The sequence below is a fragment of the Planctomycetia bacterium genome (assembly GCA_034440135.1).
GTDB lineage: Bacteria > Planctomycetota > Planctomycetia > Pirellulales > JALHLM01 > JALHLM01.
The window spans coordinates 1-57671 of the sequence record JAWXBP010000231.1 but is presented as its reverse complement, the minus strand read 5'-3'; the positions used below and the strand labels follow the sequence as shown (position 1 = coordinate 57671).

At 61.8% G+C, this 57671-nt stretch carries 46 protein-coding genes (1 of these 46 running past the window's edge); 24 read left to right on the top strand and 22 right to left on the bottom strand.

From position 1 onward, the window contains the following. From SGJ19_13755 to SGJ19_13740, 4 genes are all read left to right on the top strand, one after another. Positions 1-648, top strand: partial view of an SDR family oxidoreductase gene (locus tag SGJ19_13755; protein MDZ4781315.1) — the 3' portion only. It extends 168 nt beyond the left edge of the window; the window shows 648 of its 816 coding nt (coding positions 169-816); its start codon lies beyond the left edge, outside the window; the stop codon is at positions 646-648. Between the two features lie 154 nt (positions 649-802). Then, entirely contained in the window at positions 803-1312 is a 510-nt protein-coding gene (locus SGJ19_13750) for a hypothetical protein (GenBank protein ID MDZ4781314.1), read from the top strand. A 160-nt stretch (positions 1313-1472) separates the two neighbouring features. Then, a complete protein-coding gene (locus SGJ19_13745; protein MDZ4781313.1) occupies positions 1473-1937 on the top strand; it encodes a tRNA (cytidine(34)-2'-O)-methyltransferase in 465 nt (154 codons plus the stop codon). A gap of 713 nt (positions 1938-2650) precedes the next feature. After that, positions 2651-3340, top strand: coding sequence for a hypothetical protein (locus tag SGJ19_13740; protein ID MDZ4781312.1), 690 nt, complete (start codon positions 2651-2653; stop codon positions 3338-3340). Between the two features lie 112 nt (positions 3341-3452). On the opposite strand, the gene rpsT is transcribed toward SGJ19_13740, so the two are convergent. Continuing rightward, positions 3453-3728, bottom strand: coding sequence for a 30S ribosomal protein S20 (gene rpsT / locus SGJ19_13735; protein ID MDZ4781311.1), 276 nt, complete (start codon positions 3726-3728; stop codon positions 3453-3455). Between the two features lie 172 nt (positions 3729-3900). Beyond that, on the bottom strand, positions 3901-4239 hold the full coding sequence (locus tag SGJ19_13730; protein ID MDZ4781310.1) for a DUF1805 domain-containing protein: 339 nt from the start codon (positions 4237-4239) through the stop codon (positions 3901-3903). 221 nt (positions 4240-4460) lie between these two features. Here SGJ19_13730 and SGJ19_13725 point away from each other — a divergent pair, with 221 nt between their 5' ends. Then, on the top strand, positions 4461-6599 hold the full coding sequence (locus SGJ19_13725; GenBank protein MDZ4781309.1) for a hypothetical protein: 2139 nt from the start codon (positions 4461-4463) through the stop codon (positions 6597-6599). Positions 6600-6606: 7 nt separating this feature from the next. Here the strand turns inward: SGJ19_13725 and SGJ19_13720 are convergent, their stop codons facing one another. The 5 genes from SGJ19_13720 to SGJ19_13700 all read right to left on the bottom strand — a co-directional run bounded on the left by SGJ19_13720 (position 6607) and on the right by SGJ19_13700 (position 13818). Next, the gene (locus tag SGJ19_13720) at positions 6607-9117 is read right to left on the bottom strand and encodes a hypothetical protein (protein MDZ4781308.1); all 2511 of its coding nucleotides are present in this window, start codon (positions 9115-9117) and stop codon (positions 6607-6609) included. Between the two features lie 44 nt (positions 9118-9161). Beyond that, positions 9162-9596, bottom strand: coding sequence for a biopolymer transporter ExbD (locus tag SGJ19_13715; GenBank protein MDZ4781307.1), 435 nt, complete (start codon positions 9594-9596; stop codon positions 9162-9164). Positions 9597-9671: 75 nt separating this feature from the next. Continuing rightward, complete coding sequence (locus SGJ19_13710; GenBank protein ID MDZ4781306.1) at positions 9672-10673, bottom strand: hypothetical protein; 1002 nt, start codon at positions 10671-10673, stop codon at positions 9672-9674. A gap of 125 nt (positions 10674-10798) precedes the next feature. Further along, complete coding sequence (locus SGJ19_13705; GenBank protein MDZ4781305.1) at positions 10799-12541, bottom strand: hypothetical protein; 1743 nt, start codon at positions 12539-12541, stop codon at positions 10799-10801. Beyond that, the gene (locus SGJ19_13700; GenBank protein MDZ4781304.1) at positions 12538-13818 is read right to left on the bottom strand and encodes a MotA/TolQ/ExbB proton channel family protein; all 1281 of its coding nucleotides are present in this window, start codon (positions 13816-13818) and stop codon (positions 12538-12540) included. The genes SGJ19_13705 and SGJ19_13700 overlap by 4 nt, the downstream gene beginning before the upstream one ends. Positions 13819-14038: 220 nt before the next feature. On the opposite strand from SGJ19_13700, the gene SGJ19_13695 reads away from it, so the two are divergent. Continuing rightward, on the top strand, positions 14039-15043 hold the full coding sequence (locus SGJ19_13695; GenBank protein MDZ4781303.1) for an NAD-dependent epimerase/dehydratase family protein: 1005 nt from the start codon (positions 14039-14041) through the stop codon (positions 15041-15043). A gap of 248 nt (positions 15044-15291) precedes the next feature. Here the strand turns inward: SGJ19_13695 and SGJ19_13690 are convergent, their stop codons facing one another. Next, positions 15292-16437, bottom strand: coding sequence for a sulfotransferase (locus tag SGJ19_13690; protein ID MDZ4781302.1), 1146 nt, complete (start codon positions 16435-16437; stop codon positions 15292-15294). A 153-nt stretch (positions 16438-16590) separates the two neighbouring features. On the opposite strand from SGJ19_13690, the gene SGJ19_13685 reads away from it, so the two are divergent. Further along, positions 16591-17118 carry a GNAT family N-acetyltransferase gene (locus SGJ19_13685; GenBank protein MDZ4781301.1) on the top strand — a complete coding sequence of 176 codons (528 nt, stop codon included), beginning with the start codon at positions 16591-16593 and terminating at the stop codon, positions 17116-17118. Positions 17119-17149: 31 nt separating this feature from the next. Here SGJ19_13685 and SGJ19_13680 read toward each other — a convergent pair whose 3' ends face one another. After that, the gene (locus SGJ19_13680) at positions 17150-17833 is read right to left on the bottom strand and encodes a hypothetical protein (GenBank protein MDZ4781300.1); all 684 of its coding nucleotides are present in this window, start codon (positions 17831-17833) and stop codon (positions 17150-17152) included. Between the two features lie 233 nt (positions 17834-18066). Here SGJ19_13680 and SGJ19_13675 point away from each other — a divergent pair, with 233 nt between their 5' ends. The 6 genes from SGJ19_13675 (at position 18067) to SGJ19_13650 (ending at position 26585) form a co-directional block, all read left to right on the top strand. Beyond that, positions 18067-18687 carry a sigma-70 family RNA polymerase sigma factor gene (locus SGJ19_13675; protein MDZ4781299.1) on the top strand — a complete coding sequence of 207 codons (621 nt, stop codon included), beginning with the start codon at positions 18067-18069 and terminating at the stop codon, positions 18685-18687. Continuing rightward, positions 18680-19315, top strand: a complete 636-nt coding sequence (locus SGJ19_13670; protein ID MDZ4781298.1) for a serine/threonine-protein kinase — start codon at positions 18680-18682, stop codon at positions 19313-19315. Before SGJ19_13675 ends, SGJ19_13670 begins: the two co-directional genes overlap by 8 nt. A gap of 32 nt (positions 19316-19347) precedes the next feature. Beyond that, a complete protein-coding gene (locus SGJ19_13665; protein MDZ4781297.1) occupies positions 19348-21222 on the top strand; it encodes a hypothetical protein in 1875 nt (624 codons plus the stop codon). Positions 21223-21225: 3 nt separating this feature from the next. Continuing rightward, a complete protein-coding gene (gene nadE, locus SGJ19_13660; protein MDZ4781296.1) occupies positions 21226-23214 on the top strand; it encodes an NAD(+) synthase in 1989 nt (662 codons plus the stop codon). Positions 23215-23307: 93 nt separating this feature from the next. Beyond that, entirely contained in the window at positions 23308-24813 is a 1506-nt protein-coding gene (locus SGJ19_13655; GenBank protein ID MDZ4781295.1) for a DUF6605 domain-containing protein, read from the top strand. A gap of 59 nt (positions 24814-24872) precedes the next feature. Further along, positions 24873-26585 (top strand): family 43 glycosylhydrolase, encoded by a 1713-nt coding sequence (locus SGJ19_13650; GenBank protein MDZ4781294.1) that lies wholly within the window; start codon positions 24873-24875, stop codon positions 26583-26585. Positions 26586-26632: 47 nt separating this feature from the next. Here the strand turns inward: SGJ19_13650 and SGJ19_13645 are convergent, their stop codons facing one another. From SGJ19_13645 to SGJ19_13635, 3 genes are all read right to left on the bottom strand, one after another. Continuing rightward, positions 26633-34819 carry a tetratricopeptide repeat protein gene (locus tag SGJ19_13645; protein MDZ4781293.1) on the bottom strand — a complete coding sequence of 2729 codons (8187 nt, stop codon included), beginning with the start codon at positions 34817-34819 and terminating at the stop codon, positions 26633-26635. 316 nt (positions 34820-35135) lie between these two features. Further along, complete coding sequence (locus SGJ19_13640) at positions 35136-36506, bottom strand: DUF4147 domain-containing protein (GenBank protein ID MDZ4781292.1); 1371 nt, start codon at positions 36504-36506, stop codon at positions 35136-35138. Further along, a complete protein-coding gene (locus SGJ19_13635) occupies positions 36499-37098 on the bottom strand; it encodes a hypothetical protein (GenBank protein ID MDZ4781291.1) in 600 nt (199 codons plus the stop codon). Before SGJ19_13635 ends, SGJ19_13640 begins: the two co-directional genes overlap by 8 nt. Before the next feature lie 222 nt (positions 37099-37320). Between SGJ19_13635 and SGJ19_13630 the strand changes: the two genes are divergently transcribed. The 4 genes from SGJ19_13630 (at position 37321) to SGJ19_13615 (ending at position 41197) form a co-directional block, all read left to right on the top strand. Then, a complete protein-coding gene (locus SGJ19_13630; protein ID MDZ4781290.1) occupies positions 37321-38307 on the top strand; it encodes a hypothetical protein in 987 nt (328 codons plus the stop codon). A 12-nt stretch (positions 38308-38319) separates the two neighbouring features. Continuing rightward, complete coding sequence (locus tag SGJ19_13625) at positions 38320-39108, top strand: hypothetical protein (protein ID MDZ4781289.1); 789 nt, start codon at positions 38320-38322, stop codon at positions 39106-39108. A gap of 338 nt (positions 39109-39446) precedes the next feature. Beyond that, a complete protein-coding gene (locus SGJ19_13620) occupies positions 39447-40073 on the top strand; it encodes a DUF47 family protein (protein MDZ4781288.1) in 627 nt (208 codons plus the stop codon). 107 nt (positions 40074-40180) lie between these two features. Beyond that, a complete protein-coding gene (locus SGJ19_13615) occupies positions 40181-41197 on the top strand; it encodes an inorganic phosphate transporter (GenBank protein MDZ4781287.1) in 1017 nt (338 codons plus the stop codon). 19 nt (positions 41198-41216) lie between these two features. On the opposite strand, the gene SGJ19_13610 is transcribed toward SGJ19_13615, so the two are convergent. Continuing rightward, on the bottom strand, positions 41217-41339 hold the full coding sequence (locus tag SGJ19_13610) for a hypothetical protein (GenBank protein MDZ4781286.1): 123 nt from the start codon (positions 41337-41339) through the stop codon (positions 41217-41219). 496 nt (positions 41340-41835) lie between these two features. Between SGJ19_13610 and SGJ19_13605 the strand changes: the two genes are divergently transcribed. Beyond that, positions 41836-42249 (top strand): hypothetical protein, encoded by a 414-nt coding sequence (locus SGJ19_13605; protein MDZ4781285.1) that lies wholly within the window; start codon positions 41836-41838, stop codon positions 42247-42249. A gap of 57 nt (positions 42250-42306) precedes the next feature. Here SGJ19_13605 and SGJ19_13600 read toward each other — a convergent pair whose 3' ends face one another. The 3 genes from SGJ19_13600 to SGJ19_13590 all read right to left on the bottom strand — a co-directional run bounded on the left by SGJ19_13600 (position 42307) and on the right by SGJ19_13590 (position 47302). Further along, positions 42307-44430, bottom strand: coding sequence for an ATP-binding protein (locus SGJ19_13600; GenBank protein MDZ4781284.1), 2124 nt, complete (start codon positions 44428-44430; stop codon positions 42307-42309). 85 nt (positions 44431-44515) lie between these two features. Then, positions 44516-45118: a YfiR family protein gene (locus SGJ19_13595; GenBank protein MDZ4781283.1), complete on the bottom strand. Its 603-nt coding sequence runs from the start codon at positions 45116-45118 to the stop codon at positions 44516-44518. Positions 45119-45154: 36 nt separating this feature from the next. After that, positions 45155-47302 (bottom strand): TonB-dependent receptor plug domain-containing protein, encoded by a 2148-nt coding sequence (locus tag SGJ19_13590; GenBank protein ID MDZ4781282.1) that lies wholly within the window; start codon positions 47300-47302, stop codon positions 45155-45157. Positions 47303-47855: 553 nt separating this feature from the next. On the opposite strand from SGJ19_13590, the gene SGJ19_13585 reads away from it, so the two are divergent. Then, positions 47856-48437, top strand: coding sequence for a PEP-CTERM sorting domain-containing protein (locus SGJ19_13585; protein MDZ4781281.1), 582 nt, complete (start codon positions 47856-47858; stop codon positions 48435-48437). Positions 48438-48491: 54 nt separating this feature from the next. Here SGJ19_13585 and ruvA read toward each other — a convergent pair whose 3' ends face one another. From ruvA to cysS, 4 genes are all read right to left on the bottom strand, one after another. Then, complete coding sequence (gene ruvA / locus SGJ19_13580) at positions 48492-49115, bottom strand: Holliday junction branch migration protein RuvA (protein ID MDZ4781280.1); 624 nt, start codon at positions 49113-49115, stop codon at positions 48492-48494. An 8-nt stretch (positions 49116-49123) separates the two neighbouring features. After that, positions 49124-49618: a crossover junction endodeoxyribonuclease RuvC gene (gene ruvC, locus SGJ19_13575; GenBank protein ID MDZ4781279.1), complete on the bottom strand. Its 495-nt coding sequence runs from the start codon at positions 49616-49618 to the stop codon at positions 49124-49126. Positions 49619-49711: 93 nt separating this feature from the next. Continuing rightward, positions 49712-49924 (bottom strand): hypothetical protein, encoded by a 213-nt coding sequence (locus SGJ19_13570; GenBank protein ID MDZ4781278.1) that lies wholly within the window; start codon positions 49922-49924, stop codon positions 49712-49714. 76 nt (positions 49925-50000) lie between these two features. Then, positions 50001-51572, bottom strand: a complete 1572-nt coding sequence (cysS, locus tag SGJ19_13565; GenBank protein ID MDZ4781277.1) for a cysteine--tRNA ligase — start codon at positions 51570-51572, stop codon at positions 50001-50003. Positions 51573-51828: 256 nt separating this feature from the next. On the opposite strand from cysS, the gene tnpA reads away from it, so the two are divergent. Continuing rightward, positions 51829-52281, top strand: coding sequence for an IS200/IS605 family transposase (gene tnpA / locus SGJ19_13560; protein MDZ4781276.1), 453 nt, complete (start codon positions 51829-51831; stop codon positions 52279-52281). 142 nt (positions 52282-52423) lie between these two features. Here the strand turns inward: tnpA and ispF are convergent, their stop codons facing one another. Next, positions 52424-52924, bottom strand: coding sequence for a 2-C-methyl-D-erythritol 2,4-cyclodiphosphate synthase (ispF, locus tag SGJ19_13555; GenBank protein MDZ4781275.1), 501 nt, complete (start codon positions 52922-52924; stop codon positions 52424-52426). 276 nt (positions 52925-53200) lie between these two features. Between ispF and SGJ19_13550 the strand changes: the two genes are divergently transcribed. After that, the gene (locus SGJ19_13550) at positions 53201-54235 is read left to right on the top strand and encodes an ABC transporter ATP-binding protein (GenBank protein MDZ4781274.1); all 1035 of its coding nucleotides are present in this window, start codon (positions 53201-53203) and stop codon (positions 54233-54235) included. Positions 54236-54237: 2 nt separating this feature from the next. Here the strand turns inward: SGJ19_13550 and SGJ19_13545 are convergent, their stop codons facing one another. Then, entirely contained in the window at positions 54238-55338 is a 1101-nt protein-coding gene (locus tag SGJ19_13545) for a hypothetical protein (protein ID MDZ4781273.1), read from the bottom strand. Between the two features lie 128 nt (positions 55339-55466). Here SGJ19_13545 and SGJ19_13540 point away from each other — a divergent pair, with 128 nt between their 5' ends. From SGJ19_13540 to SGJ19_13530, 3 genes are all read left to right on the top strand, one after another. Further along, positions 55467-55826: a metalloregulator ArsR/SmtB family transcription factor gene (locus SGJ19_13540; GenBank protein MDZ4781272.1), complete on the top strand. Its 360-nt coding sequence runs from the start codon at positions 55467-55469 to the stop codon at positions 55824-55826. 79 nt (positions 55827-55905) lie between these two features. Then, complete coding sequence (gene arsM / locus SGJ19_13535; protein MDZ4781271.1) at positions 55906-56796, top strand: arsenite methyltransferase; 891 nt, start codon at positions 55906-55908, stop codon at positions 56794-56796. Between the two features lie 15 nt (positions 56797-56811). Further along, positions 56812-57231, top strand: a complete 420-nt coding sequence (locus SGJ19_13530) for an arsenate reductase ArsC (protein ID MDZ4781270.1) — start codon at positions 56812-56814, stop codon at positions 57229-57231. Positions 57232-57671 lie beyond the last annotated feature (440 nt).

The window sequence follows — 57671 nt, the reverse complement described above, 5'->3', positions numbered from 1 at the left end:
GTCGCCGAGATCGAGCGGCTAGGCCGCCAGGCGATCCCATTGCAGGCCGATGTCGCCGATCGGGAGGCCGTGTCCGCGAGCGTGCGGCGGACCGTGGAACGCTTTGGGCGACTCGATATCGCCGTCTCTAACGCCGCCTACAGCGATCGCGAACAGTTCTACGCCGCCGATCTGCAGGGCTTCGAGCGGACGGTCAACGTCACGATGTGGGGCGCGTTCAATTTGCTCTGGGCCAGCACGCGGCAGATGATCGACCAAGGGGGGGGCGGCTCGATTGTGATCGTCAGCTCGCCGCACGCCTTTGTACCTGTTCCCCGGGCGATGGCCTACAATATGTCGAAGGCGGCGATCGACCAGATGGCCCGGACCGCGGCCATCGAACTGGTCGATCATCGCATTCGCGTCAACATGATTCATCCCGGCTGGATCGACACGCCGGGCGAGCGCAAGTACGCCAGCGAGGAGGCCTTGGAACGGGGCGGCGCGAAGCTGCCTTGGAAACGGATGGGCCGCCCGGAGGAAGTCGCCCGCGGCGCAGTGTTCCTGTGCGACCCGGCCAGCGACTACATGACGGGCAGCTCGATCCTGATCGACGGCGGCATCACACTCCCCTGGTGGGCAAACCGCGGCTCGGCCGTGCCGGATTGAGAAAAAGGGTTAGTTTGAAGTTTTCAGTGTTCCGTTTTCAGTTGGGAAAGGAGCATTCCTCCTCACTGAAAACTGAACACTGAAAACTTCAAACTCTTTAATTTCGTACCGGAAGAATTGAATTCACGAACGACACTTTTTTCTCACGCCCCCTATGCCCAAGTACTTGCTTCCCTGTGCGTGCGGCAATCAGATTCCGGTGGAGCCGACCGATGCGGGCCTAAACGTGACGTGCTCCTGTGGCGCGACGATCAAGGTGCCGAACACGCGCAGCATCTTCGCCTTGCCGCGTTTGACCACCGCCGAACCGGAAGACACGGACGCGTCCGCCGCGAAGTGGGGACTGTGCTACCAGTTGCTGACCGCCGGATTGGTGTGTGTGCTCTGTAGCGGGCTGGCGTTGGGATACTTGATCTACACGAAACCTGTGAATCCCGTCGAATCGATGGCTCGGTACGAAATCCAGCGGATGCCGATCAATGTATTGGTCGGACTCTGGCAGCAGTATCAAGATGGATTCCAGCCGCTGGATACGCAACTCGTAGATGAATTCGAACTTGCTCGCGACGAGAACCAGCGCCTCACCTGGGTGGCCAGTGCAGTCATGGGAGGGGGCGCGCTCTTGCTGCTGTTGGGGCTGCTCGCCGGCTCCAAACGACGGTGAGGAGAAGTTTGAAGTTTGAGTTTGATGTGTTCAGTTTTCAGTGAGGAAAACTTGGTTTCTCCCCAACTGAAAACTGATCACGACAAATTCTCTCCGCCCTCGTCCGAGCTGCATTCGTCGTACAAATAACGTCCGCGGTGCGCTGCGTGAGAATTGAACCGTGACGCACTACGATCCGCGGCTACATATTGTGCTGCATCAGCCGGAGATTCCGCATAACACCGGAAGCGTGGGCCGAACCTGCGTTGCCGTGGGGGCGAAGCTCTGGCTTGTGCGTCCGTTGGGGTTCCGCGTCGATGACTATTACCTCCGCCGCGCGGGGCTCGACTACTGGGAGCTGTTGGAGTGGGAAGTCGTCGACGATTGGGACGCGCTCCTCGCGCGGCTGCCGGCGCGCGAACCGTACTTCTTTACCAAGATGGCGCAGCGCGAATATCTTACCCCGTGTTACGAACCTGGCGATGTCCTGGTCTTCGGCAGCGAATCGCGCGGGCTGCCGGAATCATTGCTCACGAAGTACGCGGAACGCACGCTACGGATTCCCATTCGCGATGCCGTGCGGAGTTTGAATCTTTCCAACGCGGTGGCTGTTGCGGCGTATGAAGCGCTGCGGCAATGGGTTTAACGTCACGCAACGAACAGCCCATAGAGCCGGAAGCGTGAGCGCCCGGAGCACACTGGAGAAGACGATTTTCTAGGGCGCGCTCCGGGCGCTGACGCTTCCGGCTCTATACGCATCGGTGCTTTTTGCTATTTCGCGCCCCATGAACAAGTGGGGCGTTCGCTCCGTAATAATCCCACCAAGACGCGGAGCGATCTTTTTCCCGGGACCGGAGTCGTCCCCAGAAGGCTCGCTGCGTGTCTTTTTTGTTGCGCCGCGAAAGCGCCGTCCGCACTGCGGGCATGATCGACAATCTGACGCGAGCACGGTTTTCCCAGTCGTCAAGGTTGCGCCCATTGCCAAGGTTTTTCGTAAGAATCCGCGCGCTGATTTCGCGCGAATTCCGTACCTGAGTGCTAGATTACAGCTGAGGGATGCGGGGCGTGTAACGCGACCAATCCGGCCGCGACGAACGTACCGCTTCTGCAGTTCGTAACGGCCGACCGGCGGGTCGCCGGCGCTCGGCCGCTGGCGGAAACCCCGGGGGCCGTGAGCATGACGTAGGGTTGCGTGACGAAACTTCGAGACGAGCACCGCCTTGAACGTCGCACGGTATTTTCGTAGCCCAGATCGGAGACGTGTCGCCGACACGCGCCGGGCGCTGCGAACAAGACTTCGCGACACGGCCATTGACCCTGGCCGGTTCAACCCAACCAAATTGTAAGGATCGCCGCACGATGGGTTTCTTGAAGAAGTTCTTTCGCAATGTCTTTCGCGACACGTCCGCTCCGCAAGGCACGAGCAGCTTCGAGCGGCTGAGCGAAGACGAACTCGAAGCCCATCTCGGCGTCGTCCGCTACGGTGCGTTCACGCTCACCGACGCGGTCCGCCCGTCGTACGACTTACAGGTCGTGCCTCGTCAGGGTTATCGCCATGACGTGTATCACGACGAAGCCAGCAAGACCTCGGTCCCAGTGTTAATGGGGGCCGCCACGAACGAAGCGCTGTTCGAAGTCTTCATGGACTTGCTGGAACCGCTCGGTCCGGAAGTCGACGTCGTGCTGGAGACCAGCCACAACCGCGAGAACCGTGGCCACGTGGATCTTTACCGAGAGCACATCGACATGCCGGTGCTGAAAAGCATCCTGTATGATTTCGAAGACCTATTGCTCAACGACGGTTGCACCGGCATCGCGGTGCTGAACCCAGGCATGCCGCTGGAAGTGCAGTTCGACGAGCACAAGTTGCTGATCGTCTACGGCGAACGCTTGGAGCAGTTCGAACGCGTGTTCCAAGGCCGCGACGTCTACCCGCACGATGATTTGAAATTCATCACCGAAGCGGAACACGTTCACTCGTCGAGCGACCAGTACCTTGAGCAATTCGAACAGCTCAAGACGCTCCTCGGCATGGACAGCATGTCGTAGAAGCCGAGGGCGGGCATGCCCCCAGCAGGAGCGACACTAGCCCCTCGCTTGCGCGTCGGGCTAGTGTAGAGAAGTGACCTCGGCTACAGAAGGCATCGTGCCCCAGGGCCGCTTAGGCGGCCTTCTGTTTCAGCGCCTTGATGTGGGCGGACAGCCGGGACTTGAGCCGCGAGGCGGAGTTCCTGTGAATCACGCGGTGTGCCGCGGCGCGATCCAGGAAGCGAGCACAGCTACGCAGCGCCGTGTCGGCGTCCGCGACGTTTCCGGCCGCGATCGCTTCGCGAACCTTGCGGATTTGGCTCCGCAGCAACGACCTCGAGGACCGGTTCCGCGCCCGGCGAACCAGGCTCTGACGGAGACGCTTTTTGGCACTGGCAATATTCGGCATCGCTCAAACAACCGCTATCGCAAAGGGTTTAGGGAATTCACCTTCCGGGGCCAGCGAGCCAGCCTCGGGGGACCCATCTTTATGCCAGAGCCGACGCGGAATGTCCAGACCCGTTTTCGTGGCAAAAGCGGGGACGCCGGCACTTGATTCAGAGAGCCGACGCCGACTTCGCTCAGCTCAACTTGGCTTGCAACATTTTCTCGACCGCTTCCCGGCCGGTCATCCCGAGCGTGATGCCGGCCGCCTTGGCTTGCGGCGTGGCGTCGACGATTTTCGCTTCCAGCAGGTCTTCCGGTTCCGTCAACGGTTGCGACGGCGTACCACGGGCGATGGCGATCAGTTGCCCGAATTCGCCCGGCGTTTCGATATCGTAAATGCCGCAACCGACGATGCCGGCCGCGGTGAGGATCGAGCAATACTGGCCGCGATGCCAGCGGTTGCTGATGCCAATCGCGGTGCCATGCTCGAACTGCATGGCCCGGGTCGTGGTGCGGGGCAGAAAGTCTGACATAACGGGAATTCCTGAGTGGGGATCGCGCGACTTCCCGGCATCCTAACGCGCCGAAGGACGTCCGCAAGTATTTTCCGGAGCCGTAAGTGTCTGGGCGGCAACAGGTTGGCGACCCAATCCAGGTCGCGGCCGAAGAATAGTCCCATCGGGTTGCACGAAACTCCACGTTTCCGGCCACTAACCTTCGTGTACAGCGGCCAACGGATCCGAGGGATTTCGCCATGCGACTCACGTTACGCACCATGCTCGCCTACATGGACGGGGTGCTCTCACCGGCTGACGCGGAGGAGCTGCGCCGCAAGATCGAGCAGAACGAGGGCGCCGCCGGAATCATGCATCGCGTCCGCGACGTGCAGTGCCGGCTGCGTCTCGGTGCGCCCAAGGTCGAAGGCCGCGGGCTGGGCGGCGACGCCAACACCGTCGCGGAGTATCTCGATAACACGCTGCCCACGGATCGAATTCCGGAGTTCGAGCGGATTTGCCTGGAGTCCGACGCGCATTTGGCGGAATCGGCCGCCTGCCATCACATCCTGGCGTTGGTGCTCGGTGAGAGCGCGCAGGTCGAACCGGATTTGCGCCGCAAGTTGTATGGACTGATCGATGCGCCGCAGCAACCGCCCGAGCCGGCCCCGCCGGTCGCAGCGCCGCCGGTGGCGGAGCCGGAAGTGCTTGCGCCGCTCTCGAAAACGCGACGCAAGATGAACGTTCCGGAATACCTGCGGGACAAACCGGGCTCGCGAACCCTGCTCAAGGTGGCGATCGGCCTTGCGGCGGCGCTCTTGTTGGCGGCGGTCGCGGTGATGGCAATTGGGCCGGAAAGACTACTGAGTCAACTGCGCGGCACGGGCGCAAATCCGCAAGTCGCGCAAGGCGACGGCGACGACGCAAAAGATGCGGTTACAGTCGCCGACAAGGACGAAGTGCAATCGCCTGCGACTGACGAAGAAGTAGTCGATACCGACGAAACGGTCACCGATGATGAATCGTCGACGACGTCAAATGATGAGGAGCCGGCGACTGATGATACGGCACGGACGGTGAAGTCACCGGCGCTGAAGCCGGTTGCGGCCGAGACAGCGACGGACGAAGCAGTTACGGCCGATGCGCCGTCGCCGCCCACCCCCGACGCGGACACGACCGACAATGCTCCTGACGACACGGCGGAGGCCGATGCTACGCCGACCGAAGACGGCGCCGACGCGGACAGTTCCGGTTCAGATGCCGCGCCGGCAGCGCCCGTGGCGAGTGAAGTCGGGCGTTGTTTCCTGCAGAAGGACGTGCTGTTGCGCTTCGCGACCGATGCGGGTATCTGGAAGCGGTTGGTGCAAGGAGATGCCGTTTTCGCGGGTGATCGCCTGCTGGCCTTTCCGCGATTCAGCCCCGCCGTGACGCTCTCGAACGGCGTGGCCGTGGAAATGTCCGGCGCGACGCAGGTCGTGGTCGAAGGTCCAGACAGCGACGGCACGCCTGCCTTGCGGATCCTGTATGGTCGCATGATTCTGATGCCGCTGAGCGATCCGCAATCGCCGGTGCGGTTGTTGATTGGTGACCAGGAACGGGTCGTGACGTTCCCCGATACGAAATCGATGCTCGCCGTGGAAGTGCGGCCGGAACTAGTTAACGGTAGCGACCCGGAACAAACGCCGGCGCGGTTGAACATTGAGTTTTGCCTGGTGAGCGGAAAGCTCGGCTGGCAAGGCGCGGCGGCCGAAGCCCCCGCGGAGTTGGCGTCGCCGCTGCTGTGGACGACCGACCCCGCAGCGCCGGTGGCTGGCGGTGACGTGCCCAAGTGGATCCGCGACAAGAGCAAGACCGGCGAATCGATCGCCGCGCCCGCGATCGAAGAAGGAATCGCGACCGATCGCCCGGTGATCGTCTCTCTGAAAGAAGCGGCGAATCACCGCCAACGCGAGCTGCGTTCGCTGGCCGCCAAGTGTTTGGCGCTGATCGGCGAGTACGACGACTTCGTGGCGATTCTCAGCGATCCCGCCCAATGGCCGGCCTGGGACGGGCAGATCGAAGAACTACGCGCCAGCATGGCCCGTAGCCCCGAGGACGCGGCCAAGGTCCGCGTTGCCTTGGAAAAAGCTCGCTCCAGTGACGCTCAAGGTCTCTACCGGCTACTTTGGGGTTACACCGAAGAGGAGTTCGTCAAAGGCGGCGCTGCGCAGGAACTCCTGGCCGATCTGGAACACCAGGACATCGACTACCGCGTGCTCGCCCATTGGAACCTCCGCCAATTGACCGGCATGCGCCACCCCTACGACCCCCGCGAGGAAGACGGCAAATCGCGCAAGGACCGTGTGGAACTTTGGCAGAAAAAGGTGGCGCAGATGTTGAAGGACAAGGAAGGGGCGTAGCGCCGACTCAGGGAATTCGTTCAAGTTCGTTGCGCGTTGCTGACTGACATTGCTCCAACAGCGCCTCGAATCGTCCCTTCCACGTCGCGCCGCCTAGCTCAGGGTGCAACGTGCGCGTGAGTTGAATGATCTTCGCCGCGCGGGGGTTGTCACCCAGCCGATGATGCAACTCGGCGAGTTGGTACTTCGCTTCGAACCATTCCGTTGTTCCGGCGGCCGTCGCACGTTCGACGGCGCGCCAGCATTCGAGCGCTTCGCGCAGGATGTTCGCATCCTTGGATTCCGCGAGGAGTCGTCCCAGCGTGGTGGTGACGGCGACGTCTTCTGGCGAGGCGCCGCGGAGCTTGCGAAGTTGTTGAATCGCTTCTTCCGCACGCCCGGCGGCGGCCAGCACGGTAGCGCGTCGTAGTTCCCAAGTCCGTTGCGCTGGCAAATCATCGGCCTTGAGACCAGCTTGTCGGCGCTGGATCAGTTCCAATTGAAACACGGCGAGTTGCCGTGCGCTCGCTGGATCGACCTCGACGGGCAGTGCTTCCAACGCGACGTAGATCGCTTCGAGCGTTTCGCCGGGCGTCTTCGGGAGGTTTGACAGAGCGTCGTGCGCTGCGGCAGCTTGATCGGGCTGCAATGCTTGCGCTGCGAGACGCCAGGCTTCCGCCGCTGCGCGCTCCGTGTGCTTTGCTTCCGCCGTTCGCAGCGCCGTGGCGATTGCCGCTTCCGCGGCGGCATAGGATTGTCGCTCGCAAATAAGCAACTCCGCTTCCGCAATGGCTGCGATGAGCGCTGCCGAACCGGCGGCTTCACCTGCCGCCGATGGTTGCTGATACGTTGCGAAGTGGCGCAGTGCGCTATCGACGACCTGCCGCCGTTCCACGCCGGGCGGCAATGGCGCGAGCCAACGCTGATACACGTCGCGCGCAGTTCGCACGGCCGTCGCGGCGAGCGGTTCCTGCGCGTCGACTTTTGCGAGCAGCTCGATCGCCACGCGAAAGTCAGTGTCTCGCGCGTGCGATTCCGCCAGCGCAATCCGCACTGGACTCGCCGAGGATGCGTTCGGCCAGTGTTCGAGGTGTTCTTCCAGCCAGGGAACTTGGGCCGCTTCGTCTGCGCCGCTGCTGGCGAGATTGTAAATCGCCGCATAATGCGCGTCGGCCGCGCGAGGACTCCGCGGATGTGCAATCGCCGCAACGCGAAAGCGCTCCGCCGCCTGCGCGAACCGTTCCCGGGCTTGTTCGACTGCGGCCCCTTTCATGCCGAGCAGCAGTGCGGCGTCGAGATCTCCCGCGTCACTGGATTGCTGACGTGCTTGATCGTACGCGGCGAGTGCCTGGTCCGCCTGACCTTGTTGGTAAAGTGCGTCGCCGGCCTGGGACCAGGCTTGATAATCGGCCGTCGCGTTGCCGGACGTCAGTTGGCGCGCGAGACGCGCCGCGGCGATGTCGCCCCAAAAAACGCCCCAGCGCTCGCCGATGATCCGCACGCGACGCGAGGCCTCGGCGCTGTGCCGCCGCGCGGTTTCCTGATCTTTGTCGGCTGCAGCGCGCTCGGCGGCCGCGAGTTGGACTTCTAATAACGCTAAGTCCTCCTCCAACGCCCGTTCGCGGCCTTGATCGTCCGGCTGCAGTGCAATGCGCATTGCGCCGTCGACGTCTTCGCGCGCCAGCGCCAGGCGCAATCGTTCGGCACGCAGCACGCCGCGTTCCGACGCCGGGAATGAATCCATTTCGCAACGCGCGATCGCCATCGCCGCCGCGTCCCAGTGCGACTGCAAGCGTTCACAACCGATCAACTGAACGCGGCTCGGCCAGGCGAGCGGTTCTGTGTCGGCCAGTTCGCTCAGCGCGCCGAATAACTCCGCTGCCTGGCTTGCAGCGAGCGCGCGGTCTTCGCTGCCGGCGGGATATGACTCCGCCTGCCGCCGCAATGCCCTACCTAACTCGTAGCGGAGGTTGCGATCGGTGGAACGCAGTTCAGCGAAATCCCAAGGCGCAATGGCGCCGGCGAGGACTTCGCGCCGCGCGCCGCGTGGCGATTGCCGCGTTTCGGCCTCGGTCAGTTCTCGCGCGCGACGGAATAGTTTGATCGCCTCGCGCAAAGTTACTCGCGGAGGTTCCGCCGCTTCACCGTGAATGGCCAGCAGGGTTTCCCCTTCCGCCAGATACGCCAGACCGGATTGCGCGTACAACTGCGCGCGGCGCGGATTGTTGGCGTACTGATCGGCATAGTTGCGGGCCGTCTCACGCGCAGCTTGCCACAGCGGCTCTGCATCCGCCGACGGCGTGCGCAGCGCATGTTCCAAAGCCAATTGCGCGAGCTCCAAAGTCAGCGCATGGCGCTCGGCGTTCGTGAGCGAGGTGCGCTCCAGTTGCTGACGGCAATACTGCTCAGCGGCCGCGTATTCTCCAGCGGCTCGCCAGGCAGAGAGTCGATCATCATGGGGCGTGACCAAGGGCGCGGCGCGCAAGACTGCGTGGCTCAGTAGTGCAATGGCCGCAAAAATAACGACGAGACGCGCCATGGACGTATTATAGCCACAGTTGTTGGGCAGTTACTCGGTTGACCTCAATGCGCGGCGAATTGAATCCGCTCGAATCCGGCGGCGCGGCAACTGTCGTAGATGTCGATCATGAGGCCGAGCGGTACTTCGGGCGCGACGTCCAGAATAACAGCGAGTTGATCGTCGATTTCCGCCAGCGCGCGCACGACTTCACGGACTTCGCCCGCATCGGCGCAGCGCCGTTCACTGACCTGATACTCTAGCCTGCCGGCGCTTTCGCGCAGCGTGATCACGATCTCCTCAAAGTCATCTTCCGGCCGCGGCGCGACAGGCGCTCCGCCAACGCCGGAGTCGGAAAGCCGGCTCGGCAGTTCTTCTTCCGGACGGTTGAAACCCGCGGTGCAGACGAAAAACACCAGCAGCAGAAAGACGACATCGATCATCGGCGTCATCATCACTTCGAAGCCACGGCCGGCGGGATAAGCAGTGGGGCGGCGCATGCGGCAATTATGAACGCGAAACTCGGCACGCGGAAGTAGGGCGCTTCCGCTCTCAGCGCCGCGTAGAGAAAGCGACTATTGCGCCGCGGACCGGCTGCCCTGGGGCGAGCCGCCGATTTGTTGGCCGTGCGGCATCGGGCGTCCGGCGACCGCGTAGCCGAGGCGATGGAGATCCTCTTTGAGCGCCCGATATTCTTTGAAGCTGTCTTCGTACGCCCAGAGCGTGACCGCGGTCTCGGCCGGCTTGTAGGGCGTGAGATCGGCATGGAATTGCGAGCGGCTGGCGAGCGCTTCATCCAATGTCTCGCCGAGCACCATCGAGTCCGGGATGAGCGTGTATTCGGCGAGTTGGACGACCGACATTGAGCGTCCGGCCCGCATTTGCTCTTCGACCGAGGCGTCGATCCGTTCCAGGATGTAACGCATGCGAAAGCCGCCAATCGGCCCGATCGTTTCGGTCAGTTCCGGCTGGCTGCGCAGACGATAGACCTTGGCCTGAGCATCCGACTTGAAGCGATCCAGCAGTTCCTCGATCGGGATCATCGTCACGCGTCCGCCGCGCAATTGGAATTGCAGTTCCTTGCCGTTCACCGATTTGCTCATCGGCGTCTGGTAGCTGGTCAGTTTCACCGCCGGCGCCTGATCGAGCGGCGCGGCGAGCTGCTGTTCGAGCACGGCGAGTTGTTGCGTCGCTTCGGAGACCGCGCGTCGCCGGCCGTAATCTTCCTGTGCATGCGCGTCGAGGGCTTTGCGTTTGTCTTCGAGCATCCGCTCCCCGGCGGCGACGAGCACTGCGATGGCGTCGCGTTCGCGCGACAGTGACTGCGCTTGCATCGCAACGCTGCGCATCTCGTTGGCGAGCCTCAACACCTCAGCCTCGGCGGCAGCGTGCTCGCCCTGCAGCGCGCCGAGCGCCTGTTCCGCGGCAGCCGTGTCCGGCGCCGTAACCTTCCCCGCCTGGCCGGCGCGAATCCCCACGATCACCACCAAAATAATCAACATGCCGACGACATTGCACACGATGTCCAAAAAGGAGTCGCTGCCGAAGACTTCGGTATCGTCGTTTCGTTTACGCATGGGAGGAGTTTGGCGTTTTCGGTGTTGCTCTGTTGTGGCACGGTCTCCCGACCGTGCCACAACGCGGTTTTCAGTTTTCAGCTATTCAGCCACTGGGCTCGTTTACTCCTTTACTCCTACCTTCCTCACCGCGGCTTTTTCGTCGCCCCGCGTGCCGTGCTAGCCTTCGTTTTTTCCGCGACATCGAGACCGCTGCCTTCCAGTAGGGCTTTGATTTCTTGATACCGCGGCTGGCTGTCGGGCGTGGTTTCGAACTGCAGTTGCGGTTTCCAGTACATGTTCTGGCCGGCGATGCCCCAGCGATCCATGTGATCCCAGACGCGCGAGACCAGCTCTTCCATGGAATCTTCGGTGCGCGGCCCTAGCGCCACGACGTGTTCGCTCTTCGTGCCGCCGTCGGCGAGGATGTCCAACTGCTCGGGCGTACAACGCACGCGGATCTTTCGGCTGATCGGTACCGCGCTCGGGCCTTGATCGCGGACCGCCCAATCTTTGCCGCGACGCGATGCGAGGCTTTGCTTCGGCATGTATTGCCCTTGCCGCAGCGGCTCGCCGCCCGGTGCTTGATCTTCTTGTCCATTGCTACGCGAGGCGGTGTTAGATTCCGGCTTGCCGGCTTCCGTGCCCTGCGATGCGGACTGTCCGCTTGAACCAGGCTGACCGCTGCCCGCTTCAGCGCGCTGCCCTGTGTTGCCACCGCCCTGGGCGGAATTGCCGCCTCCTTCGTTGGCGGCCATGCTATCGCCGCTGCGCTGAAAGCCGCCGCGGTTCTTGGGCCCGTCGTGGTCGCCGGGGACGGATTCATCCCCTGGGCCTGAACCACCGCCTGCGCCGCGACCGCTTCCGCTACGTCGTCCGCTGGAGGATCGGCGTGCCGAGCGTCCATCCACCATCACTCCGCCGGTGGAGGGCGAGGCGCGGAAATAGGTCCCGTCGTCTTCAGCGCCCTGAAATACTTTCGGCGCAGCAATCGCCAGTAGGCGTTGCCGTTCACGGGCGTCTTCGGCGGCGGCCTTGGTGACCGCCAGGAGTTGCGGGTCGAGTTCCTGGTATTCGAGCTTCCAATCCTGATCGACGAACTCGTAGCCGAACTCGCTTCCCCAAGAGGTCAACGCCGCCCGCGCGACGTAATACGCGCCGATGCCGTCGGGACGGATCAACAGCAGCGGATACGGTTCGCCCGCTTCTCTGCCATCGTTATTGCGATTGCGGAGCAAGTATTCGCGCGCCGCCCGCATGCTGGCAGCCAACGGATTGCCGGGACCGAGGGCCCCGAGAAAATCGTCGGCCGTCAGGACCACGCCTTCGGGCTGAAGTATGATGCCGTCGTCGGTGCATTCAATGTACATCGGCCTGCGTTGCGTGGCGTTCGGGCCCTCGTAGGGCATAATCGCATAGCCGGGGGCTTGCTGCGGAACGAGTTTCTTCGCGTCGAGGGCCTCAGTAACCTCGCGAATGCGGGCCTGAATCGCCGCCATCTCGTCGTCGAGCGCCTGGTTCGCGACCGAGGGCGCTTTCAGTGATTGTTGCAGATCCTTGGCCGCTTGTTGAAGTGCGCGGTATTGTTCGCGCAAGCGTCGGGCGTGATCTTCGATGTGACTCAAACCGGCGCGCTGCTCGGCAAGCTGCGCCGCGGTCTGATCGCGCGATGCGTGGATCATGTCGATTCGCCAGCCCAGTTCCTCGCGCTCGACTTTGAGATGTTCGCCGGCCTCGTCGGCATCACTGCGCGCGACGGCCCGGTCGTGGGTCCGCTGCGCAATGACGATCAGCAGGACGATCAACGCCCCCATCACGCACAGCAGGACCGCCAGGAACGGGAACAGCGAAAACTTGGCGGCATCGTTCGGCGCGGCGCGGCGCTTCATGCGGCGTGGCCTACCCGGGCGCTCCGCACGGCGACCGCTTCATGTCCAGCGGCGCCCGGCGCGTGGGCCAGGCGGGCGTTCAGTAGATTGATCGTGGCGGCGAGATTCAGCAGCGTTTCTTCGAAGTTCTGCGATCCGGCCAGCGCCGCGAGGTTACGATTGAGCGCGTCTTCCAACCCGGTGAGTTGCCCCATCGCGACCAGCACGTCGCGCAGCACCTGGCCTTGTTTGACCATGTCGCCTTGCACGGAGCGCAGATTCTGCACGTTCTCGCCGAGTGCTTGCTGGAATTGATTCCAGTAACGGTGATTCTGTTCGGTCTGCCATTCGGCCGACGCCGCCAGCCGCGCGGCGTGGGCTTCGAGCCCTTGCGCCATCGAAGCGGCGAGCGATTGTTGCATTTGCTGCTGTGATGCGCCGAGCGTCGACTGCCAGATCTCTGCCTGACGTTCCACCAGTTTGCCACAGGCCTCGACGACCGATTCCGTCATCCGGGCGATGGCCAACAACTGCGGGTCGCGCTGCGTGCCGCGTTGTTCGAAGCGCAGGGCCAACTCTTCGCTGGCGCGAAGGTCGACCTCATTGAGCATCTTTTCTTCGTCTTTGGCGACCTGGAACTTGGTGAACATCAGCACCATCGACAGCGCCAAAGCGAGCGCCGTCGTATCGAAAGCCACGCCGAGGCCGGCCGTTACCGCGGGAAGCGATGCTTCGAGCGCGTCCGGTGATAGGTTTCCAATGGCATTAGTAATGCCGACGACGGTGCCGAGGAAGCCGAGAATCGGGATCGCCCAGACGATGATCATCACCAAGGCGTAACCGGAGTGCGCCTTGATCGACTCGCCTTCAGAAAGGTACTTCAGCTCGTCGTCCAGCCCATCGGCGGTGCCAGTGCGGGCGATGTGCAGCAGGGCAGCGCGCAGCCGCTGGCCCAGGTAGCTGGCTTGTTTGAGCGCCGGCAGCGCGCTGATGTTGCCGAGCAGTCGCTGTGCCGACGTCGGTGGTTCCGGCGTGCTGCCCATGGCTGGGAGCAGCGGCTTTGCTGTCAATTTGGATTGTGCGCCGACTTCGAACCAGCGAATCACCAACGCCGCCATGCCGATAAAGAACAAAATGGTTTCGGCGTAGACGATCGGGTGACTGGCGCAATAGCGGTATAGGAAATCACCGCCGAAATTGATCGTGTGAATGAGCGTATAGAAGCCCAGCGCCGCGAAGCCGCCCCACAAGGCGGAGGAGCGCATCAGCGCCAGGGCCATCCGGTTCGATTTACTCACGTTTCCAGTCCTTTGCAGCTTGGCCCGCGCAGGGAACTGCCCGCGGAGTCCATTCGTTCGGTAACATCGACGCAACCGGCAGAGTTTCTGCAGGTTCGTCGCACCAGGTTTCATGGTGCGCGCGTAGCTTAGAAAGCTGTCGCGCCTCGGCGAAGAGCAGTTCTGAGGGCCTGGCAGTCCGGGTAGAATGGGGCGTTTTCAATGGAGCGAGGGGGCGTTCGTGAGTGATCCGATTCTGGTGACCGGCGCTACGGGGTTGGTCGGTAACAATGTCGTGCGTACGCTTCTGGGCGCCGGGCACGCGGTGCGGACGCTGGTGCGCGTTTCGGCGGACTCGCGGCCGTTGGAAGGACTCGCAGTTGAGCAAGTGACCGGCGACGTTACGGACGCGGCCTCGGTCGCCGCCGCGGTGCAGGGCTGCGGGGCGGTGATTCACGCCGCCGCCGAGGTCCACATCGGTCGGACGGGACTGGAACGCCAGCGCCGGATCAATGTCGAAGGGACGCGGAACATTGCCGACGCGGCGCGCAAGGCGCGCATCCGACTGGTCCATGTCTCCACCTGCGACGCCATCGGGCAGGGCACCGCCGAGTCGCCAGCGACGGAGGACACTCGCCTGCCCCAGGCGCGGCTGCCGTATGTGATCACCAAGCGCGAAGCCGAGCGTGTCGTGCTCGGCAACGTCGTGGCCGGGTTGGATGCGGTGATCGTCAACCCGGCGTACATGATCGGCCCCTGGGATTGGAAACCGTCGTCCGGAAAAATGCTGCTAGAAGTCGCGGCGGGGCGAGGGACGTTTGCGCCGCGCGGATCAACGAGTCTGTGCGATGTCCGCGACGTGGCCCAGGCGATCGTCGCCGCGCTCACGCAAGGCGCGTCGGGCGAGCGATACATCCTGGCAGGCCGGACGCTTTCCTGGCTGGAGCTGTGGCGCAAGTTCGCCGAGGTTTCCGGCGGGCGCCGGCCGGTCTGCCGCGCCGGCCCGCTGATGATCTGGATCGGCGGCTGGGGCGGCGACGTCTGGGGGCTCATTCGCCGGAAAGAGCCGGCCTTCAACAGCGCCTCCGCGCGCCACGCCTGGCAGGAACGCCACTACAGCAGCGCCAAGGCGGAACAAGCACTGGGCTACACGATCCGACCGGCGGAAGAAACGATCCGCGACGCCTGGGCCTGGTTCCAGGAGCACGATTACGCGCGCCGCAAAGAAGCGAATGCCAATCTGTAGCCGAGGTCTGTGACCTCGGACGCTGGACGCGGGGGCTGAGAATGCGTGAGTCTCAGGCAAGACTTGGAACCACGAAAGGCACGAAAAGCACGAACGAAGGATTCTGAAGGTTGCTCGATTACCGCGTGACCGATGTAGGTCAAGGTTTGAACTGTTCGTGATTTTCGTGCCTTTCGTGGTTTTTGATGGCTGAGTCCAACGCGCCGAGGTCACAGAGCTCGGCTACAGAATACAGGTCTTGTTAGGCGCTATCCCTCGTAGCCGTACTTCTGCATCCATGGCCCCCAGCGGCGGCGGACTTCGGCCTTGGTGTGGTCATCGAGTTCGAAGTGATTCGTGCGGTATTCGGCCTGGCCGGACCAGAATTCCGAGAGCTTCGGTTCCAGTTGATCGAAGCCGCCAAGCTCTAATTGCTCGTAAATGCCGCGCACTTGCGCGATGGGGTCTTGAATTAGGTCGTCGTAGCGCACGTCGACCAGGCGATTCGCCGGCACGTCGGAACGATCGCGCTCGAAGCTGCGGTACATCCGCTCAAAGCTATCGAATACGTACTCGTCGAGTCCTTCTAGCCGCGGCGTCTGTAGGCCGTGTTTCTTGTAAAGCTGCGTCCACAGGTTGACGGTGGAAGGAAACACCACTAGCGGATCGCGCGTGATGTGGACGAAACGCGCATCCGGAAACATTGCGCGCAGCACGCGCAGCCGGCCTGTGTGTGGCGGGCTTTTCAACACGATGCGGCGCGGGTCCTGGTAGTTCACGTTGCGGAGGAACGTCCACAGTGCTTTTTTCCATCGCTCCAGGTCTTCGCTCGGCACGCCTTCTAAGGTCAAGTATTCCGGAGCGTGCGGGCGACCGTTCGGGAAGGTGATGTCGCGGTAAGTCGACGGCACGCCGAGATTGGCCAGCGCGAACTCGTCCTCCTGCGGCCGATGCCAGCCCATCACCATGTTGTCCATGGGACGCTTGGCCGGAATCAGAAACTTGAGAAACCGGTACGCGAACCAACTGGTGACGACGAAATGGTGCGGCGCGAAGCACTGATACGAGTTCGGCGACGTGTGCCGCTCGTCGAGCACCAGCAGCTCGTGCAGCAGCGTGGTGCCGGAACGCCAATGGCCAAGGATAAAGATCGGGGGCTGCGTGACCTTCGCGTTACGCAAAAACAGGCCCCGCTCCGCGATTTGCCCGAAGCGATAGAACGAGTTCACCAGCGAGATGAAATTCACCCAGAGGGCCGAGCGGCGGAACGGCGGATCGACTGCGAAATGGTTACTTCTCAGTAACGCCCTCCAGGTCCCAAATGTCATCCCCTCGCAAAGACGCGCCGACCAATCCCTGGGCTTGGTTGCCGGCGGTGCGGACTTCGGCGGCGAAGATTCGGCCGTGGCAGGCATCGGAACGGCTCAGGGGGCGAGTTCATGGCGAACCATCCAGTCTAGTCGTGCGCCGCGGGCGAATGTAGGGTCCCCTCCCGCTGGACAGCGAGGCGGTTCCTGCGATAAATCACGCCATTGCGTGATGACTGACTGCATCAGGACGACGGTCCGATGATCGAACGGCTACGATTTCCGGTAAGCGACGCTGATCTCGCGGCATTGGCCGACCTGCTATGGGACGCCGTCGCGAGCGGCGCATCGATCAGTTTCGTCGAACCCTTTTCGCCGGAAGTCTCCGCGCACTATTGGGAAAAGTGGATCGCACAAGCGCAAGCCGATCCGCGCCGCGTGATCCTCGTGGCACGCGACGAGCTTGGTATCACCGGCAGCGTGCAGCTTCACCCAGCCTGGGCGCCGAATCAGCCGCATCGTGCCGACGTGGCAAAGCTATTGGTCCATCGTCGGGCGCGCAAACAGGGCGTCGGCGCGGCGTTGATGCTGGCCGTGGAAGCCGGCGCACGCGAAGCAGGGCTATCGCTGCTGACGCTCGACACCAAAGTCGGCGACCACGCCGAGCGCCTCTACGAACGGCTCGGCTGGACGCGCGCCGGCGTGATCCCAAACTACGCCCAAAACCCGGACCGCAGCTATTGCGATACGGTGTATTTTTGGAAGTGGATCGAGCAAGGCGCTTCGTAACCGCGGCCGTTCACATCGTCATGTACTAAACCTACACACTCGCTCGCATTCTCTTGCGAGCACCCACGAAGCCGACGGCGCCCAGACAAATCCAGGTGGCGATCGACGCCGGCTCCGGCACCACGTTTTGCGGGACTTCTTCCAGCCCGAATTTGAAGTCGAAACTGCCATTCACTGCGCTGGGCAGCACGCCTTCCCCGTCGCCGATGGTCGATACTTTCAATCGGTAATTGCCGGATGTGAGCTGACCGCTCTGGCTGCCGTCCACGATATTGAAGCTGAACAAGGTCGTGTTGGTCGTCAATGACTCGAAGCTTGCAGTGCTAAACGCCTGAGCGGCGCCATTTCCGATGAAGAAGCCGCCCAATTGCGTCCAAGAAAACGAATAGTTGTAGATTCCCGTGATCGCCAGGTCGACGATCAAGCTCGATTCGGCCGAGGCGATTCCACCCAGCGGACGCACCGAGACGCTACCTGTTCCCGAGAACGGACCGGCGGGATCGGTGATCGTCGTGTTTTGAGCCGCGGATGCAAATGCGGCCGTGGTCGTTTGGGTCGAGGAGACGTTCCAAGCACCGGTCGCGGAATTTGTCAGCGAAGGCAGCGTGCCAGCCGCGACCGTGCGCGTGGGTGTGATCGATACGGAGGCCTGGACCGGCGCCACGGCCAAAACCAATCCGCCGAGCAAGAGAAAACGAACAAGATTGCGAATCATCGATGGAACTCTCAGGATGTTTGGACTCGGTGAAAAGTGAGGCTTAAAAAAGTGCGTGTCACTCAATAATGGGTCCTCATTGCAGACGCCCCTACGGAAAGGAGCGTCGAGTCTCATGGCAACTGGATGGATTTTCTGCGGAATTATTCCGCCAGTTGTCTTACCATGGCCGGCCGATTAAGCTGGTTCGCAGTGCGATCTCGTCTCATTTGCCCCTTTGGCGGTTGCTCTGCGTGACTGCGGCCCGACGTCACGAGTCCTCGATCGACGAGGAGTTGCTCAAAGCGGCGCAACAGGGCGATCAGCCCGCCCTCAACACGCTATTGGCGTCCATCCAGCCGATGCTCTGGATCGTCGCGAAGCAGGGGCTCGACCCGCAACTCGCGGCGCGCGTCAATCCGTCCGACGCGGTCCAATCGACTCTCAGGCAAGTAACCGCCAAGTTATCCGAGCGCGCCTTCGAGAACGTCGCTCAACTGCGGCAATGGCTGCTTCTGGCCCTGGAGCACAAGCTTATCGACCTCGGCCGCCGGCACATGCGGGATTGCCGCGACGTGCGTCGCGACCGGGGGCATCTCGACAGCGATGCCAACCCATGCACTCGACTACCGGCGCCCGAGCATCACGCCCCCGAGGAGTTGCTAAGTCGCCGCGAACATGCGGATTTGGTGCGGCAAGCGATCGGGCAACTCTCCTCGCGGCACCGTGAAGTGATCGAAGCCTACTGGCTCGATGAGTTGCCGCTGGCCGAGATCGCCGCTCGGCTCGACTTGACCACGGACCAGGTCTGGGGACGCCTCACACGGGGACTCGGGGCGCTGCGCCAGGTCCTCAAGCGAGGCGAAGTTGGATGATTCGACCCGCAGTGACGTTTCCGGCGCCGGCACGCTCTCGGATATCCGCGAGGCGTTGAGTTGCGTGAAATTTTTGTGCGCCGCGGGAGAGCAGGATCGCGCCGGATTGAGATTCGCGGCCGACGCACTCGCGCGGCTGGAACAGGACCACGAGCTGATGGAACGGTTTTCCATCGTGCGCGAACTCGGCGCCGGCGGATTTGGCCGCGTGTTCCTGGCGGAAGACCAGCGCCTGAGGCGACCGGTTGCGATCAAGGTTCCGCTACCCCGCGTTCTTGCGCAACCGCGGCTGTGCGAACTATTCGCCGCCGAACCGCTAGTCGCCGCCAGCCTCGATCATGCCGGTATCGTCCCGGTGTTCGACGGCGGGCATGCCGGCGTCGTGCCGTACCTGGTGAGCGGCTATGTCGACGGACCGCCGCTCGACGTCTGGCTGGCCGAGCAAACGTGTCCCGTGGACGCGGACACCGCGGCGCGCTTGGCAAGCCAACTCGCCGAAGCCGTCGGCCATGCCCATGAGCGCGGCGTATTGCATCTAGACTTGAAGCCCGCGAATGTTCTTCTGGATACCCGCCGCGATGCGCATGGCGTCGAGCAGAGCTTTCCGCGGCTCACCGATTTGGGTTAGCTCGGCGTCTGCGCGTTGAAGATGTGACGGGCATGGATGGAGACGGGCGCGGTACACCGGCGTACATGGCGCCGGAACAATCGTCTGCGCTTCCCGGCGCAGTGACCGTTCGCAGCGACGTCTATGGGCTCGGCGCGATCCTTTGGGAACTGCTAACTGGTAAGCCGCCCGCACAGCAGCGACACGTCGACGAATTACTGCGACTGCGCGCAGATATCTCGTCCGATCTCGCAGCGATTGTCGTGCAGTGCTTGGAGGAAGCTCCAGAGCGGCGCTATGCCAGCGCGCTGGCGCTCGCGGCGGACTTGCGACGATACTTGGCACGCGAGTTCGTTGAGGCGCGCAACCCCGGTCAGCTCGAACGCTGGGCACGAAAAGCGCGGCGGCACCCCGTCGCTTGGTCATTGGTCGCAGCGCTTGTTGCCACGGCGGTGACAGGCGTTGCGTCAGTCGTTATCCAATGGCGCCGCGCCGAAGCGCACCTCACGACGTCGCAACAGGAAACTATTCGGGCGAACGCGAACCTCTCCGACGCCGAAGCAGCGATCGTGGCGTTGTCGCAAGCGGTGGAGGACGGTAACTTCGCCGCCACAATTCTTGGTCTGCCCGCCAGCGAGTCGAACGACGCGCTGACGCGGTTGCATGATCACGCGCTCCGCCAGGCGCGCATGAATGAGCAATCCCTCGAATTCCTGGCGACCACAGCGTGTCGTCAAGCCAGCGGTCACTCCCTGCAAGGCGATGACGTCGCCGCCGAGGCGGGCTATCGTCAAGCGTTCGACGTCTGGCGACGCGCGTTGCTGGCCGAGGCCCCCTGGATTGAGATCAATCGGTCGGCGGTGCATTGTGCGTATGTGTATGAACTGCATCAACGCAAGTTAAACGGCGGCAAGACGCCGACGAACTATATCGACGGCACTCGTGTTATGAGTATGCTGAACGCGGAAGACGAGCTTGACGCGGCCTGGCTCACGGCATATGCCGCGATGCTGGAGAAACGCTCAGGAATTCTCCGCCAGTACGAGCGATTCACCGAAGCGGAATGGCACGCTGATTCAGCCGCCTCGATTTTCCGCGTGCTGCGCAACATCCGCGCGGTTAACGTGGAACTATTGGTTGGCGAGGCTCGCGCGCTTCATCAACGGGCGCTCGCGCAATCGCGGCAGCTGGAATACGAACGCGCCGTCGCCTCTTGGCAAATGGCGATGAAGCTGATCGAAGGAACCCACGGTGAGTCGCCGACGAATCCCGAGGTCGCCCGCTGGCTGGCCAAGATCCAGGCGGGCTACGTGCGCCACGTCTGGAATCGCGGCAACCTGCGTCAGGTCCGCAAGGAAGCCGACGAGGCCAGGGCGATTCTGGAAGCTCTCCTGACGTCGAAGTCGCCCGATGATGCGGCCGCCGCACCGTCGGAAGAAGTGCTCGACCTCGCCGATATGCAATTCGCCTGCGGCGATCTCTGCGAAACGGAACGCCGACTGAACGAGGCCACTGCTTTTTGGCGGCCGGCGCTGGAGCATTTCACCGCCTATTACTTGCATCATGCTCCACAGCCGGCCGAGCGGCTCCGCTGTGCCAGGTTGGCTTTCCAGTTGGCCCAAGCGAGCCGTTCGCTCGGAAAACTCGGCGACGCCGAGGCAAATTATTTGCTGGCCGTGGAGTGGGTGCGGCCGATTTTGGTCCGCCGCGCCCCGCGCGAGGACGTCGTGAAGCTGATGGCGGCGTGCTACGATGCTAGGGGCGACATAGCCTGGCGGGACGGTCGCATGGTTGAGGCCGGCGGTGCATTTGACTCCTCATTTGAAGTACTACAAATCAATGCCAGCGCCCGGCGATTCGACAACGACGCGCGACGCGCGGAAAGGCAAGCCCAACAGGCGCGGCGGGATCGCGTCGGCGGGAATTGATTCATGAAGCTGCTGAAAATCGCCGCCGGCGTGTTGAATCAGACGCCCTTGGACTGGGATGGCAACCGTGCGCGGATCGAACAAGCGATCGCGGCGGCGCGCGGCGCCGGCGCGAGCATGCTCTGCCTGCCGGAAATGTGCATCTCCGGCTATGGGTGCGAGGACGCGTTTCTTTCCCCAGGCGTACAACGGATCGCCTGGCAGGTACTGCACGAGCTGTTGCCGAGCACCGCCGGAATGGTCGTCTCGCTCGGCTTGCCGCTGTTTCACAACAACGCGCTGTTCAATGCGGCTTGCCTGGCGGTGGATGGACGCATCGCCGGGTTCGTGGCCAAACGCTTTCTCGCCGGCGACGGCATTCACTACGAACCGCGCTGGTTTAAGCCTTGGCCCGCTGACCGCCGCACCGAGTTGGTCGTCGACGGCGCGAGTTATCCGCTGGGCGATATCTATTTCGATGTCGGCGGCGTCAAGTTTGGCTTCGAGATCTGCGAAGACGCCTGGGTCGCGAATCGGCCGGGTGCGGAATTAGCGCGGCGAGGCGTCGACGTGATCTTGAATCCCAGCGCGAGCCACTTTGCCTTCGGCAAGATCGACGTGCGGATGCGTTTCGTGTTGGAAGGCTCGCGCGCGTTCGGCGTCAGCTATGTCTATGCGAACTTGCTCGGCAACGAGGCGGGACGCGCGATCTACGACGGCGGCGCGCTGATTGCTTCCGGGGGACAACTCGTCGCGGCGGGGCCGCGATTCTCTTACGCCGATCAACAAATCACCTGCGCCGTGATCGATATCGACGGTACGCGGATGGCCCAATCGCGCACCGGCAGCTTTCAGCCAGATCTGACGCCGGGCGAGGATTGCGTCAGCGTGCCGTTTCGCTTTCCGGCGATTGCGCCGGAACGTGCCACGATTACGCGCGACGCCTGGGAAAGCGGTCCGCATGTCAAGGAAGAAGAATTCACGCGTGCCGTCACGTTGGCCCTGTTCGACTATTTGCGCAAGAGCCGGTCGCGGGGATTCGTGGTCTCGCTCAGCGGCGGCGCGGATTCCTCGGCCGTAAGCTGCCTGTGCGCGATGATGGTGCGGCGCGGGACGCAAGAACTGGGGCGCGAGGCTTGGCGCGCGAAGCTGGATTATTGCCTCGAGTTGAACGGCGCTGCGACGGACGACGCCATCATTCAACGGCTGTTGACGTGCGTCTATCAGTCGACGCGCAACAGCACGCTGACCACGCGCGCAGCCGCGCGGAGCGTGGCCATCGCGCTCGGCGCAGAGTTCCTGGAACTGGACGTCGATGCGCTCGTGCAGCAATATCAGGGCATCGTCAGCGAAGCCATCGGTCGCCCGCTGGATTGGGCGCGCGACGATCTGGCGCTGCAAAACATTCAAGCCCGCGTGCGCTCGCCGAGCGTGTGGCTGCTGGCAAACTTGCGCAACGCCTTGTTGTTGTCGACGAGCAATCGCTCCGAGGCCGCGGTGGGCTATGCGACGATGGACGGCGACACCTCGGGCGGGCTCTGTCCGATCGCCGGCATCGACAAGGCGTATCTGCGCCGCTGGCTGGTATGGCTCGAAAACTCGGGGCCGGCAGGCCTTGGTCCGATCGCGGCGTTAAGCGCCGTCAACGTGCAACCGCCGACGGCCGAGCTGCGCCCGCAGAGTTCGCACCAAACGGACGAAGCCGATCTGATGCCGTACGAACTGCTCGACGCGGTGGAGCGCGCGGCGATTCGCGACAAGCGAACACCACTCGAAACGTATCAATTGATGCGCGTCGCGTTCCCGCAATACGAAGTGCGCCAATTGGCCGCTTGGGTGGAACGTTTCTTTCGCCTCTGGTGCCGCAATCAATGGAAGCGCGAACGCTACGCGCCGTCGTTTCATTTGGATGACGAGAATCTCGATCCCAAGACCTGGTGCCGCTTTCCCATCTTGTCCGGCGGCTACGTCCGCGAATTGGCGGAAATGTGGGCTGAAGTCGCAGAAACATAGTCTCCTTTCGCTCCGCGAAAGGCAGTTCCTTTCGCGGAGCGAAAGGAGACAATGAGGGCAACGCACTGCACGACCGCCAACGGAGAACGCGCCATGAATGAACCTGTTACGCCACGCCGCACCGTGTTGAAGCAAATGGCGGGAATCGGCGCGGCGATGCTGGCGCCTCCCGCTTTGGCGCAAGGCGCGGACTCCGCCGTCGTCGCGCCGGCCAATGCGATCGTCACGGAAAACGCCCGCGCCGGCACGCGCGATTGGATGCTCTCGAAGACCGGCGTAGATCCGGCCACGAAGTATCGTTGTCCCTGGATCGAGGGCTATTGCTCAAAGTCCAGCGTGAGGCCCGGCGAGACGATCACGTTTCACGTGAGCACGAATCCGGTCTCCGAGTTCACGCTGTCGATCTATCGCCTGGGCTACTACGGTGGCGACGGCGGACGCTTGATGGCCGAGTTGGGGCCGTTTCCAGGGAAGACGCAGCCCGATCCGGACGTCGGCCCGAAGCGGCTGCGCGATTGCCATTGGGAGCCCTGTCAGGAGTTGTACATCCATGAGAATTGGCTGAGCGGCGTTTACGTCGGCAAGCTGACGGCGCTCGACAACGGCTGGCAGAGCTATGTGATCTTCGTCGTGCGCGACGACCGCCAGGCCGATTACCTGTTTCAAGTCAGCGACAACACCTGGCAGGCGTACAATCGTTGGCCGTCACAGTTCTCGCTCTATGACGACGGCCAGGACGAATGGTATTGGGGAGGCGGCGTTCAGGTCAGTTTCAATCGGCCGTACGGCAAATACTGCCAGATTCTCGATGCTCCGCTCTCGATCGGTTCCGGCGAGTTCTTTCTCTGGGAGTTCCCGCTCGCTTACTGGATGGAATCTCTCGGCTGCGACGTGACTTACGCCTCGAACATCGACACGCATCAGGATCCCCTGCAACTGCTGCGCGCGAAGGGACTCATCTCCATTGGGCATGACGAGTACTGGAGCATTGAGATGTTCCAGCATGTAAAGCGCGCGATTGACTCCGGCGTGAACGTCGCGTTTCTCTCCGGCAACGCCATCTGCGGGCGGATTCAGTTCGACCCGACGTTGCGCGCGTTTGAACGCGTCGGCGTCTACGGCCCGCCGGGAGGCATGCGCGATTTCGTGGCGATGAAGTCGCTGGCCCATGAGCGACCGTACGCGAACGAGTTGATTGGCGCGCACAGCACCGGCCCCGTCACCGGCGGCGCGGATTGGATTTGCAATCTTCCGGATCACTGGCTGTATGCCGGCACGGGGATGAAACTCGGCGACCGTGTTCCCGGCGTGATCGGTTGGGAATGGCATGGCGATCCCGCGCCGATTCCGGGGCTCGAGATCGTCGCCACCGGCGCGACGCAATCAGCCCCCGGCACGCCGAACGAAGGCGTTTACACGGCAACCGTCTATCCCGGCCCGAAGAATAACTTCGTCTTCAACGCGGCGACGTGCTGGTGGGCCGACGGGCTCAGCGTTCCGCCGGGTTATGTCCGCCCAAAAGTCTATACGGAACCCCAAGGCCCGGACCCGCGCTTACAACAGATCACCAAGAACGTCCTCGATCGAATGCGGGCGTAACAGACTGAGCCTGTCCGACCGACACTCATCACTCATCACTCCGCACTCATCACTTGCGCATGTTCGCACTCCTCCTCGCTGCGGCGATCTCCGCGCCGCCTTCGACCTACTGTAATCCCATCAACATTGACTACGGGTTCTGCCCGATTCCCAACTTCGTCGAGCAAGGGAAGCATCGCGCCACGGCCGATCCCGTGATCGTCACGTTTCGCGGCGACTACTATCTATTTTCGACGAACCAATGGGGCTACTGGTACAGTCCTGACCTGTCGAACTGGACTTTCTGCCCGCGCAAGTTTCTGCGGCCGGAGCACATGGTCTACGACGAATTGTGTGCGCCCGGTGCGTTCGTGATGGACGATGCGATCTATCTGATCGGCTCGACGCATACCAAAGACTTCGCGCTTTGGAAGAGCGTCAACCCGCGGCAGAACGAATGGACGGAGGCCGTGCCGAAGTTTCAAGCCGGGGCCTGGGATCCGGCGTTCTTCGTCGATGACGACGAACGACTCTATCTCTACTACGGTTCCAGTAATCTCTATCCGCTCTATGGATGGGAGATTGACCGCAAGACGCTGCAACCGATCGGCGAGCGGCGCGAGCTGATTCATTTGAACGACGCTGAACATGGTTGGGAACGCTTCGGCGAAGGCAATGACAATACTTTCTTACGCCCATTCCTCGAAGGGGCGTGGATGACCAAGCACGGCGGCAAGTATTACTTGCAATACGCTGCGCCCGGCACGGAGTTCAGCGGCTATGGCGACGGCGTCTACGTCTGCGACGCGCCGCTGGGGCCGTTCGAGTATCAACCGCACAATCCGTTCTGCTACAAGCCCGGCGGTTTCGCGCGCGGCGCAGGACACGGCGCGACGTTTCAAGATCCGCAGGGAAACTACTGGCGCACTGCGACGATCGTGATCGGCGTCAAGAACAACTTCGAGCGACGGCTCGGCATCTGGCCAGCAGGCGTCGACGACGACGGCGTGATGTATTGCCGCACGGCGTTCGGTGACTATCCGCACTACTTGCCACAGTCTGGCGAGCAAGCCGGGAAGTTCACGAGCTGGATGCTGCTCAACTATCAGAAGTCGGTGACCGTCTCTTCGACACTCGGCGGATACGCCCCGAACTTCGCCGTGGATGAAGATATTCGCACCTATTGGAGCGGCAAGTCGGCGGACAAAGGCGAATGGTTGATGAGTGATCTGGGCGAGGTGAGCACGATTCACGCGGTGCAGGTCAACTTCGCCGATCAAGACGCCGACGTGATGGGCAAGGTACAGTCGCTGTGCCATCAGTACGTGATCGAATCGTCGGTCGATGGCCAGGCATGGCATCCACTGATCGACAAGATCGACAATCGCCGGGACGTGCCGCATGACTACGTGGAGCTCGACGCGCCAGTCGAGGCTCGCTACGTCCGCATCACCAACCATCACATGGCCACGGGTAAGTTCGCTCTAAGCGGCCTGCGCGTCTTCGGGCATGGCCATGGCGCTGCGCCAATGCCGGTGGAGCGCTTCGCCGTCCTGCGCGGCGACAGCGAGCGCCGCAACGCCTGGCTCAAGTGGCAGGCCGGGCCGGACGCGACGGGGTATGTGATCCACTCCGGTGTCGCTCCGGATAAGCTCTACACCAGCGTGATGGTCTACGGCGAGAACCAATATTATTTTCGAGCGATGGACCGAGACCGCAGCTACTTCTTCGCAATCGAAGCCTTCAACGAGAACGGCATCTCGCCGCGTTCGGCGGCGATCGAAGTGAAATAGCTGTGTAGTTATTCTCCTACTCCTTTACTCCTCCAAACTCCGCCCCTCTACTCCGCCGCCGCTTCCGCCGCTTGGACGCCTTTCCGGTTCTGCTGATAGAAATTCTTGTCAAAATACTCATTCTGGCCGGACTGGATCATGCTGTTGCTTTCGTAGAGTTGGTCCAGCAATTGTCCTTCCAGCTTTTGCTTCGATTCCGCGCCGTCGCTCGGCGTTGGCAAGGCCTGCTGTTGTGGCGCTTCCGTCGGCGCCGGCGGTTGGCCCAGCCAATGTTGGCCGCGATAGAAGGCGTAGCGATTGTTCTCCAGCCGCGCGATCACCGTCGATTGTCCGGTGATGCCGTCGGCCACGAACACGCCGCGGAGGTCGGTTTCGCCGGAGGTGAAATCGGAGTTCGCCGAGCCGATCGCCTTGACATGCACGTCGGCGACGAATTTATCCAGCAGGACGTTTTTCACTGTCGCGCGAACGCGGCCGGACGAGGCTTCCTCCTGGATTTCCATGCCGAGCGGCGTGATCAACACCAGCCCGCTGGCGTGCAAATCCTCGCCCCGGCAGACGACGAGGTAAGCCCCTTCGTCCTTCATCGGCAGTTCCAGCTTCTGCGTGCGATCGCGATAGTCCTGGCCGTCGCCGAGCGCCACCGCCACTTCATGGAACGGCCGGATGCCGGCCAGATTGATCTGCGTAATGTTGCCCAGGTTGCGGTTCAGCAAGCTGTACTTCAGCAAGTCGATCCGATAGACCTTCACGTCGCAGGCCGCCACGTTGCGGAACTTGAGTTCCACCGTGGCCGGCTCGCCGGGGCGAATGGTCGAGACTTCCGGCAGCGCGATTTCCTTCCGCACGAAGTATTGAATCGCCTGGGCCGCGTCCGGGAAACGGTCTGCCACGCGGGTGTATTCTAAAATCGCCTCGGCCGCCTTGCCGAGGCTGTGATACACCTGCCCCAGGATGTACACCGCTTGCCACCTGTTGTTGCTCTCGCGCTCGACGCCATTCGGTTCGGCGAATTTGGCCTCGGCCACCTTGCGGCACATTTGAAGTGCCTGCTCGTGCTCGCCTAGCGAGAAGTGCGAATAGCCGATCACGTACCAGTAGCTATCGACGTATTTGCTCTTCGGATAGCGCACCGCATAGCGCTCGCAGGAGGTGATCGCTTCGCGGAACGCTTTCAATTCCAACAGCGCCGCCGCGACGCTGAAGCTCGCCTGATCCGCGGCCGGATCGTCGGAGTGTTGCGTGAGGAAGTCGTTCAACATGCCGGCCGCCTGACGGACCAGGTCGACGCGATTGACTTTTTTCTCGCGCAGTTTCGGATCATCGGCCGCCGTAGGCGCTTTGCTGAACACGCGTTGCGCTAGCGAATACGTCGCCGCCGCCACGTACGGCTCCGGCGGGTAGTCGCCCAACGTCTTGCGCATCACGTCGACGCTGCGGAGGAATTCGCCCTGACCTTCGAGGAACGCCGGCACCGCGCTTTCGCGGAGAAAACTGTTTTCCACCGTCGCGCGGAACACCAGATACGCCCGTTCGTATTCGCCGAGCGCGTCGTAGGCGGCGCCGACCCTGATGATCTTATCGAAGGTCAATTCCAGGTCAGGCCATTTCTCTTTGATGATCTCGAAGAACCGCACGATCTCGCGATCGGGTCCGGTCTCCAGGTGAATATCTAACAACATCCGCGCCGTGTCTTTGTATGGATCGGCCTGCAGCTTCCAGTTGGTGAACAGGTCCTGCAGATGTTTACCAGACGCCTGGTAGTCGTGCCGTTCGAAGTGGCGCTTGCCCAACTCGTACAATTCCTGCGGCGTGAGTCGGTACTCGTCGGCGCTTTGGGCACCGAGCGGCAGCACGGCCAAATCCTTGACCGTCGTGGTGACGAATTGGTCTGGTCGATAAGCGCTCCGCAGCACGGTTTGCAAGGCGCGATACTTGCCAGGCAGATAGCCGTGGACTTCGTACCGAATCCCTTCGATGTACCGTCGCGTGCCGATGTAGAACGTGATCGCGCCCGGCGAGATTTCGTAGCGCTCGAAGCCGCCGGTGATCGATTGCTCAATCACGGTCGTCCCAGCGGGAATCGGCTCGGTCACGACCAGATATTCCAACTGCTCTTCCGGTTCGCTGCCCGTCAGATTCTGTCGCCAGAGGTTGATCTCCACCAAGCCGCGCCGGCCGACCGGCAATTGCGTGAGTGGGTTGCGGAAGTGTTGGTAGCTCCCTTCCAGGATGCCGAAACCGCGCGAAACAGGTTGCCCGTCGAATTCCAGCGGCGCCGGCTCGTGATGCCGTTCGATGCCCCAGGCGGCGGACGTGCCTTTCAATTCGCCCGCCGGTACGAAGCCGCTTAGCACGCATTGATAGGTGAAACGCCCGCGCCCCGCGAGTTGGAAGTTAACGCGCTGCTTGCCTTCCTTGAGGAACTTGATCGGCACTTCAATCGTCCGCGTGCCCGAGTTTTCATCAACGTCAACGACTTCCACCTGGGTGTCGTTGACGAACACACTTAGCTTGTAGTGCTCGCCGGCGAATCGCTGCGCGGCGAACCACTTCGCCAACGCCACGGTCGCGGGGCCGGTCGCCTTGTCCGGCGCCCAGCGGTTGCCGGTGCGATGTTCCATCAGCCAGTTCACCAACTCGCGCGTTTTCGGGCTCTGCGGCGCAATTTGCATCGAGGCGAAGGCGTACAGCGCTCGCAGTTCGACCGACGATTGATTCCACGGCAAGCAGCCGAGCGCCGCTTCGCGCCGCATGGATTGATCGTCGAGGTTGCGTTCGGCCAGCACGGCGAGCAATTCGCCGGCCGTCGCGTTGCGTTGCATCGCCACGAAGGCCAAGGCCAGATGCGCGAGCGCCGCATTCGAAAGCGCCGGGCGATTGCGGTACAATCGATTCGCCAGCGTAAAGTCGCCGCGGTCGGCGGTCGCCAAGGCATGCAGCAACACCGCCTTGGTCTCATAGTCGTCCTCCGCGGTCTGCGCGATCAGCGTTTGCAGGTAGTTCGCCGCGCGGTCGAAGGCGTCGGCCGGCACGGCGTACCCGGCTGCACGGGCCAGGCTCATCGCCCACAGCACACGAGCCGAGGTGAAGCGATCGCTCGCCGTCTGCTTGCCCGTCCAACTCCAGCCGCCGTCGTCGTTCTGCGCGGCAATCAACAGACCGAGCGCGGAACGAATCCGCTCGTCGAGCGCGTTCGATTCCGGCCCAGCGGCCTCGCGCGCCGCGCCGATCAACTCTTGCAAGCCGACAGCGGCCATCAAGTCGCTGGTCGTGGAGTCGATGCCCGAGGTGTACGCCAGGCGTTCACGCAGCACGGGCGACGATTCGCCGAGCACGATATCGAGCAAGCTGCGTTCGACGGTCGGTCCGACGATGATCTGCAACGTCTGCGCCTGGAGTTTCATCTCACTCGGCGGTTCGAGCCACGAGGTTGCGTCGCTCTGCGCGGAACCGGACGACGAGGCGTAAACGGGCATCCCGAACGGCGTTAGCGCCACGCTGCGGCGCGTTACATCGGTGACGTCGCCCGTGGCCACGGTCAATTCGAACGCGCCGTCCAAATCCGCCCCAGCGGCGCTTGCGGGGCGCTCGACCGTGATCGGGAACGTGACTTCCTGCATCCCCTTGCCAGTCACCTTGACGGTCTTAGTTTCTGTGATCGATTTGCCGGCAAAGGTCGCCTTGAGCGTGACTTTGATTTCGCCCGTGTCGAGCAAGTTGTTGTGAATCGTCGCCAACACTTCGGCCTGATCGCCGTCAGTGAAGGCGCTCGGCAGTTTCAATTCGCCGAACAAATCTTTCTTGACCGCCAGCGCATCCTCGGCCTCGCCGGCCAACGTGTCGGCGGTGATTCCCTTGGCTTGCAGCTTCCAGGCGGTCGAGCGATCCGGCAACACGATCGACACCGTGGCTGTGCCCGAGGCGTCGGTCACCACCGCGGGGTTCCAGTAGCCGGTCTCTTGCCAATCGACCAACGGCAACACCACGGCGCCTTGTTCGGCCCACTGCCGGACGAGAATACGGCCCAGATTGTCGTCGGCGGCCAGTTGATGGAGGTTCAAATACCGCACGGTTCCATTCGCGAACAACACGTTGGCGTCCTTGAGCCCCAGTTCGGAGTAGCGGTTCAACACGCCGAGCTTTTCTTCCTGGATCTGCGGGCGATCGCTTTCCGCAAAGTACACGTGCCAGCCAAAATCGTTGCTGGCATTGTGCTTCGTGTCCGGGGCATTCATGTCACCGCTGACCAACTCCTCAACCATAACTCCGGCTTGCGATTTGCCTAGTGATTCCTTGAATCGAAGGTCCATTGCTCCGCCTTCGCCGCCTCCATAGGGGTGCCCAGCGCGGCGCTGCAGCCTATCGCCGAAAGGGTCCGCGTCGGCATCCATATTCCCCGCGGCTGGCGCCGCCAACTCGACCGCCACCGGCACGTCGGCGCTCCAATGCGTGTCGATGCTACGCGCCGCCCGCGTGGCGGATTCCAGGCCCTCGTCGCTGAATTCGCGCAGCCGTTCGGCTTCCGCGCGGGCGATCTCGACGCGATCTTCCTCCGCCAGCAGTTGCTGGTTGATCGACCGCGTGTCGGGGTGATAGCAAAACGTGGAACTGCTTGTCGTCCGCACGGCCGGCTCGCGCGGCTGGCCGCGGAAGAAGTCGCCGATCATGCCTTGCGAACCGGCAAAGCGATCTAGCAGCGCCTGCTCGATCATCGCCAGACCCACTTCCGCCGAGACCGGTTTGCCTTGCGGGTCCGTCGTGGAGACGACGACTTCCAGGGCGTCACCCGGCTGCCACGCGGCGTTGCCCGGCTTGGGGCGGCGCGTGAGTTGAATCTTCAATCCGCGCTCCACGGTGAAGGGGCTGCTGGCTTCGTGGAATCGCAAGCATGCCTGGCCTTTTTCATCGACCAGCTTGCGCGGATCGGTCATCACGGCCACGGCCAACTCGAAGTTCGGCGCGAGCCCCGCGGTCATGGGAATCGCCAACTCGTTCTCGCCGGTGTGCAGGCGGACAAGTTTGTAATCGAGCACACGCGCGCCCTGAAATGTGACGAGCGCCAAGGCCGGCGCTTCGCGCCAGTGTAGGCGGACGACGCCGTTGTCACCGACCTTGTAGGTGTGCCTTTCGGCCAGAATGCGCAGCCGAATCGAGTCCGAGTCGTCCGAGATCTGCACGGCGCTTTCACCGGATACGCGATTCTTAAAGCGATCGATGCCTTCGACGCGCAACACGTAGTTGGCGCCATGCTCCAGCTTGAGCGTCACGCGCCCGCGGCCGTCGTCGGCGCTGGTTTCGAGCGGGTGCTTGGCGACCGACTTTTCGCCGGCGCGCCCTTCAACGGTCGTTTGTTCGACCACGTCGAGCGTCAACGCCTGCGCGATCGGTTTCCCTTCGGCGTCGGTCGTGGTGACGACCACTTCAAAGGTCTCGCCCCCGACGTACACAGACCGGGGCGTCGCGACGCCGATGGTGTAGCCCTGCGTGGCGAGATAGAAGTTCACACCGGTTTGCAGGTTGCGTTCCGGCAACGTGACCACCAAGGGCAACGCTTGCGCTTCGCGGAATTCACGCGTCGGGAACTTGAACTCCAGTTCTCCCTTGTCGTTCGTGCGACCGGTTTCCACGCGCCCGCCCGCCAGTTGGTAGCGGAACTCTCGATCGGCCAGCGGCGCCCCGTAGTAATACTCGGCGCGAATCTTGCCGACGATGTCTTCGCCGCGATAGAACACTTTTCGATCGGTGTCGACGACCAGCCGCACCGGTTCCAGTTGATAGGCATGAACCTGGAACTCGCCTTGGTAGTTGTGTCCCAACTCATCATGCGCCAGCACGCGGTACGTTCCCGGCGCCGCGGCTTGAGGAAGCACGAAATGCAAGTGGAAGCTACCGAACTCGCCGAGCTTGACCTTCTCTTGGCGCACGAGGCGATTCCGCGCGTCGTAGACGTCCACGGAGTACTGCTTGTCCTTTTCGACGACGTAGACGTCCCCTTGCGCCGCGCGCACGACGCCGCGGATGTGCACCAATTGCCCTGCGCGATACGCCGGTCGGTCCGTATAAAGGTAGCCCTTGTCGACCAGACCTTGCGCGATGCCGACGCCCGACAGGCTGACCAGGTTCGACGCCGTATGCGCGTCGCTCACGGCAAACACGCGGACGTCCGCGGTGTCTTTCAACTCGGCATACGTCTGGCGGAACACGCCATCGTCGCCGGACTTGCCTTCGGCGAAGACTTGCTTGCCATTGGAGATCAACAGCCGGACGTTCGGCCACGGTTCGCCGGTCCGCAGATTCTCGGCAAAGACGAACACTTCTTCGCGCGAGCTCTTCGCGATCACGTCCAAGTCGCTCTGCACGACGAGCGTCGTGGCCTCGAACGTCTTGCTGCTCACCGTGACGGCCATCACGCCGGACATCGGCCCCTTGCGATCCAAGACTTCCTTGGCTTCGTACAGCGGAATCTCGATCTCGCTATCGAGTTGCTGAAATTCGTTGTACTTGGGCACTTCGAATTCGAATTCGCGATCCGGGTCGATCAACGCGATGTCGAGTCCTTCGACGCCGGTCGCCAGATGCATCTTCCGGAAATAGGTCTCCAGATCGACGCGATACGCTCGCACCGTCACGCGATCGATGTTGCGGGTGCTGAGCTTGATCTTAGGCATTTCGTCGCTGCGGAAGACGCGCTCCGTGGCGATCCGCAGGTTTTTGGCCGTGAGCAGGGCGATGCGTTGCTGCGCATTCGCGGCGGAACTGCCCCACGTGCATTTCTTGTACTCCTCCAGCGCCTCGGCCAGTTTGCCGAGCTTGTCCTCCAGCAACACGCCAATCATGTACTGCGCGAGCGACGATTCTTCCGTATTCGGATACTTGGAAACCAGCCGGCGCCATTCCGACTGGGCGTCGTCCCACTTTTCTTGCTCGTACTGCATCAGGCCGAACTGGTAGAGGATGCCCGCGACACGCATGTCGAGCGGATATTTCACCAGGAACTCTCCCCAGAGCTTGCGCGCGGCGTCGTATTGCTTCCGCTCGCGCTCGTCGGCGCCTTGCAGATATTCCGTGTTGATAATTTCCAACTGCACTGAATTCCAGGCGTGATGCGTGGGATGCTTGGCCAGATAATCGCGCCAGGCCGCCAGCGCTTCGACATACTTCTTCTGCCGCTGGAGCGCCCCGCCGAGCATATTGCGGGCGTCGGGCACCTGCTCCTGATCCGCGTAGCGATCGTTGCCGATGAAGGCCGTGAGCGTCTGGATCGCTTCGTCAATCCGGCCCAGGTGCATTTGTCCCTGTGCGATCACGATGTGCGCTTGCCCAGCGAGCTTGTGCGTCGGATGTTTTTCGATGAATGCTTGCAGCGCCGCGACGCCGGCGTAAAGATCTTCCGCATGGCCGGGCGTGGGCATCCCATAGGTCTGCGCCAGGGCATAGCGCGCTTCCGCCAGGCGTTCCGACTCGGCCTCTGGGAAGGCCGCGATCAGGTCCTGCCACGTGCGGCGCGCGGCAACTGGGTCGCCCAGCGAGAATTGCGATTCGCCCAGCACGTAACGTGCTTCGATCTCCAGCGCATGCCCTGCGTGATCTTTCACGAATTGCGTGAGTCGATTGACCGCCTCCGCGAAATTGCCTAGCTTTTGGAAGCATTTGGCGACTTGCAGTTCGACTTCGATCCGCTTCTCCGGCTTGGGTCCGACGTCGAGGGCCTGATTGTAAAAGTCGAGCGCTTTTTGGAAGTCCGGGGCGATCTCTTCTTTCGGCGGCTTGAAGTACGTTTCGGCGAACTCCAGATAGATATCGGCGAAGCCCTGCTTGCGATCGGCGCCCAGCAACCCTTCGGCGCGGCCGCGATAGATCAATTCCGCCTCGCGGAAATCTCCCTTCCGCGCGAACGAGACGCCCCTCGCGAAGCCGGCGCGGCGTCCCCAGACGGACTCGGGGAACTCCTTCTCCACCGCGGCGAGAGTCTCGATTGCGGTGTCGTACGCGCCGGACAGATGTTGCGCGCGGCCCTTCAGAAAAAGCAGAAAATCGCGCGACGCCGCCGGCTGGCCCGCCGCCTCGTCGAGCGCTTTCACGGCGCCGTCGTAGTCGCGGTCCTGCATCAACTGCCGGATCGCTGGCGGAAGTTCCGGTCCGGCGGGTTTGGCAGGTTCGTCCGCCCCCCGTGCCGCGCCAACCGCTGCCAGCCACACGACGCCCCAAGCCCACGCGCGCAACGAACTCATGGTCTGCACCCTCCGCCGTTCCTTGATGCCGCCGAATCGTACCCGTAAATGTAGATTCCGCCCGAGAAGATAGACGGAGCAACCCCCGGTGAAGTTTTCCCGGTTAACGAAGAAATTCCGGGGCAAGTGCTGGCGAAAACAGTCCGGTGACACTAGCCCGTAGCGCCAGCGAGGGAGAGAGGACGACGGTGATGAGTTGGCCCGAACGCCAAGACGGCCAGTTGGCTATGTGGTTATCGTTGCCAGTCACTTATGGATAGATTGCTTGGCGTATTAGATTTGATCGACAGCCGCGTCAATTTCTCCCTCGCTGGCGCTACGGGCTGGTATTGGAATTGCCCGCGCGGCGGCAGACCGCGACGCGGATATCGCAGACGTTTGTATGCGTCGGCCCAGTCTTGATCAGCCCGCCAAGCGGCTCAAAAAAATGATAGGCGTCGTTGCGCGCCAAGAAATCCTCCGGGCGGCGTCCCGCCTTTAGCGCGGCGGCCAGCATCTCGGGATCCAACATGGCTCCCGCCGCGTCCGTTGGCCCGTCTTCGCCGTCGGTCCCGCCGGAGAGGATCGCCCAGCCTTCCCGGAGGTCGTTTAACAGTTCTGCAGCAGCCAGCACCAACTGTTGATTGCGCCCCCCTTTGCCGCGCAGCTCCGGCGCGACGAGCTTCACGGTCGGCTCGCCGCCGGTGATCAAGCAATCCGGCCCGCCCTGCGAGCGCATCCGCAGGATCATCCCGGCCAGATGGCGACCGACGTCCTCGGCCGGACCTTCCAAGGTCGTCGCCGCGTTCATCGCGTGACTATAGCCGAGCCGTTCCGCCTCGACGCCCGCCGCGTCGATCGCGGTGGCGTTATTGCCGATGACCAGATTCGTCACGCTCGTTTTGAACGGCCCGCTGGGCGAAGACTTCTTCCGCAGCGCGTCGAAGACGCGGGCGTCGATCCCGGCGGCTCTCGCATCGTAACGTTCGAGCACCGCAAGCGCATCGAGCGCGGTCGTCGTGTTCGGCGTCGTCGGGCCGGACGCGATCACGTCCAACGGATCTCCCAGGACATCGGAAATGATCAGCGAAATGAACCGCCCGGCCAGGCAAGCTCGCGCCAGGCCTCCCCCTTTGATCCGGCTGAGCGCCTTGCGCACGGTGTTTAATTCGGCGATGTTCGCGCCTGCGCCACTTAGATGTCGCGTCACCGCGAGTTTGTCCGCCAACGTGACGCCCTCGATTGGCGCTGGCAACAGCGCGCTCCCGCCTCCTGAGAACAGACCGATGCACAAATCGTTCGCGCCGAGACCCGATACGATCTCTAGGATTTCCTCCGCGCCGCGCACGCCAGCAAGTGTTGGCTCGTTGGAGCCGCCGGGGCGAGCGCCGTGCAGATGTATGCTACTTAGCGGCCGTACGCAATCGCTCGGCACATTGACCCAGCCGCTGAGCAGCGTCGTGTCGGCTAGTTCCGACCCGATAATCTCCTCGAACGCCGCCGCCATGCCAGCACCAGCCTTGCCAGCGCCGACAACTTTGAGGAACGGCACGTCGCGAAGATCAATCGGCTCCTCACCGATCCACAACAAATCTCCCTCGACGCGCACCGCTTCGCGCATCAACCGCTCGGAGCGCACGGCGTCGAGCCCGGCCTGCCAGATGCGGAGGGCGTCTTCACGCAACGAATTTCCAGAGCGGTTACTCATCCACCACTCGCAACATATCCGGCCATTGCGATTCCCGTTCCACCAGAAACTGCCCCAAGCTGTTCGGGCGCGCCGCGCAGAGTAATAGGCCCACGAGGTACGGCACGCTCTGCGCTTCGAAGCGGCCGCAAACGCTCGACCAGGGCGTCCCTTTACCGGCGTCGCCCGGCAGGCCGACGTTCACCGAGAACTGGTGCAAGAAGCCTTGCGAGCTGAGTTGCGCGGACCAAACCTTGATCGCCGTTCGATGCGCTTCGGCGACGGAGGCCAATCCGGGCACGACTTGATCGATGATCTCACCGATTTTGTCCGCCGCCGGCTGCACGGCCCCGCGCCCGACGGGCGCGAGGACCAGCAGCGCGCACCGCACGGGTACGTTATAAAGTCGCAGGCTTGGCCCCTGCTCCGGCGGTCCTTCCGCCGGCAGCGCCGCGACATTGACCTGAAGCGTCGGCGGGGCGACTTCCGCGACGCGCCGCCGCCGCCGTTTGATCCACCATGGCGCGACGAGCACGAGCGCCAAGAGCGCAACCGCGCCGCCGATGGCAATGATCGGTAGCCAGAGCGGGTTTTCGGCGAGCTGCGCAAGCATGACGTGCGGATGCAAATTCGCGTTGTGAACGACGGCGAACAATCCTCATTCATAGCACAGACGTCCCCCACCTCGGCAGGGTTGGCACACGAGAATCTTGCCACATTTTACGATTACCTTGGTTGAACTACGCACCCCGCGGATGTTCAATGCATCAAGCCAGCGGCGACCACGACTAGAAGTTGCCGTATCGGTCGACTTTCAACCTGGAGAGATGGCGTCATGATTGCGCTTATCCAGCGGTTGGCGATTCGCCAATCCGCTACTGTTTTCTTGGCTGGGCTGCTGTCCGCCACCGCGAGCTCAGCGGTCTCCGCCGCCGACATCACTTGGAACGGCGGCGCCGGGAACTGGAGCACCGCAGGAAATTGGAGCGGCGGCGTGCCGGTCGCGGGCGATACGGCGATCATCAGCGCCAATGGCAATCCGCAGATTACGTCGAACGTCGGCGAATTGAGCATGATCCAGGTTGGCGGGGCGGAGGGCGCCGCATCGGTCACGATGACCGGCGGCAACTTGATTTCCCGCGGTCTTGGCGGCGCCGGCGTGCCGATCAACGGCAGCATGAATCTGGGACCGGCGGCCGGCGGCAAAGGCACCTTCAATATGCAAGGTGGCACGCTGCAGTTCGGCGAGGATAACGCACCCGGAACCAATGACGGAGGCGACCATGGCTGGGCGTACATCGGCGGCTCCGGCGGCAATATCTTCGGGGGCGGCGGCACCGGTACGGGCGAATTCAATCTCTCGGGCGGCGAAGTGACCTTCGTCCAACGCATCATGCTGGGCTATCGCGGCTCGGGCGTACTGAATCAAACCGGGGGCACGTTGATCGCCAAAGGCAACAATGCCTACAACGATGCCATCGGCCTGGGCGACCAAAATGGCAGCACGGGCGTCTACAATCTCAGTGGCGGGACCGCCGAATTCACCGGCGCCTTCCGCGTCGGCAATTGGGAAGGAAGCGGCGAGGTCAACATTAGCAACAACGCCCAGATGAATGTTTTCGGCGAATTGAGCGTCGGCTCCGAAGCCGGCGACGCAGGCAACTCCGGCCTTGTGAATCAACAAAGCGGAGACGTCAGCGTCGGCAGCTTGCTGATTGCCCAGAGCGGCACGTCAGTCGGAACGTACAAGATTTCCAGCGGCACGTTCTACGTTGAAACCTCAAGCGAAATTGGCCGCGATGGCGACGCCGAATTCGTGTAAACCGGCGGAATCGTGGAGTTGTTCGAGCCGGTGATCGCGGTTAACGCCGATTCCAATTCCGCCTACCGCTTGCATGGCGGCACGCTGGATCTCGCCTTTAGTGCGATTTCATTTGGGGCGGGACAGGGCACATTCGACTTCCAAGGGGGCGAACTCCGCGCCGCCACGAACGTCAAGTTTTCGCTCCTCAACGCCGGCGGGGCGATCAGTCCTGGCGAAGCGGTCGGGGAAACCATCATTGAAGGCGATTACACGGTCACCAGCGTGAACGCCGCGCTCAACATTGAACTCGCCAGCACGAGCAGCTTCGACGAGTTGTCCGTCACTGGCGCCATTGACCTCGACGGGATCCTCAACGTCTCGCTCCTCGACAACTTTTCACCGACCCTGGGAAATACGTTCACTTTTCTGACGGGGGCCAGCCTGAGCGGAACCTTTGCCGACGCGAATTTCCCCACGCTCGGCGCCGGCCTGGGTTGGGACGTGATCTACAATGCGAACTCCGTGGCGATCAAGGTCGTCGAACAGACCGACGTCCCGGGCGATACGGACGGCGACGGCGACGTGGACATCACCGACTTGAACAACGTGCGGAATAACTTCGGCAGCGCCGGAAATCCGGTGCTCGGGGATACCTCGCCATTCGACGGCGATGTGAACATCACAGATCTGAACAACGTCCGCAACAACTTCGGCAACGGCGGCGCATCGCAGTCGGTCCCGGAACCGAGCGGACTCGCGCTGGTCATTGCCGGCGCGGCGGCGCTTTTTGCCGCCGCCCAGGCACGGCGAAGAATTTAGCCGCTCGCGACGTCGTCTAACATGCCGCCCGGTGTCGAACTTTTTTCGTCGCCGGGCGGCTTTATTTCGCCATCGTCGACTTTTGCTCCGTGAAAAAGGCGTTCGTTCGCGGCGGCGGGCCCAGTTGGCAAGTGGACGGGCCTCGTGCCGGAGCCAAACTCCGAAAATTCATGCTTCGTTGGGGCTGCTGCAATTGAGCTGTTTTTTGCGCCGACTAAATTGTTAGCAGTGAGTGTTTAGATCATGAGTAAAACACTACCGTTTCGTTAGGGGATCAGTTATCCTGGGCGGGCACACGCACTTACGCCTTCGCCTATCTCACCACTTCGGGCGTTCGCTTGTTTAAGCTAAGTCCCACCAATACCAAGTTTTACGACTACTTCGACCGGGCCAGCGACGTGCTGGTTCGCGCTTCGTCGCACTTCCTCGCGGCCATCGACGCCAGTTCCGATCCCAAGATTCTGGCCGAGGAGATGACCACGCTGGAACACCAGTGTGATGAAATCACCCATGAAGCCCTGAATCTGCTCCATAAGTCCTTCATTACTCCACTGGAGCGGGGGGACATTCGTCGTCTGAGCATTTCGTTGGACGATGTCCTGGACTGCCTCGACGACGCCACGCGACGCATCTCCCTCTACGACTTGAATCCTGCCTCCTTGCCCTCGGTACGCGGTCTGGCGCAGGTGCTGGTGAAGACTACGAAGGCGGTGCAGCAAGCCGTCCATGAGATCCGCTTCCTCCGCAAAAGCACCTCGATTCAGAACCACTGCATCGAGGTCCACCGTTGCGAGGATGAAGGGGACCGGATGTATCAGCTCGCCCTCGCGGGCTTGTTCGCCTCCGGGATGGAGCCGCTGGAAGTGGTCAAGTGGAAGGACATCATCGAGGACCTCGAAAACGCGATTGACGCCTGCCAGGACGTTTCCCTGGTGATCGAGGCGATCATCCTCGAACACTCCTAGCGCACGCCGCTCCTCCATTTCCCGAGCGACTGCGAGCGCCAGACTCCCTGCGGGCGAGTGCGGCGAAAGTTCTTGCGGCAAAACCCACCGAGACGGGATGAGACCCTATGCCGGACTGGCCCCTGCTGATTGTCTTGACCATCGTCGCCGCGCTGGCGTTCGACTTTATCAATGGTTTTCACGATACGGCGAACGCCATCGCCACGGTCGTTTCGACGCGCGTCCTCTCGCCGCGTACCGCCATCCTAATGGCGTCCGTGTTGAACTTCGCCGGCGCTTTGTTGACCACGGGCGTAGCGAAAACTGTGGCGAGCGGCCTGGTGAATGCAACGTCGATCAATTCGCTGGTGGTGCTGTCGGCTGTGATAGGCGCCATCATCTGGAACCTGATCACCTGGTACTACGGAATCCCCAGCAGTTCATCGCACGCGCTTTTCGGCGGCATTTGCGGCGCAGCGCTCGCCTTTGGCGGTCCGGATATCGTGCTCTGGCGCGGCGTGGTGACCAAGGTGCTGATCCCCATCGTCGCCTCGCCGCTGGGCGGATTCTTGATCGGCCTGATCGTGATGAAGGCGATCTATATCCTCTTTGCGAACGCCAATCCCGGCCGCGTCGGCAATATCTTTCGTCATTTGCAGGTATTTTCGGCCGGGCTGATGGCACTCAGTCATGGGAGCAACGATTCCCAGAAGAGCATGGGCATCATCACGATGGCGCTGGTCAGCCACAATCTACTGGCCACCAAAGACCCGTCGAATCCCGACATTCCGCTCTGGGTAATCCTGTCGTGCGCAGTGATGATGGCACTGGGTACCTCGATGGGCGGCTGGCGGATCATCAAGACGATGGGGCACCGAATCATCCGGCTGGAACCGGTTCACGGCTTCGCGGCCGAAACGTCGGCCAGCGCCGTGATCATGATGGCCGACTACTTCCACGCCCCGATCAGCACCACGCAGGTGATCTCCGGCAGCATCTTCGGAGTGGGCGCCTCGAAGCGGCTCTCCGCCGTGCGGTGGGGCGTGGCCGAACAAATGTTCGTCGCCTGGATGTTGACGCTCCCGGCGTCGGGCGGATTCGCCGCCGTGATCTACTACGTCCTCAACGCCCTGGGCGTTAAGTAGTGCGCTCCGTTGGCCCGCCTTAGGGGCGATAGATCGTCCAGCCGAGCAGCAGCACGGCCACGGCCAGGGACGTCCCGATCGTGTACCACTCGACGAGCGCCAGGGGCGCTTTGTCCGCACGGTCCCGTTTCACCAACGCCATCGCAGTTCCTCCCCACGGTCTCGGCCATGTCACGCAAAGATCACTCAAGCGTATCCTTTTCGCAGTCGGAATATCCTTACTTATCATGCTCGATGAACGGTTAAAACCCCATTTCTTTTGCGAATCCGGCAGTTTATTGGCCAGGCGGCCATCCTTTAACCTGCGTAACTCGCCGATTCCACACGACCGGCGATTCGGACATTCATCGACAATCTGCCAGCGCCGGTTGAGCGAAGTCGCCCGATCCGGGAAATAAGTACCAGAACAGGAGCCGACAGGCTTCGGCCGTTTGGCCTCACGGGTGGCCGCATTGGCACAGCTTGACACCGTCGACCTGCCCGTTTTTACTTATTGGTGTCCGTTTGCGGTTCCAACGGGGAGCGATCCTCGCCAGACCCTGCCGTAGAACGGTCTTTCCTTCCGCCCCCCTGGGCGGTTGCCAGCCCGAGAGACCGGCCGCGAACACTTGCCCGATGCCTCCAAGGAGATTGTCTGCATGAAACGGTTCGTGTCGTATCTGTGCTGCGCGGGCGTCGCGCTGGCGCTGTTGGTCGGCCCGGCGGCGGCGATTCCGCCGTTCTTCAATGAGTTCAAAGCCAAGTACGCCGACCCCGATGGCAGCGACGAGCAAAAGGCCCTCGCCGAGCAAATCGAAGGCATGAAGCAGATGCAACGCTGCAACATCTGCCACGAGGGCAAAGACAAGAAGATGCGGAACGCCTATGGCGAGGCCTTAGCCGAACTGCTGGACAAGAAGGAAGACAAGGACAATAAGGAAAAGATTCAGGAATCGCTCGACAAGGTCGCCGAAATGAAGGTCGACCCGGAAGACGAGAAGTCTCCCACCTACGGCGATCTGCTGAAAGAAGGCAAGTTGCCGGTCGAAATCAAGGAAGAAGCAGCCGAATAGGCCGCTTCGCAACAGAGCCACGCGCGACAATCATTCGGTCGGGCCGAGAGCACTTGCTCAGGCCCGGCCTTTTTTTGGCTTGCGTGGTCGTCGTGCCGGCCGTTCCGCTTCTGGAACGGTGGGCAGGCCTTCCGGCCGGTGTCGCAGAATCCAAAACGCGATGCACTTCACTAACGCGACGCGGTCCACCGGCTTGGTCATGTAGTCGTCGCAGCCGGCGGCGAGACACTTCTCGCGTTCGCTTTGCAGCGCATGCGCCGTGAGCGCCACGACAGGCACTTTATTTCCCAAGGCCCGCAGGATTCCTGCGGCCGTGTAACCATCCATCTCCGGCATTTGCATATCGAGCAGCAGGAGATCGAATGGCGCGACTGGGGCCAATGCTCCTTCGAGAGTTCCGTCGACCGTAAAACTCTCCACCGCCTTGCGACCGTTGTCGACCAGCGTCACCGTCGCGCCGGCCCGTTGCAGGATCAAGGAGATCAGCCGTTGGTTGTCGAAGCCGTCTTCGGCCAGCAGCACGCGGCATCCGATCAAGAGTTGCACCGAGGGGTTCGATGCTTCATCGCTGCTCAGGTCCGCTTCAATGGCCGTCGCGACGAGTAGTTCCTGAGTGGGAACGACCATCCGGACGCCTTCCAATGTCCCGGTGGCAACCGTGACGGTGAAAGTGCTTCCTTCGCTCGGCGCGGAAATGACGCTGATTTTTCCGCCGAGCATTTCTGTGAAACGCCGCGAAATCGCCAGACCCAGGCCGGTGCCGCCGAAGCGCCGCGTCATCGACGTATCCGCCTGGGCGAATTCCGCGAAGATGCTATCCAGTTGCTGCTGCGTCATGCCGATGCCGGTGTCGCGGACCATGAACCTCAGCAGCGGGTTTTCCGCGTCGCTCGCATCCAAACCGACGTTCAGCGTAACGCCGCCGACCTCGGTGAACTTGATGGCATTGCCCACCAGGTTGACGAGCACTTGTCGTAGCCGGGTGGGATCCGATTGGATCGTTTCCGGAATCGGGCCGTCCCAGGCCACGTCGAGCGAGAGTTTTTTTGCAGTCGCGCGCACCTGCATCAGCGAGAGCACGTCCCCCACGACTTGCAATGGCGACGTCGCAATTCGCTCGAACGTCATCTTGCCGGATTCGACCTTCGAGAGATCTAGAATATCGTTGATGATCGCCAGCAGGTGCTCGCCGTTGCGCTGAATGGTGCGAATTGCCTCGACGCGACGGGGCGGCGCTTTGAGCAGATCGCCGTCCTCCATCAACAGGTCCGCGAATCCCAGGATCGCGGTCATGGGCGTACGGATTTCATGGCTCATGTTGGCCAGGAATTCCGACTTCGCCCGGCTGGCCGCCTCGGCCGCGTCGCAGGCCTGTTCCAATTCGACTTGCGTTTCCGCGCGGCGCTCAATTTCTTGCGAGAGCTGACTGGTCCGATCGGCGACACGCTGTTCCAGTCGATTGTGACTCTCCTGGAGTTCGCGTTCCGAGCGCTCGACGTGCTCCAGAAGACAGTTGAACGCACCCTGCAAGCGCCCCAGTTCGGCGTCGGCCTGATCGCCAACGCGAATTGAAAAATTGTGTTCGTTGGTGATCCGACCGGCGGCGTCGGTGAGCGCGATAATCGGCACGGTAATGCCTCGCTGCAAGCGATGCGCCAACAACGCCACGAGCCCCAACGCCGCCAGCGACAAGCAACCGATGATCTTGACGAAGTCCAGCAAGCCGGACCAAAAGCGGGTCAGCTTGGCGTGAACGTAGAGATAGCCGGTCAACACGCCATCGTCGCGAATGGGGTGCATCAACTCGAGATTCACGACCCGGGAAGATCGGGCGCCGGTAAATTCGATGGACGTTGGCAGTGCCAGTCCCGCCGGCGCGCCGAGACTGCGATATTCCGCCAGAGGGCGCCCGTCCGCACAAAAAAGCGCAGCGCCGACGATCGTCGGTTCCTGCTGTAGCGTCGCCAGCAATTCCTCGCCGGCAGCGACGTCTTCGAAGGCCATCACGCCCCGGCTATTGGCCGCCACGAGGCGTGCGAGCGACTCCAGCGACTGGACCTGTGTGGCCCGCATCGACGCGTACTGGTAGGCCACGGCCCCGCAAGCGATCAACACCAGCGCCGCCGCGGGGGGCAGACAGGCCAGCAACATCAATCGACGACGAATTGTGGTACCGCGCACGCGCCCATTCCCCGAGGTTCCTACAACCATAGGGCATCGCTGGCGCAGCGGTCGCAAGCGTCGATCAATTCCACGGCGCCGCGTCTCACGCGCCCAGCAATCGAGCTACTTTCAGCGCGGTGAGCTGCGGATCAATCCGTAATTTGCAGGCTTGCGCGGCTGGCACGTTAATTTCGAATTTGACGGTGGCGCCATCCAGGAAAAAGTTGATGTGCGCGCCTTGGTTTCCCATTTCGGCGCTTTCCGTTACGACCAGTACAGCCGTACCCTGGAGTCGCTTGATCAGCTTGCTTTGCTCGTCCGGCTTTACTTCCGCGGTAACGACCAGCACGTGGTAGCTCGCCGGATCATCCGGCTTGGCCAACTGGGTGACCTCTAGTTTACGCCCGTTGGCCGTCCGTTTCATGGCCACATTCTGCAGTGTGGCGGTCAGGTCTTTGCTTCCAAAAACCGCGATCACGAGGGGAGCTTCAGGCCCGGTGAAGGCCGCGTCGGGCCATGAAACGAATTTGCAGAAGCTATAGAGGTAAACTCCCTTGAGATTCAGCTCCTGCTGGCGATTGACCACGACCTGCCGCGCGCCCAGGGCGCTGCGACCGATCCACGAGCTCGCCGCGGCGGCGCACATCCCGCGCAGCCAGCTGCGCCGACTTACGCCGCAATCGAATTGAGCCTGAAATCGCCGCACGTCCACTCCCATGCCACCGCTTATCACCGCTGATCGTTAATAGCGCACCGCCACGCCGCCATAAATCTCACGCTGCACTTCCGTCGCCATCGTGCCTAAATACGGATCGTCGCCGAATTCCAAATGTGCGCTGTCCAACAAGTTACGGCCGACGACATAGAACTCGAACGTCGATGTCGGATACCAGGCCAACCGCGCGTCCATCACCAGGTACGACGGCACTTGTTGGCCCGGCAAGTTGTCCACGTAGCGGCCCATCAGGTCAAACTCCCAGTTGTTTCCCAGGTCGTGCGACGACTGCACGTAGAGGCGATTCCGCGCGCTATCGCCCTCGCCGAGAATGTTTAGGTCCATGCGTAGGAACGTGTACGCGGTAGTCAATCGCCACGTGTCGGTCGCCTGGAAGGTGACCGCCGGTTCGAAGCCATAGCCGATACCGCTCCCATCGTCCGCTAACGCTTGTCCGGCAATGTAAGCGGGAATGGTCGGATCGACGCCGAATCCCGCAGGCGCCGTGTTTCGCAGGTGGCGATAGTCATTCAGGAACAGGGCCAAGTCCCAAGAGAAGCGGTCCGTGGGCTGCGCTCGCATGCCGATTTCATAGGCCACGACTTGCTCGGAACCGATATCACGGTTGCCAAAAATCCGGGGAAACACCGGGACCAAGGGTCCTGCCGGCGGCGGAAACGGCGCGAAGGCCGCTGGGGCAGTAGTCAGAACGACGTCGTCATCCGTCCGCGTCGGCGTCCGCACGGCGCGCGACACCGAAGCCCAAATCGATTGCCGTTCGGTCGGCGTACATAGTAATCGTACCGTGGGTTGCAATTCGAAGCCGGTGTAGTCGTTGTGCTGGAATTTCGCCCCGCCGGTTAGGTACAAGAACTCCTCGCGCAACGTGATCTCGTCCTGAAGGAAGTAGCTGAACAAGTCGTCCGCGCGCGACGAAGGCAAGAACTGAATCGGCACGCCGTCCGCCGGTTGGAAGAATGCATCGCGCGTGTTGCGGTATCCACAACCCCAGATGATCCCGTGCACGTCGCCGAGCCGAAACCGATGTTGAAAATCGAAATCGACGGTGTCGCGATTTTCTCGGAACGGCACTTGTTCCAAGCTCCGCTCAGTCCGATCGTAGTACGTCTGGATCGTCCAGTCCGAGTCGTCGCTCAACTCATGCGTCCAGCGCAACAAGTTATTGAATCCGGCCAGGTTCGTGCGTTCGTCGACCTGGCGGAAGTAGAACGGCGGGGCGGGGCTTTGCGGCGTGAGTGTCGTATAGGCGGCGCGGCTGCCCGCGTTTCCACGATAGGCATCCCCTTGTAACGTGACGAGATCACAGCAGGTAGGATTCCAGTCGACGCGATAGCCGCCGCGCCCGCTGCGCCAATCGTCCGCCGCACCGTCGGGGTCGAGACCTTGATCTCGCTCGAACCATTTTCCCCAGAGCCGATAGGTCGCGTCGCGCGAGAGCTTACCGCCGTACCGAAAGCCGCCGTAATTGCGCTCCTCGGTGCCGCCGCCGGCCTCGCCGAACATTCCCTGCGTATCGCGGGACGACTTCGTGAGGATGTTGATCACGCCATTCACGGCGTTTGCGCCCCAGACCGTGGCGCCCGGACCGCGGATGACTTCAATCCGTTCCACGTCTTCCAATAAGACGTCCTGCACGTCCCAGTAGACGCCGCCGAAGGTCGGCGTATAAACCGTCCGCCCGTCGATCTGCACCAGCAGCTTGTTGGCAAACTGCGTATTGAAGCCGCGAATGCTGATCGCCCATTTGTTCGCGTCGACCCGGGCGACCTCGACGCCGGGGGCCATCCTTAAGGCGTCCGGAATGTTGCGCACTCCGCTGCGCTGGATCATTTCATTGGTAATGACGAACACCGCGGCCGGAGATTTGCCGACCGTGCTTGCCTGCCGGCTGACGGTGGAGACTTCCATGTCCAAGGCAGGCGCCTGGCCGACACTGACTTTGGACAGCTGCGAGACATCCTGATCCGCGGCATTCAGCAAGGAGTCCAAATCGCTGGCGTCCGGCGCGGCAGGAGCCGATGCTTCCGACGCGGGCGGCGCTTCGGCAGCTTCTTGTGCCGACGCCGGGCCATGCATGGCCATTGCGGCGATTGCCGCCGCAACAAGCTTCTTCCATGAAATTCGCGCAGCGGCGCCCATGCGATGCTCCGTCATCGTGGCAGAATCTGCATGCCCGCGTCACGGAAAAATGTGACGCGCAGGGCTGGGGGTATCGGGCGTTATCGGCGACGCGACGGCCGTAGCTAGATCGCTCACCTCGCGCACCGCATGACCGGACTTCAGCTCAAATCCACGGAACGTGCATGATGTCGCTGGTATTTGTGCTACGAACCCCTACGTTCCGGTTCGGGCGGCTGGATTTTTTTTGTTCAACACCGCCTGACTAAATCGGTCACGACCTGGTCGCCGTGCTGGATCGATTGTCCGTAACTCTTTATATACAAGTCGCTTACATCGCGATTAGCAAGCGTCTTGGAGGCCGTAGTCGCGGGGCCAAACTCGGATCGAGCTCGTCGAGGAAATTCCGAATCTTCCTGACTTTTAGCTTGGCTAGCCTGTTGGCTGTGGGTAAACTGATGGAAGTCAGGATATACCGAATTTGACGGCCCACGGTCGAAGCCCACTTGAAACGGCAGGAGAGACATCAGTGAAATTCAGCATCAAGACCCTTAGCGCCGCGTGTTCTATCGCTTTGCTGGCGTGCGCGATGGCATTGCCCGCCTCGGCCGCTGCGTTGGCGCCCGGCGACGCGCTCTTTGGCGAAGTCGTGACGCTCCCGGCCGGTGCGCCGGTGGCCACGCTCACCTCAGGTTTCAGCAGCGGCTCCTTCAGTGGCTCGCTGACGTCCGATGTCTACGACGAAGGGCTCGGCGGATTGACTTTTGTTTATACCCTCACGAATGACGGCGTATCGGGCCCGAATTCGATCGGCCGGCTCTCGATCAGCGAGTTTTTCGGGTTCGACATCGACGAAGCGGGCTATGACGTTGCCGTTGGCACCGTCGCGCCGGCCTCGATCGACCGCAACCCGGCGGGTGACGTTGTCGGTTTCAACTTTGTGCCGGTGGGAACGATTCCGGACACCGACTTCCTGGCTCCGGGCGATACGAGCGCCTCCTTGATCCTGCGGACGTCCGCCACGGCTCACCAGACGGGCGGATTCGCGTCGCTGATCGACGGCGGCGTGGCCACGACATCGGCCATCGTTCCGGTGCCGGAACCGTCGACCGTGTTGCTGAGCTTGATCGGCGTCGCGGGCGCCGCGATCTTCGCTCGCCGTCGCAGCTAAGCGAATACTACAGACGAACTTCAAGAACGCCGAGCGAAAGTCGCTCGGCGTTTTTTATTGCGCACCGCTCGGGTGGCTTTGTTGATAGATCGCTTCCAACAGCGCCGAGACGTCTTTGAATTTCTTCTTGGTCCCGAGCGCGGTATCCAGCAAGCGCCGCGCTTCGGCTTCGCTGTGCCCCAACTGACGTAGCACGGTGAACGTGTCGGTCACCACGTCCGGGGCCACGTCGCCCAGCGTGGGATAATCCCGCGCCACCAACAGCGCGAACTTGGGCATCCGTCTGCGCAGCTTGGCGATGATTCGCTCGGCCGTTGCGCCCCCGATGCCCGGCAGCGCCTCCAGGCTCTTCGAGTCCTGCTCTTCGATCGCCGAGGCGACATCTCGCACCGGTCGGACCATCGCCCGTAGCGCTTTCTTCACGCCGACGCCGTCGACGGAGCAGAACAGATCGAAGAACTCGCGCTCGACTTCACTCAGAAAGCCCACCAGCCGCGGCGTCAGCCGGCCCTGCATGGGGTTGCCTTCCAGGTATTCCACCGTGTGCAGGCTGATCTCCTGGCCGACGCTGGATTGCAACTGCCGGCGGGCGAATTCGGGGATCAAGACCTCGTACTCGAACGCGCCGATGGCCAGCGTCAAGTCGTCGGTGCCCAGTTGCGTCAGTCGCCCGGTGATTTTAGTAATCAAACGACGTGCTTCCTGTGATAGTGGCAAAGCGCGATCGCCAACGCATCGGCGACATCGGCTGGTTCCGGTAGTTGGTCGAGCCGCAGTTCGCGCTGCACGGCCCGTTGGACTTGCTCCTTCGGCGCGCGGCCGCTGCCGGTCAGCAGCTTCTTGACTTGCGTGGCACTATAGCTGATCACCGGCAGGCCCGCCTGGGCGGCGGCCAGGCAAATCACGCCGCGTGCGTGTCCCATCAGAATCGAAGTGCGCGGACGCTTGTAGTGGCTGTAGAGTTGCTCAATCGCCACCGCGGCGGGCCGCCAAGACTCAATGACTTCAGTGACGCCCAGGTGTATCTCGTGCACCCGCGCGGTAAGCGATTTCTTGGTCACGCCGCGCACGACCCCAGCCTCGCACAACTTCGGTCCCGCCGCAGCAAACTCCAGCACCGCGTACCCCGTGATATTCAGCCCGGGATCAATGCCGAGGATGCGAGTTGGGACGAGAACCATTTTTCACCGCGGAGGCGCTGAGACGCAGAGGGAGGAATTGGAGAGGCTGGCCTGCCGCAAGCATTAGCGCCGAAGACAATGCTGTCGCTGTCATTAGTCCTTTAAATCATCCCAGTTGTAGCCATAGCCTTTCTCTCGCAGCGCCTTCACGCCCGAATTCTGGAAATCGATCTCGCCGTTCGGCTTGTACTTGATCTCGTCCTTTTCGAACAACGCAAATGGATTGAACGACCACTTTCCGTCGTCATAAGAACAACCGGAGCACGACACGAAGAACAGTGCGAGTGCCAGTGACTTTGTACGCATCGTCAGCCTTCCTTGCCAACGTGTGAACCAGCGATTCTCAATCTCTACTTTCGCGACGTTTTGGCGCATTTCGCGGTTATCTCTTTACCGACCACTCCGTTCCTGTGGGTCGGTCTTCGAGGATGAGCCCCAGTTCCGCGAGGTCTTTGCGAATTGCGTCGCCCAGGGCGAAGTTCTTATTTTTCCGGGCGTCGGCGCGGTATTTGATCATCAACTCCATCAGCTTGCCGACCAGCCCGTCGTCGTCGCCAGACGAGGCCTGCGGCGCTGCGCGGAACAGGCCGAGTGTCCCGGCCAACTCGCGCAAAACACGTGCGCCTTGCTTGAGCGCCGCGATGGCTTCCGGCTTGGCGCTGGCCGCGGTATCGAGTTTCTCGTCGTCGCAGAACTTGTTCAAAGCGCGCAGCAGTTCGAACAGATCGCCGATCGCCCCCCCGGTGTTGAAGTCGTCGTCCATCGCCTCGATAAACCGCTGGCGATGTCCCTTGAGCGCTTCGCCCAGTGCGCCAGCAAACTGCTGTTCGTCCCCTTCAGACCGCTTCGCGACCAACGCTACGCGGTAGAAGTCTTCGCCTGTCGTGCGCTCGTAGCGCTTGAAGAAGCGGTAAAAAGTATCCAAGCCGGTGCGGACTTCCTCAATCCGCTCATTGCTGAAATCGATCGGTCGCCGGTAATGCGTCGACAGCAAAAAGAAGCGAATCGTTTCGCCGTCGAACTGCTTCAGCAGTTCGCTGAATGCGCTCGCGCCTTTCGATTTGCCGATTTTGCCCGCTTCCTGCGCCGCCTGATCGCCCACGGCCGTTTCGCGAGTGTTGCGTCCGCCGAGCTTGCCGACCTCGCTAGACGCTTGCATCAACCCATTGTGCATCCAATATTTCGCCTGTGGCCGGCCGTGGCAGCATTCGCTTTGCGCCACCTCGTTCTCATGGTGCGGGAAGATCAGATCCAACCCGCCGCCGTGAATATCGAACGACTCGCCGAGCAACTTGCGGCTCATCGCCGAGCACTCGATATGCCAGCCCGGACGGCCTTCGCCCCAGGGGCTCTTCCAAGCGGGTTCGCCAGGCTTGGCGCCTTTCCACAAGGCGAAATCGGCCGGCGAGCGTTTCCGCTCCGCCATGTCGCCCCCTTCGCCGGTCAATTGTTCGACCGAGCGCCGACTCAGCTTGCCGTATTCCTTGTCCTTGCCGACTTCGAAGTAGACGTCGCTGCCGGATTGATAGGCGAACCCTTTGTCGATCAAGGTTTGCGTCAGCGTGATGATCTCGTCGATGTTCTCGGTGGCCTTCGGAAAGTGGTCGATCGTATCGACGCCCATCGCACTTAAGTTGTGCTTGTAATCCGCCGTCATCTCCTCGGCCAACTCGGACATCTTCATCCCGCGCGCATTCGATTCCTTGATCAGCTTGTCGTCGACGTCGGTGATGTTCACCACCCAGGTGACTTGATACCCCGAGTAGACGAGATATCGCTTCACGGCATCAAAGATCACCGGACCCACCATGTGCCCAATGTGGCTCGGCTTGTAGACCGTCGGCCCGCACAGATAGATGCCCACCTTCCCCGGCGACACCGGTTCCAGCGTCTCCTTCTGTCGGGAGAGAGTGTTGTAAACACGCAACGTCGGAAGTGCGGAAGCGGCGGGCATATCGTTCAGGTGTGGGAAAAACGGTTGTAAAGAAGCACTGACTATTTTCAACCCCGAAGGGCTGGCTGACTATTTTTAGCCCCGAAGGCGTGACAGACTATTTTCAGCCCCGAAGGGGCGGCAGATAATAGCCAGGGGTGCCAACCCCTGGAATACGATTGCCACCAATGCATTGAGCCCCACAGGGGCGACACTCAGTTCGACATGAACTACGATTCGGCCCTCCAACTCTGGTTTCGAGCTACCGGACAATTTTATGCCTCAATCATTCGCCGCTATGTACGCCCATCTCGTATTCAGCACGAAACAACGCGCACCGTTGATCCGCGACGAAATCGCGTCGAGGCTTTATCCGTATTTGGGAGGAATCGCAACATCGTCGAAAGGCGTGCTCATCTGCGTCGGCGGCATGCCAGACCATGTACACCTGCTGGTTTCGCTGGGCCGCGAATCCTCTTTATCGGAATTGCTACGCGAACTGAAGGCTAACTCGTCGCGTTGGATACATGAGACCTTCCCGGACCAAAAGTCATTCGCCTGGCAGAGCGGGTACGCCGCGTTCAGCGTCAGCCACTCGCGATTGTCGGATGTCAGGGCGTATATCGAAAACCAGGCGGAGCATCACCGAGTCCGGACGTTTCAGGAGGAGTTCTTGGAATTGCTCCGGCGTCACGATCTCACGTTCGATGAACGCTATGTGTGGGACTAATCTTGTGTCACCCCGTTGGGGTTCAGGATAGGTGCGTTCGTGTTTTCCTGTCGCCCCGTTGGGGCTGATTCGGCGACACGAATGCGTTTGTTTTCCTTCGCGCCCCTTCGCGACTTTCGCGGTTCACTTCGGTCTGAGTTTCTCATAACGACGACTCCAGCAATGCCACGCATTCCGCCGTGATGGCTTCTTGGCGGCCAATGGGGCCGACGCGCTCGCCGGTCTTCGCCTTGACGTTGACGCGGGACGATTCAATTCCCAGCAACTCCGCCAAGCGCCCTTCGATCAGCGGTTTGAACCGACTCAGCTTGGGTTGCTCGGCGAAGACGATCGTGTCGATGTTCACTACTCGAAACCCCGCTTCGCCGACGCGGTCCAACGCCAGCGACAGCATCTCGCCGGAATCACGGCCGCGGTTCGCGGGGTCGTTGTCCGGAAACAACTCGCCGATATCCCCCAGCCCCGCCGCCCCCAGCAGCGCGTCGGTCACGGCGTGCAGCAAGGCGTCGGCGTCGCTGTGCCCGACCAATTGGTGATCGTGCGGAATGTCGATTCCGCCCAGCCGCAACGGCCCGCCCGGCGTGAGTCGGTGCGTATCGTGCCCAATGCCGACTCGCAGGCGTGTCGTAACTGCTTCCGCCATCACAGCTTCCACGTCGAAACCAGGGTTCGCCTCGCGGCCGGGATTATACCGCTCCAGCCCAAAACTGACAACGCGAGCCAATGGCCGCCCCCCAAGCATTCCGGTATCGTGATACGCACCCTCGACATCTAAACACCGCCTGCGCCACTGAAAACGGATCACTGAAAACACGTTGTTGTGGCCGGTCTCTCGACCGTGCCACGCGCTTGGGATCGTTTCAACACATCTCCCGCGCCGCTGAAAACTGAACACTGAAAACTTCAAACTACTCTCCCCATGCCTCTGATCGAAATCAAAAACCTTGCCAAGAGCTATCTCGTCTACCAGAAACAGGAAGGCGTGATGGCTTCGCTGCGCGGACTGTTTCACCGCGAGTACCGCAATGTCGAGGCAGTGAAGGGGATCGATCTCACGGTCGAACAAAGCGAGTTCGTCGCCTTCTTGGGCCCCAACGGCGCCGGCAAAACGACCACGTTGAAATTACTCTCCGGCGTCATCACGCCCACGTCCGGCACGGCCACGGTGATGGGCTTCGTCCCTTGGAAGCGTGAGAACGCCTATCGCCGGCGGTTCGCCCTGGTGATGGGACAGAAAAACCAACTTTGGTGGGACCTGCCCGCCCAGGAATCGTTCCGGCTGCATCAGCAGATCTATCGCATTGACCCGGAGTCGTACCGGCGGACGCTCGACGAACTGGTCGACCTGCTGGGCGTCAGCCGATTGCTCGCGCAGCCGGTGCGCGAGTTGTCGCTCGGCGAGCGGATGAAAATGGAATTGATCGCGGCCCTGCTGCACTCGCCCGACGTGCTGTTCCTCGACGAACCGACGATCGGCTTGGACGTCGTGGCGCAGCACAACATCCAGCTGTTTCTCCGGCACTACCAGGAAGAACGCAAGATCACCATCTTGCTCACCAGCCATTACATGAAGGACGTCGCCGCGCTTTGCCGGCGCGTGGTGATCATCGCCCAAGGGCAGATCATGTACGACGGCTCCCTGGCCGGCATCGTCGACCGTTTCAGCGGGCACAAAGTGATTTCGTTGCAGTTCGGCGGCGACGAGGAATTGCCCGACAACCTGGAACGCTACGGCGAAGTGCTGGAACGCCGCGCCCCGAAAGCCAAATTGCGCATTGACCGGACGCAGGTCACGCAAGTCCTGGCCAGCATTTTGGCGAGCCACGCGATCGAAGACGTCAGCGTCGAAGACCCGCCACTAGAAGACGTCATCGCCGAAATGTTCTCGCAGGTCGACGACCGTCTTCGCCAGAACAGTCGCGATACTGAAGCGCAAATCGGAGCGACGCGCTAAACTCACCGCTTAATCGTGCAGAACGGTATGGCGTCACGGACTTCGTTCAATTCATCGTCGCTGAGACGGCATCCTTTCAGCGTGACGCTACGAAGATTCGGGACGTCCTTGAGGCAGAGTATCCCGGACTTTGTGAGTCGCTGGGCGCTCAATTGGAGCGACAAGTGTGTTCTGGGGCGGATTGCCGCTAGTTGTCGCAGCCCCTCGTCGTTGAGGCCATTGTAGGGAAGCGTGATTTCTTGGACTTGGTGCAGCAGCGACAAATGTGCCATGTCATGAACGCTGAGCGGCATACCGCCGAGTTCGAGATTTCGTAGCGACGGCATTTCGGCAAGTGCGACCAAGCCCGGTCCGGTCGTGCCTATATCGCGAATGTTCAGCTCTCGCAGATTCGCGTGTCCGCGAAATGCTTCCAACCCTGCCGAGGTCACGCGAGTGTTTTCAATGCTGAGCGAATCAAGGCTCTTGATTTCGGAAATGGCGGCCATGCCTTCGTCGCTAATGTCGTCACTGTCCAAATCTAGGCGCTTCAATCCGCTCAGCACCTTCAAGTGTTCAAGGCCGGACGTAGTAACCCCCGACTGAGTTAAATCAAGCCGCGCTAATTCGGGGCAGTGACGCAAATACACAAGTCCGGCGTCGGTGATCCGCGTTCGATTGAGACTGAGACTTTCGAGCCGCGTCTGATCGACCAATCCCGCGAGCGCGGCATCTGTAATCCGCGTCTCGCCCAGACTCAGCGACGTCAATGTGGTCGCAGAAAGTATCTTGAGAACGTCGTCGTCCGTTGCGAGTGTGCCGCCTAATTCGATCTGCTTGATTGATTCAAAGTATTCGCCACCGAGCTGTTCGCGGAGCCAGATCGAAACCGCCGATTTCCCTTCAATGGGTTCAGTATGCCCGCCCGCATACCAGAGTTGGCCGCCGAGCGCGTGAATTCTCGCCACAATCTCGCGCTGCCGCCGAGCATCGTTGGCCACTTTTGCCAACACCACGCCGATCAACAAACTCCCGACCAAAAGCGTCCGCAGCCCAAACTGCGGCCGCCAACGACGCGCCGGCCGCTGTGGGACTTGCTCGGGCTGGGGAGTTGTCGAGTTCATTCCGTCAATTCTCGGCGATCGCCGGCCACATCGCAATTCCGCCTCTCCGAATTTCTCGTATCGAGAATAACAAAAGCCCATTGCCCCGCCTTGCCCGTTCCTCGGCAATCGCATATGCTTATCCGCATATGAAGACCAAGCGGGCGACCTTTCCGATCGATCGCATGTTCCGCGCCTTGTCCGACCGGACCCGGCTCCGGCTGCTGTCGCTCCTGATCGGCGGGGAACGCTGCGTTTGCGAACTGGTCGAGGTCCTGGGCGATTCCCAGCCCAAGGTGTCGCGGCACCTGGGATATCTGCGAAGAGCAGGCCTCGTCACCGCGCGTAAGGAAGGCCCCTGGGCCTACTACACCCTCGCCGAATCACGCAGCGCAGTACATGCTAAGGTCCTGGAGTGTCTGGCACAGTGCAGCGTGGAACTGCCAGACCTGATGCGCGATCGTGACCGACTGAAACGCTGCTGTGGAAAGAGCGGGAACTGTTGCTGAGGCGTTTTTTTGTGGACTAGACATACGCCTAGGCATATACAATGATTCGATCGAAATTGCTTCTGAAAAGGAACCATTCATGTCGGTAGAACACGCGGTTCGCTCCAAATACGGTCAGGTGGCCACGAGCGGTCTTTCGACCGACCACGCCGGCGTCAAGTCCGTGGCCGAGGCGTTCGGCTACTCGACTGGCGAACTTGCCTCGATTCCCGCCGAAGCCAACATGGGGCTCTCGTGTGGCAATCCCACGGCCTTCGCGAGCATCAAACCAGGCGAGGTCGTGGTCGATCTCGGTTCCGGCGGCGGGCTCGACGTGTTCCTCGCCGCACAGCGCGTCGGACCGACGGGCCGCGCGATCGGCATCGACATGACCCCTGAAATGGTCGCGTTGGCGCAGCGCAACGCACAGCAACTCGCGCCGGATCAACGCGGCAACGTCGAATTTCACCTGGCAACGATCGATCGCCTGCCGTTGCCGGACGCCTCGGTGGATTGCATCATCAGCAACTGCGTGCTCAACCTGGCCCCGGACAAGCCGGCGGTCTTTCGCGAGATGGCCCGCGTCTTGAAGCCCGGCGGTCGCGTGGCGGTGAGCGATATCGCGCTCAAGCAGCCGCTCCCGGAAGCCATCAGCGCGAACCTGATGGCTTACATTGGCTGCATTGCCGGCGCGATTTCGATCGAGGCCTACCAGCAAGGACTTCGCGCGGCTGGCTTCGCTGGAGTCGAAATCCGCGACAGTGGCGCCGACCTCAACGTCTACGGTCAGGTCGAGGGACAAAGCGGCTGTTGTTCGCCAGCGATGTCGAGTCAACCAGGCGCGCTGCCCGTGCTGGGCGAGAGTTGCTGCGGCGGTTCACGGCCCGAGGCGCACAGCGAAGTTCACTCGGATCTCGCCGCGCTGCTCAGTCAATACGATATCAACGCCTATGCCGCCAGCGTGAAAATTTACGCGGTCAAACAGGCCTAACCCACGGAGCACTCCATGTCGTCGCGCAAGCGCGTCCTCATTCTCTGCACCGGCAATTCCGCCCGCAGCCAGATGGCGGAAGGGCTTTGGAATCACCTGGCTGGCGAAACCTGGGAAGCGCATTCCGCCGGTTCGCGTCCGTCCGGCTACGTGCATCCGCTGGCAATCGACGCCATGGCGGAGATCGGTGTTGATATTTCGGCGCATGACAGCAAGCATGTCGATCACTTCGCGGGCCAATCCTTCGATCTGGCGGTGACCGTTTGCGACAATGCACGAGAGTCCTGTCCGATCATCCCCGGCGCCAACCAGTCAGAACACTGGCCATTCGACGACCCAGCCGCCGCGACGGGCGCCGAAGAAACTCAGCGCCAACGCTTCCGCGAAATCCGCGATCAAATCCGTACGCGCATCGAATCGTGGTTAAGCGCGTGAGGATACAACGCAGCGAAGCCAATTGAAACGCGGAGTCGCGGAGACGCAGAGTAGGGAGCGGAAAGAGAGCGGCGTAGGGCGGGCCGTGCGCGAATTCGACATCTTGTTCTTGAACGCCGCGGCAAGTTCGTATGCCGAGTTGATTTCAAAGGTAAGGCCCGCCGAGGTCAATCACGGCGGGCCTTACTCGTAGCACTCACAGACAATTTGTTTTCGAGCAGCGCTTCCAATCCAACAACGCCCGCCGCGCGCGCGGCCCGCCCTACGCATTCTCGTCCCTCCCTCCCTCTCCGCATCTCTGCGGTTCAAACTTTTCCCACTCCCCCCTCCGTGTTCTCCGTGCGTAACCGTTCCCGAATCGGCATGGTTGTTGGGCGTGGTAGGTTGAGGGGGTGTGCTTGAACTTGTGCTTCCCTCGGTGACGGCCATGTCTCGAACTT

Excerpts from the sequence above, each read along its gene's own strand:
- tnpA (MDZ4781276.1), top strand. The coding sequence starts at position 51,829 with ATGCCTCAATCATTCGCCGCTATGTACGCCCATCTCGTATTCAGCACG.
- SGJ19_13530 (MDZ4781270.1), top strand. The coding sequence starts at position 56,812 with ATGTCGTCGCGCAAGCGCGTCCTCATTCTCTGCACCGGCAATTCCGCC.
- SGJ19_13705 (MDZ4781305.1), bottom strand. The coding sequence starts at position 12,541 with ATGAAGCGCCGCGCCGCGCCGAACGATGCCGCCAAGTTTTCGCTGTTC.
- SGJ19_13715 (MDZ4781307.1), bottom strand. The coding sequence starts at position 9,596 with ATGCGCCGCCCCACTGCTTATCCCGCCGGCCGTGGCTTCGAAGTGATG.
- rpsT (MDZ4781311.1), bottom strand. The coding sequence starts at position 3,728 with ATGCCGAATATTGCCAGTGCCAAAAAGCGTCTCCGTCAGAGCCTGGTT.
- SGJ19_13540 (MDZ4781272.1), top strand. The coding sequence starts at position 55,467 with ATGAAGACCAAGCGGGCGACCTTTCCGATCGATCGCATGTTCCGCGCC.
- SGJ19_13690 (MDZ4781302.1), bottom strand. The coding sequence starts at position 16,437 with ATGCCTGCCACGGCCGAATCTTCGCCGCCGAAGTCCGCACCGCCGGCA.
- SGJ19_13640 (MDZ4781292.1), bottom strand. The coding sequence starts at position 36,506 with ATGAGTAACCGCTCTGGAAATTCGTTGCGTGAAGACGCCCTCCGCATC.
- SGJ19_13710 (MDZ4781306.1), bottom strand. The coding sequence starts at position 10,673 with ATGCGTAAACGAAACGACGATACCGAAGTCTTCGGCAGCGACTCCTTT.
- ispF (MDZ4781275.1), bottom strand. The coding sequence starts at position 52,924 with ATGGCGGAAGCAGTTACGACACGCCTGCGAGTCGGCATTGGGCACGAT.
- SGJ19_13590 (MDZ4781282.1), bottom strand. The coding sequence starts at position 47,302 with ATGACGGAGCATCGCATGGGCGCCGCTGCGCGAATTTCATGGAAGAAG.
- SGJ19_13750 (MDZ4781314.1), top strand. The coding sequence starts at position 803 with ATGCCCAAGTACTTGCTTCCCTGTGCGTGCGGCAATCAGATTCCGGTG.
- nadE (MDZ4781296.1), top strand. The coding sequence starts at position 21,226 with ATGAAGCTGCTGAAAATCGCCGCCGGCGTGTTGAATCAGACGCCCTTG.
- SGJ19_13615 (MDZ4781287.1), top strand. The coding sequence starts at position 40,181 with ATGCCGGACTGGCCCCTGCTGATTGTCTTGACCATCGTCGCCGCGCTG.
- SGJ19_13725 (MDZ4781309.1), top strand. The coding sequence starts at position 4,461 with ATGCGACTCACGTTACGCACCATGCTCGCCTACATGGACGGGGTGCTC.
- SGJ19_13685 (MDZ4781301.1), top strand. The coding sequence starts at position 16,591 with ATGATCGAACGGCTACGATTTCCGGTAAGCGACGCTGATCTCGCGGCA.
- ruvC (MDZ4781279.1), bottom strand. The coding sequence starts at position 49,618 with ATGGTTCTCGTCCCAACTCGCATCCTCGGCATTGATCCCGGGCTGAAT.
- SGJ19_13730 (MDZ4781310.1), bottom strand. The coding sequence starts at position 4,239 with ATGTCAGACTTTCTGCCCCGCACCACGACCCGGGCCATGCAGTTCGAG.
- SGJ19_13605 (MDZ4781285.1), top strand. The coding sequence starts at position 41,836 with ATGAAACGGTTCGTGTCGTATCTGTGCTGCGCGGGCGTCGCGCTGGCG.
- SGJ19_13545 (MDZ4781273.1), bottom strand. The coding sequence starts at position 55,338 with ATGAACTCGACAACTCCCCAGCCCGAGCAAGTCCCACAGCGGCCGGCG.
- SGJ19_13630 (MDZ4781290.1), top strand. The coding sequence starts at position 37,321 with ATGATTGCGCTTATCCAGCGGTTGGCGATTCGCCAATCCGCTACTGTT.
- SGJ19_13720 (MDZ4781308.1), bottom strand. The coding sequence starts at position 9,117 with ATGGCGCGTCTCGTCGTTATTTTTGCGGCCATTGCACTACTGAGCCAC.
- arsM (MDZ4781271.1), top strand. The coding sequence starts at position 55,906 with ATGTCGGTAGAACACGCGGTTCGCTCCAAATACGGTCAGGTGGCCACG.
- SGJ19_13650 (MDZ4781294.1), top strand. The coding sequence starts at position 24,873 with ATGTTCGCACTCCTCCTCGCTGCGGCGATCTCCGCGCCGCCTTCGACC.
- cysS (MDZ4781277.1), bottom strand. The coding sequence starts at position 51,572 with ATGCCCGCCGCTTCCGCACTTCCGACGTTGCGTGTTTACAACACTCTC.
- SGJ19_13570 (MDZ4781278.1), bottom strand. The coding sequence starts at position 49,924 with ATGCGTACAAAGTCACTGGCACTCGCACTGTTCTTCGTGTCGTGCTCC.
- SGJ19_13585 (MDZ4781281.1), top strand. The coding sequence starts at position 47,856 with ATGGCATTGCCCGCCTCGGCCGCTGCGTTGGCGCCCGGCGACGCGCTC.
- SGJ19_13550 (MDZ4781274.1), top strand. The coding sequence starts at position 53,201 with ATGCCTCTGATCGAAATCAAAAACCTTGCCAAGAGCTATCTCGTCTAC.
- SGJ19_13665 (MDZ4781297.1), top strand. The coding sequence starts at position 19,348 with ATGGATGGAGACGGGCGCGGTACACCGGCGTACATGGCGCCGGAACAA.
- SGJ19_13610 (MDZ4781286.1), bottom strand. The coding sequence starts at position 41,339 with ATGGCGTTGGTGAAACGGGACCGTGCGGACAAAGCGCCCCTGGCGCTC.
- SGJ19_13655 (MDZ4781295.1), top strand. The coding sequence starts at position 23,308 with ATGAATGAACCTGTTACGCCACGCCGCACCGTGTTGAAGCAAATGGCG.
- SGJ19_13635 (MDZ4781291.1), bottom strand. The coding sequence starts at position 37,098 with ATGCTTGCGCAGCTCGCCGAAAACCCGCTCTGGCTACCGATCATTGCC.
- SGJ19_13645 (MDZ4781293.1), bottom strand. The coding sequence starts at position 34,819 with ATGAGTTCGTTGCGCGCGTGGGCTTGGGGCGTCGTGTGGCTGGCAGCG.
- SGJ19_13680 (MDZ4781300.1), bottom strand. The coding sequence starts at position 17,833 with ATGATTCGCAATCTTGTTCGTTTTCTCTTGCTCGGCGGATTGGTTTTG.
- SGJ19_13740 (MDZ4781312.1), top strand. The coding sequence starts at position 2,651 with ATGGGTTTCTTGAAGAAGTTCTTTCGCAATGTCTTTCGCGACACGTCC.